Genomic DNA, 54,742 nt, shown 5'->3' with positions numbered 1-54,742 from the left:
TGCGGATCGGGATGTTCTGAAGATTGGGGTCGCTGGACGCCAGACGGCCGGTGGTGGCGGCGGCCAGTTGATAGCTGGTGTGGACGCGGTCGGTCGCGGGGTCGGCGGCGGCGGTCAGGGCGTCGGTATAGGTGCCCTTCAACTTGGACAGTTGGCGCCAGTCCAGCAGGACGCGCGGCAGATCGTGGCCCACGCCGGGGTTTTGGGCCAGCTCCTCCAGTACGCTGGCGTCAGTGCCCCATTGGCCCGAGGCGGTCTTCTTGCCGCCCGGCAGGTTCAGCTCGCCGAACAGAATCTCGCCGATCTGGCGCGGCGAGCCGATGTTGAAGGGCCGGCCCGCGATCTCGTGGGCCTGGGCTTCCAACTCGGCCATGCGCAGGCCGAACTCGCTGGACAACCGCTTCAGCCGGTCGGGATCGATACGGACGCCGTTCAGCTCCATGTCCGCCAGCACAGTGGGCATGCCACGCTCCAGCGTCTCATAGACGGTGGACAGCCCCTCACGCGCCAGACGGGGTTTCAGAATACGCCACAGCCGCAGGGTCACGTCCGCATCCTCGGCGGCATATTCCGAGGCTGGTTTCAGCGCGACGTGCTTGAAGGATTTCTGGCTCTTGCCGGTCCCCGCCACCCGCTTGAACGGGATCGGTTCGTGGCCCAGGTGCAGGCGCGACAGCTCGTCCATGCCATGCCCGTGCAGTCCGCCCTCCAGCACGTAGGAGATCAGCATGGTGTCGTCATAGGGCGCGACGCGAATGCCGCGGCGCGCCATGACGGCGATGTCGTATTTGGCGTTCTGCAACACCTTCAGAACCGACGGATCTTCCAGCAGCGTCTTCAGCTTCGCCAGGGTCGTGGGCTTGTCCAGCTGATGGATCGGCTCGCGCGCCTCTTCCGGTTCACCGAACAGGCCGCCGTCGTTCGCCTGCGGCTCGTGCTCGTGCGTCAGGGGGATGTAGCAGGCCTCGTTCGGCCCCACGGCCAACGACACGCCGCACAGGCCCGCATGGGTCGCCGACAGGGCGTCGGTCTCGGTGTCGAAACCGACGACGCCGACCTCGGTCGCGCGCGCGATCCACCGATCCAGCGCCTCTTCGGTCTGGACGCATTCATAGACGGCGTGGTCGAAGGTCTGGACCTCCGCCGGGCCTTCCACGACCTGCCCATAACGCGGCGTGGCGACGGGGGCATTCAGGTTCGGCGCACGCTTGGGCGCAAAGGCCGAGACGTCACTGGGGCCGGCCTTGCCGTCGCCGACGCGGCGTTGAAGCGAGCGGAACTCCATCGTCTCCAAAAAGGCCGACAGGATCTCGGGATCGGGATCGCGCACGGCGAAGTCGTCGATCAGCTCGGGCGCCGGCGCATCGCAGGTCAAGCGCACCAGTTCGCGCGACAGACGGATCTGGTCGGCGAAGGCGATCAGGGTCTCTCGGCGTTTCGGCTGTTTGATCTCGCCGGCGCGCGCCAGCAAGGTGTCCAGATCGCCGTATTCGTCCAGCAACTGGGCAGCCGTCTTCGGTCCGATGCCGGGAGCGCCGGGCACGTTGTCGACGCTGTCGCCGATCAGGGCCTGCAGATCGACCATCTTCTCGGGGCCGACGCCGAACTTCTCGAACACCTCGGCCTCGGCCAGACGCCGGTCCTTCATCGGATCCCACATCACGACGCCGCCGCCGATCAGCTGCATCAGGTCCTTGTCGGACGAGACGATCACCGCCTCTCCGCCCGCATCGCGCGCCTTGCAGGCGTAGGTGGCGATCAGGTCGTCGGCCTCGTAGCCGGGCAGTTCGACGCAATGCACCCCGAACGCCGCCGTCGCCTCGCGCACCAACGGAAACTGCGGGATCAGGTCCTCGGGCGGCGGCGGGCGGTGGGCCTTGTACTGGTCGTACAGCGTGTTGCGGAACGTCTTCTCAGAATGGTCGAAGATGGCCACCAGATGGGTAGGACCGTCGGCGCCCTTCATGTCCTTCAGCAGCTTCCACAACATGTTGCAGTAGCCCTGGACCGCACCCACCGGCAGTCCGTCCGACTTGCGCGTCAGCGGCGGAAGGGCGTGATAGGCGCGGAAAATATAGGCCGAGGCGTCGATCATCCACAGCCGCAACGCGGGGCCGTCCTGCGTCGGGCTGCGTTCGGTCTCGTTCGTTTCGGGCGCGGCGGTCTCGGTCATGTCCGGAACATAGGCGGACGGGGCCGCCGCGTCAGCGTCAGAATTCGGTCCAGCTCGATCCGGGATCGCGTTGACCCGGCTGAGCCTGTTGCTGACCCCAGGCCACGACCATGAAGGCCTTGTGACTGCGGATGCGATAGGTGCCGATCATCGGCATGACGGCGCCCAGAGGCGCGCCGGTCTTGGCCTCATAGAGGAAGCCGGAAAACTCGGCGACGCCGACCCGGTCGCGGTGGCTATAGACCGACAGCTCCGGCAGCGAGACGACGTTGAGGGTCTCGTTGATCGGGATCCGCATCTCTGGAATGCCGAACACGCGCCGCATCTGCTCCAGCGACAGGGCGCCCGCGCGGATTTCGAACACCGCGTTCGCCTCGTCCTTGTTGCGCGCCAGACTGAAACCGGCGTCGGAGATGCCGCTGCGAATGGCGCTGACGGCGTAACGCGTGCCCTCGCCCTGGAAATAGGCGTCATCGACGAAGACCGAGGCCCCGAGAGGCAGCGGTAAGACCAGGCCTTCGACCGCCTTGTCCGACGCCCGCGCCAGAAGAAGCTGCTCCGTCGCCGTGCGGCCGGTGTTGCTCTCGGTGGTCGAGGCGCAGGCCGACAGGGTCAGGGCCAGCGCCGCCAAGGCCAGCGATAGCCCCTGCCCCGCACGCATCACCATGCTCCGGTATTGGGCATCGAGGCCCAGGGCTCGGCCGGCGCCAGCGGCGCGCCTTCCTGAAGCAGTTCGATGGAAATGCCGTCGGGCGAGCGCACGAAGGCCATGTTGCCGTCGCGCGGCGGGCGGTTGATCGTCACCCCGCCGTCCATCAGCGTCTGGCAGGCGGCGTAGATGTCGTCGACCTTGTAGGCCAGATGGCCGAAGTTGCGGCCGCCCTGATACTCTTCCGGGTCCCAGTTGAAGGTCAGCTCGACTTCAGGACAGCGTTCCGCCGCCGATTGCGCCAGGTTCTTGGGCGCAGCGAGGAAGACCAGGGTGAACCGCCCTGCCTCGTTCTCGGTGCGCCGCACCTCCTGCAGACCCAATAGGTCGCAGTAGAAATGCAGCGAGGCGTCGATGTCCTTTACCCGGACCATGGTGTGCAGATAGCGCAAGGCTCGTCTCCGTCCGAACGGGGTGTCAGCGCTCTATAGACCCAGACGCCGTCACACCGCGACTGAACTGAGGTTACGAACGGCTCAGTGGGCCTCGGGCGCGCGGGCCGCCGGGCTCAGATATTCGTTCTCGTCGTGCGGATGGGCCGACAGGACGAAACGCCGGTCGCAATAGCCGCATTCGATGAAGTCGTCCTCGCCCATGTCCATATAGACCAGCGGGTGACCCAGCGCCCCGCCGCCGCCGTCGCAGGCCACGCGCTTGGTGGAGACCACGATCTCTTCGGGCGGCGGGATGATGGCGTCGGAATGGCGGGGGGGCATGATGCGGTCCGGTGTGGAAGGCTTGCGGGCTTCCTAGGCGGACCGGCCCCGAAGGTCAAACCTCGGTGGGCGCCGCCGGGCGACGGCCCAGAAGACGGTTCAGCATCGCCTTGCGCTTCTTGAACAGGGTCAGACCCAGGCAGCCGGCGCCGACCCACAGACCGATTTCGCCGATGACCAACAAGGCGGCGCCGGCGATGGCGGCATGCGTCATCTCGATCTGATCGGTCTTGCCCGCCAGCAGCGCCAGCCCCCCGCCGATATAGCCGATGGCGCAGACGCCCATGGCGATGAAGCCGATCAGGCGGGTGCGGGTCAGGGGCGTCTTGGCTTTTTGAACGGTGGTCATTTGCTGTCTCCATCAAGCTAGGTTGTCTTTATGACAAGCAACCTAGACATCAATTTGCACTCAGTCAAGCATCATTGACACAAAGATAGGCACGCTTGTCGCATCATCGCCGTGGGACAGGTTGGCGAATGCAGCCGCGCGCCCTACCTATGCCGCTCGCCGTCCCGCCCGAGTGAATAGCCGATCATGTCAGAGACCCCCGCCCTGCCCGACAACGCCATCGAGGTGCACGGGCTGAAGAAGACCTATGCCGGCTCCAAGAAGGCCGCGCCCAAGACCGCCCTGCGCGGGGTCGATCTGGTCATTCCCCGCGGTTCGGTGTTCGGACTTCTGGGGCCGAACGGCGCCGGCAAATCGACCCTGATCAACATCCTGGCCGGGGTGGTGAAGAAGTCCGAAGGCTCGGTGAAAATCTGGGGCCGCGACATCGACAAGGAGCCGCGCGACGCCGCCGCCGCCCTGGGCGTCGTGCCGCAGGAGATCGTCGCCGACGTCTTCTTCACCCCGCGCGAATCGCTGGAGGTCCAGGCCGGTTTCTATGGCGTGCCGAAGAACGAGCGCCGGTCGGACGAACTGCTGGCCGCGCTGGGCCTGTCGGACAAGGCCAACGCCTATGTCCGCGCCCTGTCCGGCGGCATGAAACGGCGCCTGATGGTGGCCAAGGCCCTGGTCCACAATCCGCCGATCCTGATCCTGGACGAACCGACGGCCGGCGTGGACGTCGAACTGCGCCGCCAGCTGTGGGCCTATGTCCGCCAGATCAACGCAGAGGGCGTGACCATCGTCCTGACCACCCACTACCTCGAAGAGGCGCAGGAGCTCTGCGACACCATCGCCATCGTCAATCGGGGCGAGGTCGTGGCCTGCGAACCCACGCCGCAGCTTCTGCGTCGTCTGGACAGCCGCAATGTGGTCGTGACCCCAGAGACGCCGCAGATGACTCCGCCGATCCTTGACGGCTTCCAGGTGACGCCCCGTCCGGGCGGCGCCTTCGCCGTGACCTACAAAAAGGGGCAGTCATCGGTGGAACAGGTCATCAACGCCGTCCGCGCCGCCGGCGTCACCATCGCCGACATCACCACCGAGGATCCGGACCTGGAAGACGTCTTCTTGGCCCTGACCTATGGGGATGCGTCGCAGGTCGATCCCACCAAGGACTAATCGACCTCGGACAGGAACTCGAAGATCGCCGCCCTGGCCTCCGGCTCGTCCAGCATGGGGGCGTGGCCGATACCGGGAACCTCGACATAGGCCATGGCCGGCGCGGCCGTCTTCATCCGCCCGGCGATGTCGGCGCTCAGCAGATCCGAGTTCGCGCCGCGCACCAGCAGGGTCGGCTTCTTGCGCGCCAAGCGTCTGAAGAACAGCCACAGGTTAGGAACCAGCGCCTGGGCCCCCGCCGCCCTTATCGGCACGGCGATGTCGGGATCGTAGTCCAGACCGATCTCTCCGTCCGGCTGCTGACGGAAGATGCGCCGCGCGAAGGCGTCCCAATCGGCATCCGAATAATTGGGAAAGGCGACGGCGTTGATCCGCCGGGCATAGGCCGCCGCATCGGCCCAGGAGCCGATTTCGACCGGCTGGCCGCTATAGGCCGCAATGCGCGCCAACCCCTCGGGCGCCACCTCCGGACCGATGTCGTTCAGAATCGCCGCTACGACCGCCTTGGGCCGGATCGCCGTCAGCGCCATAGTGATCAGCCCACCCATGGAGGTGCCGAGGAAGACGGCACGGTCGATCCCCGACTGCTCCATCAGGGCCAGCACATCCTTCGCATAGACGTCGGGCATGTAGGTCATGGGGTCGGACGCACGATCCGACCGGCCGCGCCCGCGGACATCCACCGCCAGCACCCGCCGCCCACTCTGAGCCAGCAGGGGGGCGATGGCTTCGAAATCGGCGCTGTTGCGGGTCAGGCCATGGATGGCGATGACCGGCGGACGCGCGGCGCCGGGACCGGGCGCATAGTCGCGCGCGAACAGGCTGAGACCATCCGGCGAGGTCCAGCGCCGTTCGACAAAGGGATAGGGCGCGTTCATTGGCGATCTCCTCCGATTTTCGACCAGAGTAATTCACCAGGCGAGGAAATGCGACGCCCGGTCTTTAGAGACCCACCACATCGCGCACGAAGGCGTCCAGATCGCCGCCCTCGAACAGGAACCCCGCCACGCCTGCCCGTTCGCCCGCCTGCAGATCGCGCTTCTGATCGCCGATGATGAAGGAGCGCGCCGGATCCAGATCGTGCTCGGCGATCGCCCGCAACAACATGCCGGGATTGGGCTTGCGATCGGGATGATCGGGATGGCGATAGCGCGCCTCGATCGCCTCGGGGTGAAAGGGGGCGGCATAGACCGCGTCGATGATCGCACCCTCCTTCGCCAGCCTCTCGACCAGCAGGGCGTTGAAGGCCTCCATCTGCGCTTCGCTGAACAGCCCCCGCGCCACGCCCGACTGGTTGGTGACGATGACGGTACGATAGCCGCCCTGGTTCATCCGCCTCACGGCTGCGGCCGCACCGGGGATCAGCTTCAAATCCTCAATCAGATGCGGATAGCCGCCGTCCTCGATCAGCACTCCGTCCCGGTCCAGAAAGGCTGCAGGAACGCCCGTCATGCCTTGCGCGCCAACAGTTCGATGAAGGCCGTCATGAGGTGGTAAAGGCTGGAGGCGGGCACAGACTTGTCATGCGAAAGCCCGTCCGCATCGTAGCTGTCCACCCACAGACCAGGAACGGCAGTCGCCAGATGGGTGTCGAACGTCGCGTCGATAAGATCGACGGCGCCCGCATCGCCGAACAACAGGGCCGAACGGATCGCCTCGGTCTGGCACCACAGGCGACGCCCCGCATCGATCGGCGCGCCTGCGGCGTCCATCTCGCGGATCATGAAACCGCCCTTCAAACCTTGCGCCACCGCGCGGCGGTGAAGCCCCTCGGCCGCCTCCGCCGTATCCGGTCCAGCGACCTTGGCCTGGCTCAGCAGCCAGGCCCATTCCTCGAAATGACCCGGTTCGAGGATGTGTCCCGTGGCGCGGTCCAGCGCCCAGTCCTGCGTGAAATACTCATGGACGGCGCCGTCGATCAGGAAACGGGTCCGGCACAGATCCAGCGACACGCGGGCGGCGGCTTCGAACGCCCGATCGGGCGCGGTCGCCTGCCAGGCCAGCATGGCTTCCAGCAGGTGCATATGCGGGTTCTGTCGGCGCGGCAGGCGCGGCGGCAAGGCCTCCTGCCAACCGCCGTGCGGGGCGGCCATCATCTCCTCGATCTTCGCCAACGTCTCCAGCGCCAGCGGTCGCGCACGCGGATCGCCCAGCACCCGGTGCGCCGCCGCCAGCGAAAAGAGGACGAAGGCCATGTCATAGAGGTCTGGCGTTTCATCCAGCACCGCGCCCGCATCATCGGTAGCGGCGACCCAAAGGCCGTCCTCGCGCCGGCAAGTTGCGATCATCCCATCCAGCCCGGCCTGGGCCACCGCGCGACCCCGCTCCCAACCCAGAGCGGCGGCTTCGCAAAAGACATAGATCTGGCGCGCCTGCACCCGCGTGCGACGGCGCGCCCCGGTCACGGGCCTGCCCTCGAAATCGAGCAGTTCGAAAAAGCGGCCGTCCTCATCCACGCCGCGATCCGCCCACAGCGGAAAGGCGTGATCGAACAGCCAGCTTGAAACCTTGGTCTGGGCGGCGGCGAGCGTGGTCATGGCGTCGGCTTAAGGCGCAACCCAGCGGGCGCCAAGGGGCGGATGCGGTAGCAAAGGGCAACGCGATGTGACGCCGCGCGATTTGGCCCCTGCGCGCGATCTTGCTAGGACGGCCCGACATTCGCGGCCCGTCCCTGTCGGGCCGCCGCCCGATCCCCCGTGGAGAGCGTCCCTCATGATCCCCTTCATCGACCTTCAGGCCCAGCGCCTGCGTCTCGCCGGCAAGATCGAGGCCGCCGTCCAGGAAGCCGTCGTCGGCGGCGCCTGGGTCATGGGACCACAGGTCCGACAGTTCGAATCCGACCTCGCCGTCTTCGGTCAGGCCAAACACGCCCTGGGCTGCGGCAACGGCACCGATGCCCTGATCCTGCCTCTGATCGCGTGGGGTATAAGAACGAACGACGCGGTCTTCTGCCCCAGCTTCACCTTCACCGCGACGGCCGAGGTCGTGCCTTGGCTGGGCGCCTCGCCGGTGTTCGTGGATGTCGATCCGCGCACCTACAATATGGACCCGGCACACCTGGAAGCCGCCATCGAGGCGGTCAAGGCCGAGGGTCGCCTGACGCCCAAGGTGGTCATCGCCGTCGATCTGTTCGGCCAACCGGCGGACTATCCCGCCATCCGCGCCATCTGCGACCGCCACGGATTGAAGCTGATCTCGGATTCGGCCCAGGGCTTCGGCTGCACCCTAAACGGCGACCACCCGCTGAAATGGGCCGACGTGACCACGACCAGCTTCTTTCCGGCCAAGCCGCTGGGTTGCTACGGCGACGGCGGGGCGGTGCTGACCGACGACGCTGACCTGGCGCAGGAGATGGATTCGCTGCGCGTCCACGGAAAGGTCGTCGCCAAGGACCTTCAGGCGGGCGCCGCCGCGTTCGCCCACGATCCCAAATACCTGGCCATGCGCATCGGCATGAACAGCCGCCTGGACACCATCCAGGCCGCCATCCTGATCGAGAAGCTGAACGTCTTCGGACAGGAGATCGAATGGCGCAACCGGATCGCCGCGCGCTACAACGAGAAGCTGGATCCCCACGTCGCGGCCGTGCCCCATGTGATCGACGGCGGCGTTTCGATCTGGGCCCAATATACGGTCGAGCATGAGGATCGGGACGGTCTGGCGGCCCACCTCAAGGACCAAGGTGTGCCCACCGCCGTCTATTATCCGGTGCCCATGCACCTGCAGCCGGCCTATCAGCGTTTCCCGCGCGGCGAGGGCGGGCTTCCCGTAACCGAACGGCTTAAGGACCGGGTCATCAGCCTGCCGATGCACGCCGATCTGGACGAGGCGACCCAGGACAAGGTCATCGCCGCCGTCGCCAGCTACAAGGGTTGAATCTGATGCCGAACACTCCCGCCCTCAAGATCGGCGTCGCCGGCGTCGGCGTCATGGGCCGCAACCATGCGCGCGTCGCCTCCGAGATGCGCGAGTTCGACCTGACCACCGTCTTCGATCCCGACGCGGTGACGGCCGAGGGCGTCGCCGCCGCCTATGAGGCGAACGCGGTCACCACGGCCCAGGCCTTTGTCGACTCCGGTCTGGACGCCGCCATTGTGGCCACGCCCAACCGCTTCCATGCCGAGATCGGCGTGGCCCTGCTGGAAAAGGGCGTCCACGTCCTGGTCGAAAAGCCGATCGCCGCCAGCGTCGCCGACGCCCAGCGCATGATCGACGCCGCCAAGGCCAACGACCGCGTCCTGATGGTCGGTCAGGTCGAACGGTTCAATCCGGCGGTCGAGACGGTCAAGCGCGCCGTCGCCGACGACGAGATCATCTCGATCCAGATCACCCGCGTCGGCCCCTTCCCGCCGCGCATGGGCGAGGTCGGCGTCGTCATCGACCTGGCCGTCCATGACATCGACATCATCCGCCACCTGACGGGTTCGGAAATCGTCGAGGTCCAGCCGCAACTGGCCCGCACCCGGGCCGACCGCGAGGACACGGCCCTGCTCCAGTTCCGCCTGGACAATGGTGTGATCGCCCACATCACCACCAACTGGGTCACCCCCTACAAGACCCGCACGCTTCAGGTCGCCACCAAGACTAAATTCATCGTCGCCGACCTGATCACCCGCCAGGTCACCGAATATTTTGGCCAGCAGCCCGACGGCTCCTATTCCACCCGGATGCTGAACAGCTGGCCGGCCGAGCCTCTTCGCAAGGAGCTGGAAGCCTTCGCCCGCGCCATCACAACCGGCGAGACGCCGGCGGTCACGGGCGAAGACGGCCTGCGCAATCTTGAAGTCGCCCTGCGCTGTCTTGGCGAGCACTGATCGGGGCGAAGCCTAGTTCTCGCCGCAAAGCCTGACGAAGAGGGACGCATGCGCCGTTTCATCGCCTCCGCCCTCGCTCTCGCCGCCGTGGCTTCAGCCGCTGCGCCGGCTCAGGCCGACACCCGGTTCCTGTCCTACAATGCGTCGGACCGCATCACCCAGGCCCTGACCAAGGGCGTGACGCTGGAGGTCCGGCGCGGCCTGTTCGGCGCGGTCCAGGTCGAAAGGCTTTATTCCACCTCGGCGCGCGGCACGGCCGGATTCACGCGCGGGGGGCCCGATGCTGCGAGACGCGCCCTGCCGCCGGGGGCCAAGGAAAACGACATCTATGGCGTGGATCAGGACGGCGACGGCCGTGGGCTGGCTCGCGCCCTGTGCCTCGGCTCCGACGAAGTCTGGCTGATCATGAGCCGGGTGCGGGCGCCGCGTCCGCTGACCATGCAGGCGGTCGGACGGTGGTCGGACGGCGCCTATCGCCATTGCGTCACCCTGACATACGAATGGCGTGGAGAATGGGCGACGGCCCCTCTGTCACGCAACACGCCGGACTGATCCGACCCCTGACTGTTTCATAATGAGCACGTGCAAGCGTCGATTGTGACGGTTTGACTTTTATGTTCGCGAGTGACACTTTGAGCACATGAACGGCGGCGGCCGTTCTACCGCCACGGACAATATCCCCTCCCCGGCGGCGAGAGAGACGAACCTCCCATAGCCCGGCCCGTCGTGGCCGGGCTTTTTTTACGCTGCGCTCCTGCTAGACGAAAGGCATGACCCTTCGCCTCGCTACCTGGAACATCAACTCCGTCCGCCTGCGCATCGACCAGGTCGCGCGCTTCGTCGCCGAGCGCGCGCCCGATGTCCTGATGCTGCAGGAGATCAAATGCACCACGGACCAGTTTCCGCGCGGCGCCTTCGAGGAGATGGGCATGCCCCATATGCGCGTGGCGGGCCAGAAGGGCTGGCACGGCGTGGCCATCGCCAGCCGCCTGCCGCTTGAGGACAGCGACACCTTCCAGGTCTGCAAGCTGGGCCACGCCCGCTGCGTGTCCGCCCGCGTGTCTGGGATCGATGTCCAGAACTTCTACATCCCGGCCGGCGGTGACGTGCCCGATCGCGCGCTGAACCCCAAGTTCGATCACAAGATGGACTTCTACGAACAGCTGACCGCCATCGTGGCCAAGCAGGACAAGTCACGGCCCCTGGTCATGGCCGGCGATTTCAACATCGCGCCGGGCGAGGGCGACGTGTGGAACCACCGCTACATGTCCAAGATCGTCAGCCACACGCCGCTGGAGGTCGAAACGCTGAACCGGCTTCAGGAGACAGGCGGTTTCGCCGACGTGCTGCGCGACCGTTTCCCCGAGCCGCAGAAGCTGGCCAGCTGGTGGAGCTATCGCGCCGCCGACTTCCGCAAGTCCAATCGTGGCCTTCGACTGGACCACATCTGGACCTCGCCCGGCCTGACGCCCGCCGTGGTGAAGGATACGGCCCGCATTCACGACGACGTCCGCGAATGGGAACGTCCGAGCGACCACGCGCCCGTGACGGTCGATCTGGACGTCTGATCTTCAATAAACGGCGACCGGCTTGGTCGCCGTTACGGGCTTGCTCCCCCGGCCGACCTTCTTCGCCGCGCGGGCCAGGCGGGTCACCGCCTCGTCCAGCTGATCTTCCGGCAGGGTGTAGGGTAGGCGCAGGCGGCGTTCGAAGGCCCCCTCGACGCCGAATCGCGGACCGGCGGCGAGACGCAGGCCTTCGGCCTCGGCCCGGATCGTCAGGGCGGAACTGATCGGCCCCGGCAACCGCGCCCATAGCGACAGGCCGCCGGCCGGTCGCGGGCAGGCCCACTCGGGCAACCGTTCGGCCAACCGCGCCCGCAGATGATCCCGTCGCGCCCGCAGCAGCGGCCGTCGCACGGCCAGCGCCGTTCCGCCGTCGCTCAACAGCTCGACCGCCGCCAACTGTTCAAGGATCGGCACGCCCAGATCGAAACTGGCGCGGCTCTGGGCCAGGCGCTGGATCACCGCCCGGTCGGCGCGGATCCAGCCGATTCGCAGGCCGCCCCAGACGCTTTTGGACATGGAGCCCAGCCGAACCACGCGCGGCGCGTCGACGGCGGAGGCGCTAAGCGCCGGTGGTCCGCTCAAGGTCAGCTCGACAAGGGTTTCATCCAGCACCAGCAGGGTTTCGGACCCCTTCAATCCCGCCAGCAAACGCGTCCGATCCGCCGCCCGCATCATCCGTCCCGTCGGATTGTTGTGGTCCAGCACCAGATAGGCCATCGCCGCATTGCTGCTGCGACAGGCCGCAACCAGCCCCTCGACATCCCAGCCCTCCTCGCCCTCGCCGTCGGGCAAGGCCACCGGCACAGCGCGACCGCCCGCCGCCAGAATGGCGTCGATGGCCTGCGGATAGGTGGGATGATCGAACACCACCGGGGCGCCGGGCCGCGTCGTCAGCCGCAGCAGATGGACCAGGCCGTTGTGGGCGCCGTGGGTGATCAGGATCTGGCCCGGCGAGGTCGCCAGGCCGCGCCGCCGGTATCCCGCCGCCACCGCTTCGCGTAGCTCCTCCAGTCCCGCCGTCTCATAACCGTGTCCGGGCAGGTTCGCCGGCAATCGCTCCAGAGCACGCACATAGGCGGCATGGACATTGGGATCGGCCGGCAGGACGGCGGCGGTCAGGTCGATCAGGCCCGACTTTGCGGACACCTCTGCGGCGGCCTCGCGGCCTGGTCCCGGCCCGGCCGGCAGGCTGGTACGCGCCGCCGCCCCCTGCCCGCCCGTCAGAAAGCCGTCATCCCGCAGTCGGCCATAGGCGGCCGACACGGTCGTGCGGCTCAAACCCAGCGCCTGCGCCAGTTCGCGCTCGCCAGGCAATCGCGCCGCCAACGGCAATCGACCATCAAGAATCAGAAGCCTTACCGCCCCCGCCAGCTGGCGATAGGCCGCCCCGCCTCCCTGCGCGCGCCAGGCGCCGAGATGGCGGATCAGGGAGACAAGGCCTATGGAACGGAGCGACATGGGGCCAGAATGCCATAACTGGCTCTGTTTTTCATAGCCAGATTGGCTCATTTAGTCTGTTTATGACCCGTCGCCTGATCCAGCTCTTCGCCGGCCTCGTCCTCTATGGCCTGTCCATCGCCCTGATCGTGCGCGCCGATCTGGGGCTGGATCCTTGGGACGTGCTGAACCAGGGCGTGTTCGAACGGTTCGCCGGGCCGGCGGGTATCAGCTTCGGCCTCGTCGTTAATCTGATCGGTATGGCCGTGCTGCTGCTGTGGATTCCCCTGCGCCAGAAGCCGGGAATAGGCACGGTCGCGAATGTTCTGGTGATCGGCACGGTCGCCAACTTCGGCCTGGACTGGATCCCGTCCGACCTGGGCCTACCGCTGCGAGCAAGCCTGCTGATCGGCGGCATCGTCCTGAACGGCGTCGCCAGCGGGGCCTATATCGGCGCCGGCCTCGGCCCCGGCCCGCGCGACGGCCTGATGACCGGCATCGTCGCTCGCACCGGCTGGCCGGTCAAATGGGTGCGGACCAGTATCGAGCTGGCCGTCATCGCCGTCGGCTGGCTGCTGGGCGGCTCGGTCGGGCTGGGCACGGTGCTTTACGCCCTGACCATCGGCCCCCTGGTGCACGTCTTCCTGCCAATGTTCACGATCCGCCCGAAGACGACCGACTGAGCCTTACGGCTGCAGCCGGTATCCGCCCGCGTCGGTCAGCAGCAGGCGGGCGTGGCCGGGCTCCGGCTCGATCTTCTGGCGCAGGCGATAGATGTGGGTTTCGAGCGTGTGGGTCGTGACCCCGGCGTTATAGCCCCAGACCTCGGTCAGCAGCTCCTCTCGCGACACCGGCTTGGCCCCGGCGCGATAGAGGTATTTCAGGATGTTGGTTTCCTTCTCGGTCAACCGCACCTTCTTGCCCTTGGCGTCCATCAGAACCTTGGCCGCAGGACGGAACTCGTAAGGCCCGATCGAGAAGACCGCGTCCTCGGACTGTTCGTGGCTTCGCAGATGGGCGCGGATGCGGGCCAGAAGCACCGCGAACCGGAAGGGTTTGGTGACATAGTCGTTGGCTCCGGCGTCCAGACCCAGGATGGCGTCGGCGTCCGCCGACTGGGCCGTCAGCATGATGACCGGGGTCGAAACCCCGTCCTTGCGCAGCAGGCGACAGGCCTCGCGACCGTCCATGTCCGGCAGATCGACGTCCAGCAGGATCAGGTCGGCGCGGATCTCGCGGCCCATCCGCACCCCATCGGTCGCAGTCGCGGCCTGCTGGGTCTTGAACTCCTCGTGCAGGTTCAACTGCTCGGCCAACGCTTCGCGCAGGTCGTCGTCGTCGTCGATGATCAGAATGGTCTTGGGCGTGGGCATATGCAGACAATGGCGAGGCTTGGCCCCCGCGCCAAGGCTTGGGGGTGCGAATTCACATCGGGTTACGGCCTAGAGGGGCTTTAAGGTCGATTTCGTTCCCCGAACAACGCGGTTCCGACCCGTACATGGGTCGCGCCGCACCGGATCGCGGTCTCATAGTCGCCGCTCATACCCATCGACAGGACCGACAGACCGTTCCGTTCGGCCAGAGCGCGCAACATCGCGAAATGCGGCTCTGCGTCCTGATCCGCCGGGGGAATGCACATCAAACCGTCGACCGTCAGCCCATAGGTCCCGCGCGCCGCCGCGATCAGGGCGTCTGCCGCATCGGGCAAGACGCCGGCCTTCTGAGGCTCCATGCCGGTATTGACCTGAACCAGCACGCGCGGCGATCGGCCGCCTTTATTGGCCGCCTGGGCCAGGGCGCGGGCCAGCTTCTCGCGATCCAGCGTCTCGATCACATCGAACAGCTCGACGGCGTCCTCGGCCTTGTTCGTCTGCAAGGGTCCGATCAGCCGAAGTTCCAGGTCCGGCAACGTTGCGCGGCGTTCCGTCCATCGGCCCTGCGCCTCCTGCACCCTGTTCTCGCCGAAGATCCACTGGCCTGTCCCCAGGATCGCGTCGATGGCCTCCGGTGGCTGGGTCTTTGATACGGCGGTCAGGGTCACGTCGCCCGGATCGCGACCGGCCGCGTGGCAGGCGGCGGCGATGCGCACGCGGACGGCGGCGACCCTTTCGGCGATGGACGACGGAGCTAAAGCGGAGGAAGAAGAGGTCATGACCCTGCCGGCCGGTTACAGCGACGATGCGCGCGCGCTCTGGGATGCGGCCACCGCTTTAAACCGCGCCGCCGCCGCTGTCAGCCCGCAGGTCGCGGGTCTGCCCCCTTTGCTGTTCTTCACCGACCCCGAACGCACGCCTCGCCCGTGGGAGACGGCTGCTCGCCTGCCGCCCGGATCGGCGGTGATCTATCGGGCGTTCGGCGCGGCCGACGCCGTCGAAGCCGGCCGTCGTCTGCGTGAGGCGACGACGGATCGCGGCGTGAAGCTGCTGGTCGGGCTAGACGCGGATCTGGCTCAGACCCTGGCCGCCGACGGCGTCCACTTGCCTGAGCGCGAGGCCCATAGCGCGCCCGCGATCCGGGCGGCGCACCCTCACTGGCTGATTACCGCAGCCTGGCATGGCGGGCCCACATCGATCAAAGCGCTCGACGCGCTGGTTCTTTCGCCGATCTTCCCCGCCGGCGGCGCCTCGGCCGACAAGCCGCCGTTGGGTATCGCGGCGTTTGAGGAAAAGTCGCAGAGCGTTCCCCTGCCCGTCTATGCCTTGGGCGGGATCAAGGCCGCCAACGCAGCAAGCCTTACAGGCACAGGGGCCTGCGGTCTGGCGGCGATCGACGCGATCCAGTCGGCGTTCCGCTGACGGATCAGGTCGAAATCAGAACTTGAAGATCGTTTCCAGACGCACGCGCGGCTGGGCGCGGCCATTGGTTTCGGGCGCACGGGCCGGATCGGCCTCGGGTGCGCCCACGGCGGCGGCGGCGGCGACGCGCAGGCGGTCGTTCAGACGGTAATAGGCGCCGGCTTCGACATCGCCCCAGTCGGTCTCGCGACCGACGGGCTGGTTCAGGTTGAAGTCCAGACCCCAGCGGCCGTTGTCGTTCAGACGCAGACCACGACGTTGGGGAGCGGGGGCGTTGCGCTGGGCGGCCTGAGCGTCCGACAGCGAAACTGTGGACGTGCTCTGGGCAAGCGCCGACGTCGACGCGGCCATCGCCGTCGTCGCCATCATCACAGCCAGGAAACCACCGAACCGCATACCAAATCCTTCGAACCCCGCCATGACGCGGCGTTTCAACCCTGAACCGACCTTATATGGTCGTGAGCGAGGCGATTAGACACCGGGTGTCCTTGCGGTCAACGGAATGACCGCTCGATAACAAGGTTCCCGCGCATTGTTGTCCGCGCATGTGTCTCAAGCGTCACGGGATTCGGCCGGAATCCCACCGGCTGGCGCCCACGGTTCGCAAACCACCGCGACGCTCGATGCCGCCGAAGCCGACTTCGCCTTGTCATCGCCCCTTTTCGCCGTGTTATAGAGCCCTGCAGTCGGCATCATCCATGTCGTGCGCGCGTGCGGGCGAGGGCTCTCACGTCCCTGAGTTTACGGAGACTTCTCTTGATGAGCCTCAACAAGGCCCTGGTTCGGAACGTCGCGGTCGTCCTGGTCTCGGGCGTGGCCCTTGGCGCGTCGCTGTCGGCCTGCTCAAGCATTCCCTTCGTCGGCGGCAAGAAGTCTGCGCCCAAGACGAACGTGCAACAGGGCATCGGCGTCAACGCCTTCCTGTGGCGCGCCTCGCTCGACACCCTCAGCTTCATGCCGCTGCTGACCGCCGATCCGTGGGGCGGCGTCATCAACTACGACTGGTACATCAATCCCCAGACGCCGAACGAGCGCTTCAAGGCGACCGTCTTCATCCTGGACACCCGTCTGCGCGCCGACGCGCTGAACGTCACGGTGACCAAGGAAGTGAAGGGCGCCGATGGGCAATGGACCGCCGCCCCGGTCGCCGCCCAGACCGAGGCCGATCTGGAAAACGCCATCCTGACCAAGGCGCGCCAGTTGAACCTGTCTAATGCTGGCTGATCGCCAGCATTACCTTCTTTGTAGGCGCTGCTATCGCCCTTCGGGCTACTTGAGCGCCGACTGATCTCGTTTCGTCGAACCTTCTGGGAACGCCGAAACGCATTACTTCTTGGGCGCTGTCGTCCTTCGGGCTAGTTGAGCCGGGAGGGCGTCAGCGCCCTTCTGACTTTCAGGACGACCGTGGCCCGTTACGAACCCAAGACCGCCGAACCTCGCCAACAGGCCCGCTGGGCCGAGGCCTCCGCCTTCGTGACGAAGGATACCGGCCGTCCGAAATACTATGTGCTGGAGATGTTCCCCTATCCGTCGGGCAACATCCACATGGGCCACGCCCGCAACTATGTGATGGGCGACGTCGTGGCGCGGTCCAAGCGCGCGCAAGGCTTCGACGTTCTGCACCCCATGGGCTGGGACGCCTTCGGCATGCCGGCCGAGAACGCGGCCATGGAGCGCGGCATCCACCCGAAGGGCTGGACCTACGACAACATCGCCCAGATGCGCGAGCAGCTCAAGCTGCTGGGCCTGTCGCTGGACTGGTCGCGCGAGTTCGCCACCTGTGATCCCGAATACTACGGCAAGCAGCAGGCCTGGTTTCTGGAGCTGTATCGGCGCGGTCTGGTCTATCGCAAGGACGGGGTCGTCAACTGGGACCCAGTCGACAACACCGTCCTGGCCAACGAACAGGTCATCGACGGGCGCGGCTGGCGTTCGGGCGCGGTGGTCGAGAAGCGCAAGCTGAACCAGTGGTTCCTGCGCATCACCGATTATGCCGACGACCTCATCGACGGTCTGAAGACCCTGGACCGTTGGCCAGAGAAGGTCCGGCTGATGCAGGAGAACTGGATTGGCAAGTCCAAGGGCGCGACCCTGTGGTGGCCCATCGCCGAGGCTCCCGATTTCCTGCCGGCCTCGCCAGAGGGCGAGCCGAACCACGCCCGCGACCCCATCGAGGTCTATACCACCCGCCCCGACACCCTTTTCGGCGCCAGCTTCCTGGCCTTGGCGCCCGACCACCCCCTGACCAAGGCCATCGCCGAACACCGGCCGGACGTAGCGGACTTCATCAAGGCCTGCGCCCAGACCGGCACCAGCGAAGCCGACATCGAAAAGGCCGAGAAGCTCGGCGTCGATCTGGGCGTCCGCGTCCGTCACCCCTTCGATCCGGACAAGACCCTGCCCGTCTGGGCCGCCAACTTCGTACTGTCCACCTATGGCTCAGGCGCCATTTTCGGCTGCCCCGCCCACGACCAGCGCGACCTCGACTTCGCCCGCAAATACGACCTGCCGGTTACGCCGGTGGTCAAGCCGGACGACGTCGAGACCATCGAGATTGGGACAGAAGCCTACGTCGGCCCCGGCCGGATTTTCAACTCCGACTTCCTGGACGGGCTGGACGTCGAGGCCGCCAAGGCCGCCGCCATCGCCAAGGTCGAGGCCGCCGGCCAGGGCCGGGCTGAGACCATCTATCGGCTGCGCGACTGGGGCGTTTCGCGTCAGCGCTACTGGGGATGCCCCATCCCGATCATCCACTGCCCGTCCTGCGGGCCGGTTGAGGTTCCCGCCGACCAGCTGCCGGTGGTCCTGCCCGACGACGTGACCTTCGACGTGCCCGGCAACCCGCTGGATCGCCACGCGACCTGGAAGCACGTCAAATGCCCGTCGTGCGGCGCGGACGCCACGCGCGAGACCGACACGCTCGACACCTTCGTCGACTCCAGCTGGTATTTCGCCCGCTTCACCGACCCGACGGCCGAGGCGCCGATCGACAAGGCCGCCGCCGACCGCTGGCTGGCGGTGGATCAGTATATCGGCGGCGTCGAACACGCAGTCCTGCACCTGCTCTACGCCCGCTTCATCACCCGGGCCCTGTCCGACGCCGGCATGCTGTCGGTGAAGGAGCCGTTCGCCGGCCTGTTCACCCAGGGCATGGTGGTCCACGAGACCTATCGTCGTGAGAACGGCCAGTGGGTCGAGCCGACCGACGTGGATCTGAGCAATGACAATGGCGTCCGTTCCGCCCGCCAGCTGTCGACCGGTGAAACCCTGATCATCGGCGACATCGAGAAGATGTCCAAGTCCAAGAAGAACGTCGTCGCCCCGGCCGAAATCCTGGAATCGCATGGCGTGGACGCCGGCCGTCTGTTCGTCCTGTCCGACAGCCCGCCCGAACGCGACGTGCAATGGACCCCCGGCGGCGTCGAGGGCGCCAGCCGCTTCGTCCAGCGCGCCTGGACCCTGTTTGATGCGTACGATCCCACCTTCGCCGGCGAGGACAAGGCCAACGCCGACCTACTGCGTGAGACGCACAAGGCCATCAAGGCCGTGTCCGAGGGCGTCGAGGGCTTCCGCTTCAACTCGGCCATCGCCAAGCTCTACGCCTTCGTCGCCACCATCCGCGACAACGCCCAGGCCGGCGGCGACGCCAAGCGGCAGGCCCTGTCCGCTCTGGCCCGCCTGATCGCCCCCTTCACCCCGCACCTGGCCGAAGAATCCTGGACCCGGCTGGGCGAAGAAGGGATGGTTCTGGACGCGCCGTGGCCCGTGTGGGACGCTGCGCTCGCGGCCGACGACGAGGTGGTCCTGCCCATCCAGATCAACGGCAAGCGTCGCGCGGAAATCCGCGTGCCGCGCGGCATGGAGCCCGCCGAGGTCGAGGCCATCGTCCTGGCCGACGAGACAGTGCAGGCGCGGTTGGAGGGTCTGAGTGTGAAGAAGATCGTCGTGGTCAAGGACCGCATCGTCAATCTGGTGGCCGGCTGATGCGTATCGCGGCGACCTTTGCGGTCCTGTCCGCCCTGGCGGTGTCCGCCTGCGGCTTCACCCCCATGTACGCCGAACCGGCCGTGGGATCATCCCTGCGCCGCATCGCCGTCACGACCCAGGACGATCGGCTGGGCTATCGCCTGCGCGAACAGCTGGAGGACGCCTTGGCCTGGGATCGGTCCGCCACGCCGCTTTATCGCCTGACAACCCAGGTCGAGCAGAACCGCCGCTCGCTGGGTCGCCGGATCGACGACACCGCGACCCGCTATGAACTGACGGTCAAGGCGACCTGGACCCTGACCCCCGCCGCCGGCGGAACGCCCGTCAGTGGGACCGAGACGGTCACCACCACCTACGCCGCCGCCGACCAGCCCTATGCCGCCATCGCCGCGCAGCAGGACGGCGAGGAGCGCGCCGCCTCCGAACTGGCCCGGCTGATCCGTCTCGACCTCATGCAGGCGTTGTCGAACCCGTGATCTTGGCCAAACGCCCCGAGATCGATCGCTTTCTGAAGGCGCCCGATCCGGCGATCCGGGCGGCGGTGATCCACGGCAAGGACCGGTCCGGCGTCGCCGAACGGGCCGAGGTGTTGTGCCGGACCGTCACCCCCGACCTGAACGACCCCTTCAACGTCACCGTCCTGACCGACAGCGACATCGACGGTGATGAGACGAAGCTGGAAGAGGCCCTGACGGCCATGTCCCTGATGGGCGGCCGTCGTCTGGTGCGGATCCGTCTATCCATGCTGAAGCCGGGCGTCGACAAGGCCGTCGCCGCCGCGCTCAAGATTCACGCCGAGGGCGGATACAATCCTGACGCCATGATGGTGGTCGAGGCCGATCAGCTGGGTCGCGAGTCCGCCCTGCGAAAGACCGCCGAAAAGGAAAACGGCGCGGTCGGCATCGTCTGTTACGAGGACGAGACCGGCGATGTCGCCCGCATGGTCCGCGAGGCCCTGGCCGCCGACAAGGTCGGCCTGACGTCCGACGCCCTGGACCGTTTCGTCGCCCGACTGCCGCGCGAGCGGGGTTTGATGCGCCAAGAGATCGAGCGCCTGGCCCTGTTCATCGGTCCCGGCTCGGGCAAGACGCTGGATATGGACGCGCTGGAGCATCATCTGGGCGTCGAGCCCGACGCCTCCCTGTCCGACGCCGCGCTTCAAGCCTTCGGCGCCCGACCCGGCCCGGCGCAAGCGGGTCTGAGGCGCGCCTTCGCCGAGGGGGAGTCCTCGGTTCTGGCTGTACGTTCGGCCGCCATGCATCTGGGAAAACTACGCCGGATCAATATCCTGCAGGCTAACGGTGCAAACGCCAAGGAGGCCGCAAAGGCCGCCGGCGTCTTCTGGAAACAGGAGGCTGAAATGCTGCGTCAGGCGCGATCCTGGCGGCTCGAAGCGCTAGACGAGGTGCTGGACAGCATCAACACGGCCGACGTGGCCACCAAGACGACCGGAATGCCAGATCAACTGATCGCCGAACGCCTGCTTCTGGAAATCGCCGGGCGGGCACGCCGGCTGGGGCTCTGAACCCGTTGTCTCCTCCCCATTTCATGGGGAGGTGGCGCGGCGCTTCTTTAGCGCCGTGACGGAGGGGCTAGCACCGCATCACTGTCGCCTGTGGGGCTTCAAGAGCCCCTCCACCACGCTACGCGCGGTCGCCCTCCCCACGAGTGGGGAGGAGAAGTCATCACCCCCGCTTCGAAGCCTTGCGGAACGCGGGCTGCGCCATGGCGACGTTGCGCGCGGAAACGCTCTTCTCTTCGGCCTTGGCGCCGGCTTGGGCGTTGAAGCCGTGGCCCGCCTTGGCCTTCTTGGCGGCGAGCGCCTGTTTCAGCTTTTCGGCGGCGGTAGGTGTGTTGTCTTCGGTCATGCGTCCATCCTAGCACATCCGGCCGGTCAACCTCGCATCAAACGGCGGCACAGATCGTCCAGCTGCTCCAGCGAGCCATAACGGATGGTCAGATCACCCTTGCCGCCCTTGTCCGCCAGTTGAACCTTCAGGCCCAAGGCGTCGGCCAGATCCTGTTGAAGCGCAACGACATCGGCCGCCCCCTCTCCGCCCGAGGACGCGGATGCGGACCTGACTTTGACCGGCTTTGGGCCCTCGACCGCACGGCGGGCCAAGGCCTCGGTCTCGCGCACGCTCAGGCCGTCGACGAAGGCGATGTCCGCCAGTTGGCCCGGATCCGGCGTGTTGATCAGAGCCCGCGCATGGCCGGCCGACAGCTTGCCTTCACGCACATAGAACAGCACCCGCTCGGGCAGTTGCAGCAGGCGCATGGTGTTGGCCACGTGACTGCGGCTCTTGCCGACGACGCCCGCCACCGCATCCTGGGTCCGGCCGAACCGCTCCATCAGGACGCGGTAAGCCTCCGCCTCCTCCAGCGGGTTCAGGTCGGCGCGCTGCACGTTCTCGACGATGGCGACCTCGAACACCTCTACGTCGTCCATCTCGTGGATGACGATCGGCACCTCGGTCAGGCGCGCCGCCTGAGACGCGCGCCAGCGGCGTTCGCCGGCGATGATCTGCCAGACGCCGTCTTCCCCCGGATGGGTCCGCACCAGGATCGGCTGCAACACGCCCTTGTCTCGGATCGAGGCGGTCAGTTCCTCCAGATCCTCCTGGCGGAAGGTCTTGCGCGGCTGATCGGGGTTGGGCTTCAGGCTCTCGATCGGCACGCGTTGCACGCCGGCCGGCACGGGCGCGTCAGATGCCACGGGCGCCTCGGCGTCCTGCCCCATCAATGCCGACAGGCCGCGGCCCAGACCTCTTTGTCGTTCAGCCAAGATACTGTTCCGTTTCCAATAAAACTCAGGCGGCCAGCTTCAGGCGCTGACGTTCGCGCTTCACCACTTCCTTGGCCAGACGCAGATAGGCCTGGCTGCCGGCGCATTTCAGATCATAGATCAGGGCCGGCTTGCCGAACGACGGCGCCTCTGCGACGCGGACGTTACGCGGAATTACGCTCTCATAGACCTTGTCGCCGAAGTGGGCGCGAACGTCATTGGCCACCTGCCCCGACAGGGCGCTGCGACGATCATACATCGTCAGGACCAGGCCCTGGATTTCCAGCGACGGATTGAGGCTGTGCTTGACCATGTCGATGGTCCGCATCAACTGGCTCAGCCCCTCCAGGGCGAAGAACTCGCACTGAAGCGGCACTAGCACCGCATCCGCCGCCGCCATCGCGTTCAGCGTCAGCAGGTTCAGAGACGGCGGGCAGTCGATCAGTACATAGTCATACGCGGTAGGGCCGTCGTCATGCGCCCGCAGCGCGTCGCGCAGTCGATAGGATCGACGATCGGCCTGGCTCAGTTCGATTTCCACCCCCGACATGTCGGCGTCGGCTGGCACGATCCAAAGACCGGGGACCGTCGTCTGGACCGCCGCATCGTCGACCGACCGTTGATCCACGACTACGTCGTATATGGTGACCCGGCGTGTTTCACGTGGAACACCCAGGCCGGTGGAGGCATTGCCCTGCGGATCCATGTCCACGATCAGCACGCGCTCGCCAATGGCGGCCAGGGCGGTTCCCAGGTTGATGGCCGTCGTGGTCTTGCCCACCCCACCCTTCTGGTTCGACACCGCCAGGACGCGGGCAGGTCTCTTTCTAGCGCTTTGTGCTGGCACGTCGGAGACTCCGGATTGTCACGATACGGCCGCGAGCGTCGCTTTGCGACGGGGCCAGTTCAGCTTCGAAATGCCAGGATTTCCGCGCCTCGATCAACTCGGATTCGGCCCTCTCCCCCTTGAGGAACAGGCCTTGTGCACCCCTTTGGAAGTAGGGCTGTGCATAACCCAGCAGTTTCTCCATCGGCGCGACTGCACGCGCGGTGACGACGTCGCATGTCACCTGCTGTTCCTCAGCCCGGCCGATAATGACGGTCGCCGGCAGATCCAGCGCATCCGCGACCTCCTGCAGGAACCGGCATCGCTTGCCCAGACTGTCGATCAGCCAGACATGCGCCCCTTCTCGTCCCTTCATCAGGATCGCCAGCACCACGCCCGGAAACCCGGCCCCTGCCCCTAGGTCGGCCCAGGTCCGCGCCTCGGGCGCATGCGTCAACAGCTGCGCACTGTCCCAGACGTGTCGGTTCCAGAAGTCTGGCAGGCTGTCGGGACCGACCAGGTTCATCACCGAGTTGGCGTCGCCGAGACGAACACGAAAAGCCTCAAGGTCCGCCATCTGCTGGGGCGTCGCCCCGGCCTTGGCCTGAAAGGCGGCCTTCTCCGTTTCGAGCATCAGGCGGCGACCGAGGCTTTGGGCGACTTCTTCGCGTGGGCCAGCAGGGCCGTCAGGGCGCCGGGCGTCATACCCTCGATCCGCCCGGCCTGACCCAGGGTGCGAGGCTGGACCCGCGCCAGCTTCTCCTTCACCTCGTTGGACAGACCACCGATGGCGGCATAGTCGAGATCGGCGGGCAGGATCATCCCCTCCTCCGTCCGCAAGGCCTCGGCGTCGAGCGCCTGTCGGTCGAGGTAGTTGGCATATCCTGCGTCAATCTCGACCTGTTCGCGAACTTCGGTGCTCCATTCCGCTATGACCGGATAGGCAGCAACGAAATGATCCAGCGTCACATCAGGGAAGGCAAGCAGTTCCCGCATTGACCGACGACGTCCGTCCGCATTAACGGCGATCTGCAGCACGGCCGCTTCATTGGGCGTAAACAGCGTTTCACGTGAAACGGCGCTCGCCTTGGCCAGCTCCGCCGCCTTGGCTTCGAACCGCGTCCGACGCCTGTCGCCCACGATCCCCAGTTCAATCGCCAGCGGGGTCAGGCGCTGATCGGCATTATCGGAACGCAGGGTCAGACGATACTCCGCCCGACTGGTGAACATGCGATAGGGCTCGGTCACCCCTCGCGTCACCAGATCGTCGATCATCACGCCGATATAGGCCTGGTCGCGTCCAAGCACGACCGCCTCCTGTCCCGCCGCAGCACGGGCCGCGTTCAGCCCCGCCATCAGCCCTTGGGCCGCCGCCTCCTCATATCCAGTCGTGCCGTTGATCTGGCCGGCCAGATAGAGACCTGGCCGCTTCTTGACCTCCAGAGCGGGGCTCAGCTCGCGCGGATCGACATAGTCGTATTCGATGGCATAGCCGTAGCGGAACACCTCCACGGCTTCGAGACCAGGGATGGTGCGCAGGAAGGCCAGCTGGGTCGGTTCGGAGACCGATGTCGAGATCCCGTTCGGATAGACGGTCGGATCGTCCAGGCCCTCGGGTTCGAGGAAGATCTGGTGGCTGGTCTTGTCGGCGAACCGCACCACCTTGTCCTCGATCGACGGGCAATAGCGCGGCCCCCTGCCCGACAGCTTGCCGCCATAGACGGCGCTCTCGCCGAGGTTTTCGGCGATGATCCTGTGGGTCTCTTGCGTCGTGTGGGTCACCCCGCAAGCGATCTGGGGCACCGTGATCGTGTCGGTCAGGAAGGAAAACGCCGACGGGGTCTCGTCCGCCTGCTGCATCTCCAACCGATCCCAGGCGATGGTGCGCCCATCCAGCCGCGCGGGCGTGCCGGTCTTCAGCCGTCCCATCATCAGATCGGCGGCATGCAGGTCGGCAGCCAGGCCGGTGGACGGGTCCTCGCCGTGGCGACCGGCAGGAATGCGCTCGTCCCCACGATGGATGACGCCGTTCAGGAAGGTGCCCGTCGTCAGGACAACCGCCCCGGCCCGCACCGTCTCGCCGGCCCCCGTCATCACCCCGACCACACGGTCCCGGTCCAGGATCAGGCTCTCGGCCGTGCCCGCCATCAGGGTCAGGTTTGGCGTCGCCTTCAGTTCGGCCTGCATGGCTTCACGATACAGACGCCGGTCGATCTGGCTGCGAGGACCGCGCACAGCGGCGCCCTTGGACCTGTTCAATAGACGGAACTGAATGCCCGACACGTCCGCCAGCCGCCCCATGATCCCGTCCATGGCGTCGATCTCGCGCACCAGGTGCCCCTTGCCCAGACCGCCGATGGCCGGGTTGCACGACATCTCGCCGATGGTTTCCAGCTTCTGGGTCAGAAGAACCGTGCGCGCGCCCGCACGCGCAGAGGCCGCAGCGGCCTCACAGCCGGCGTGGCCGCCGCCGATGATGACGACGTCGAAAAGAAGACCGGTGGGAGAACTCATGCGGGGCACATAGTCCAATTAGTTCGACTTCGCCACCTTCAGCCCTGGACAGACCGCCGATGTTTCACGTGGAACACCGGTATTACTTTCCGATGCAAAATGTCGAGAAAACCTGACCGAGTATGTCCTCGACTCCAATAGCGCCGGTGACACGCGACAAAGCATCGGCCGCCCGGCGCAGATCGTCACCCGCCATTTCTGGTGCAATATCCAAAGCGCCTCGCGCAGCCGTCACCGCCGACAGCGACTCGGTCAGTCTCAGCCGGTGACGCTCACGCGTTATTGCGGGAAAATCTGCACCTGCCAGATCGGTGGACAGTCGGGCGGCGATCCAGTCATGAAGCGCTGGCAAACCCTGCCCGTTTTTAGTGCTGACCGACAAAACTTCCAAACCGCTTGTCGCATTCACGTCGCCAAGATCAGACTTGTTGGCGACCACCAGGTCGCCCGGTCGAGCATAGTCGGCCGCCACCCCATCGGGATCACCGGGCGCGCGAACCCACAGACGCAAATCCGCCTGTTCTGCCCGAAGGCGAGCGCGACGAACGCCCTCGGCCTCGACAGGATCGTCGCTTTCTCTCAATCCCGCCGTGTCCGACAGGGTCACGGCATAACCGCCGATCACCAGGTCGGCGTCCAGCACGTCGCGGGTGGTGCCGGCGATCGGCGTCACGATGGCCGCCTCTCGTGCGACCAAGGCGTTGAACAGCGACGACTTGCCGGCGTTCGTCTCACCGATCAGGACGATGCGATAGCCGTCCCGCACCCGCTCGCCCCGTCGCCCGGTATCGACGGCACGGCGCAGATCGTCGGCGAGACCATCCAGCACCGGCCCTGCGGTGCGCGCCAGATTGTCCGGCACCTCTTCGTCGGGGAAGTCGATCTCCGCCTCGACCAGAGCGAGGGCGTGAAGAAGGTCGCGGCGGAAACCGGCGTAGGTATCGCTGAGCTTTCCATCCAGCTGCCCCAGGGCCTGCCTGGCCTGGGCGCTGGTCTCGGCGTCGATCAGGTCGGCGACCGCCTCAGCCTGGGCCAGGTCCATGCGGCCGTTCTGGAAGGCGCGGCGGGTGAACTCGCCGGGTTCGGCCGGACGAACGCCGAGCGCGATCAAGGCGCGGCTGGCGGCCTCGACCACGGCGCGACCGCCGTGCAGATGCAGTTCGGCGGCGTCCTCGCCGGTGTAGGAGTTCGGAGCCACAAAGCGCAGGACCAGGGCCTGGTCGATGTGTTGTCCGGCATGGGTCAGGTTTCGGACCGACGCCAGGCGCGGCTTGAGGCGGCCGGTGCCGAGGGCGGTCAGGGTCGGTTCGACGGCCGGCCCCGACAAACGGATGACGGCGATGGCCCCGCGGCCGGGCGGCGTGGCCAGGGCGAAAATGGTGTCGGTCATTGTCTCCTCCCTGGCGCGAAGCGATGGGGAGGTGGCGCGCCGCGTCAGCGGCGTGACGGAGGGGCCACCAGCGGTGGATGCGGACACAGCCCCTCCACCCCTTCGGGGTCCCCCTCCCCATTCCATGGGGAGGAGAGGCGTGGTCATGGTTTGACGGCCGCTTCCATAAGACGGCGGAACTGGTCCTGAGCCTGAAGGCCGAAACTGGTCCAGGTCTTCATCAGCTCTTCGGGCTGCATGGCGGCGACATTGGTCTCCATCCGCTTCTGCATCTCGGCGACCATCGCGTCGTTGAGCGGCGTGACATCGGGCAGCCCCAGGAAGGCCCGCGCCTCCGCCGGGGTGCACTCCACTTCGACATTGACCTTCATCGCACCGTCTCCTGTTTCACGTGAAACGTCCGAAGACGGATCAGGTGTTCATCGACTGGAAGAAGTCCGAGTTGTTCTTCGACTGACGCAGTTTGTCGAGCAGGAATTCGATCGCGTCCTGCGGACCCATAGGGTTCAGGATGCGGCGCAGGACATAGGTCTTGGCCAGTTGATCCTTCGGCGTGATCAGGTCTTCCTTGCGGGTGCCGGACTTGAGCACATCGATGGCGGGGAAGATGCGCTTGTCGGCGACCTTGCGGTCCAGCACGATTTCCGAGTTGCCGGTGCCCTTGAACTCTTCGAAGATCACCTCGTCCATGCGGCTGCCAGTGTCGATCAGGGCCGTGGCGATGATGGTCAGCGACCCGCCCTGCTCCACATTCCGCGCGGCGCCGAAGAAGCGTTTGGGCCGTTGCAAGGCGTTGGCGTCGACGCCCCCGGTCAGCACCTTGCCCGACGACGGGACGGTAGCGTTGTAGGCGCGACCCAGGCGGGTGATGGAGTCCAGCAGGATCACCACGTCCTTCTTGTGCTCGACCAGGCGCTTGGCCTTTTCGATCACCATTTCGGCGACGGCGACGTGGCGCGTTGCCGGTTCGTCGAAGGTCGAGGCCACGACCTCGCCCTTCACGGTTCGCTGCATGTCGGTCACTTCTTCCGGCCGTTCGTCGATCAGCAGGACGATCAGGATGACTTCCGGGTGGTTCTTCTCGATCGACTTGGCGATGTTCTGCAGCATCACCGTCTTGCCGACGCGCGGCGGCGCCACGATCAGGCAGCGCTGGCCCTTGCCGAGGGGAGCGACGATGTCGATGACCCGGCCCGAACGATCCTTCAGCGTCGGATCCTGGATTTCCATGTTCAGCCGCTCCTCGGGATAGAGGGGCGTCAGGTTGTCGAACAGGACCTTGGTCTTGACCATCTCGGGGTCTTCGAGATTGATCGTGTCGACCTTGAGAAGGGCGAAATAGCGCTCGCCTTCGCGCGGCGCCCGCACGGCGCCGTGGACGGTGTCGCCCGAGCGCAGGCCAAAGCGACGGATCTGCGACGGCGACACATAGACATCGTCCGGACCAGGCAGATAGTTGGCGTCCGAACTGCGCAGGAAGCCGAACCCGTCGGGCAGGATTTCCAGCACGCCGTCGGCGATGATCTCGACTTCCTCGTCGGCCAAGGCCTTGAGGATGGCGAACAGCAGGTCCTGTTTGCGCAGGTTCGAGGCGTTCTCGACCTCCAGCTGTTCGGCGAAGGCTACCAGGTCGGCCGGCGTCTTCTCGTTCAGTTCGGCCAGGGTGATCCGGCCGTTGGCGACGACGGGTTCGCCGTCGTCATCGTCATCGGCCGTGGTGTCCACGCCGGAATCGGCGCCTGCGACTTCACCGGCTTCATGCTCGGCGCCGTGATGGGTCGGGGCTTGCGCCTCCACCGCTTCGTTTTCAGGCGTGTCGGGATTGGTGTCGCGGACGTCGGTCATGATGCAGGCTCGCGAGCGCACACGGCCAAGCGGCTGCGGCGCGGGTCTCTGAAAATGTCTGGCCGTAAGGCCGAAGGGAGGCGCGACGGGCTCCCGCTGGCTCAAGGCCTGCAGGCGTCACGAAAAGAGAGGGACCGCCGACGCAGACGCCGAACGGTTCGCCGCCAGCGGAACCACAGGCGGCGGGTCAGGTCAAGCGGAGCCGCTTAACCGAACGTCCACTCCGTCGTCACCGACAGCACCATGACGATGGCCAGGACGAAGGGAACCTCATTGGTCATGCGCCAGAACTTGCCGGAGTATTTCGACGTCCCTGCCGCGATCTTCTTCCTCTGCGCCGAAAGGAAACCATGCCAGCCGCTGAGCAGGAAGACGCCGGACAGTTTGGCGATCATCCACGGCTCGGCCAGAAAGCCCGCGCCGCGCGCGGAGACATCGATGTGGATCAGCCACAGCCCGAACGCCCAGGACAGGATCATAGCCGGGTTCAGGATGATGCGCAGCAGCCGCGTCTGCCACAGGCGCAGCAGGCCCTGCATCTCGCCTTTCAACGGCTCGGGCTTGGACTGCTGTTCGGCGTCATAGGCATAGAGGCGCGGCAGGAACAACAGCCCCGCCATCCAGGCGATGACGGCAAGGATGTGCAGGCCACGCGCCAGGTCGTAGGTATTCATGCCGCCTGTCTCCCGTTGCGATACGGACAGGCCTTCCAGTCCGCCTTGCAGCCTTGACCGAACGGCGCGACGCCCGTGCGGGACAGGGCGCTGACCGCCGCATCGGCCAAGGCGTCGATGAACAGGGGTTCGATCCCGACCGCCGGCGCCCGCAGATAGGGACTGGCCCCTTTTTCATGGGCCAGTTCGCCGTATTCGATATCCAGCTCTACCAGGGTCTCGATATGTTCGGACACGAAGGCGATGGGGGTTATGACCACGCCAACGCCGTCCCTGGCCGCCTGTTCGATGGCCTCGGGCGTCGAGGGGCCCAACCATTTCATCGGCCCCACGCGGCTCTGGTAGCAGATGGCGTGGTCGATCGGTCCGCGCCGCGCCTCGATGGCGGCGACCACGGCGGCGACCGTCGTCTCGATCTGCTCCTGATAGGGATCGCCCTTGCCGGTCACGAGCTTCTCGGGGATGCCGTGGGCGGAGAACAGCACGCGCACCGACTGGCCCACCGCCTCGTCCAGCTTCTCGCCGATGGCCTGGGCCTGGGCCTCGACCCAACCCGCCGCGGCCGGATAGCAGCAGACGGCGCGGCTGACGCCCGAGCCGCTGTAGGTCGCGTTCCAGGCCTTGAGCGAAGACTGCGTCGTCGTGGTCGAGAACTGCGGATACAGCGGCAGCAGCACTACTTCGTCCGGCCCGAAGGCGGCGACCTCGGCCGCCGTCTCCTCGGTCAGCGGGTTCCAGTAACGCATGGCGATGAAGACCCGCACCGTGTCGCCCGACAACCGGGCGTTCAGCACCGTCTCCAGCGCCCCGGCCTGGCGACGGGTTTCCGGCAGCAGGGGCGATCCCCCGCCCATCAGGGCGTAATTGGCCTGGGCGCTGGTCTCGCGTCGGCTGGAAATCAGCTTGGCCAGCGGCGTACGCACGATCCCCGGCAGGCCGATGATGGCCGGGTCGCTGAACAGGTTGAACAGAAACGGCTTGACCGAAGCCTGGTCGTCAGGCCCGCCCAGATTGAACAGCACCACCGCGATACGGCGGCCTTGGGTCGCTTGCGTCATTGGGCGCCGATCCGTTTCAGAACCTGTTCGACGTGATCGATCGGCACGTCTGGCAGGATGCCGTGTCCCAGGTTGAAGATCCACGGCCCCTGCCCCCAGGCCTCCATCAGCTGATCCACGCGGCGATCCAGCAGGTCGCCGCCGGCGCGCAGCAGCAGGGGGTCCAGCGCGCCCTGGATCGGCTTGATCTCCTGCACCCGTTTGCCGACTTCCAGCGGGCAGGCGGTGTCCAGGGCGACGGCGTCGACCTCGACCTCCTGCGCATACCGCTCTGCAAGCGCCGCAGAGCCCCGTGGGAAGCCGATCAGGGGCACGGTGACACCCAGCTCCCGCGTGCGCTTCACAAGCGCCTGGTGGGGCTTCAGGACAAGTCTTTCGAACAGATCGTCCGGCAGTCCCTCGGCCCAGCTCTCGAAGATCTTCAGAACCTGGGCGCCGGCGTCGGCCTGCATCTTCAGATACCGCGCCGTGGCCTCGACCAGAACCTCCAGCGTCTCGTCCACCCGCCTGGGGTCGGCATAGGCGTAGGTCCGGGCCTGGGCGCGTTCGCCCTTGCCGATGGTGCGGTGCTCGCCGTCCAGCATATAGGTCGCGACCGTCCAGGGCGCCCCGGCGAACCCGATCAGGGCGCGCTCGGGCTCCAGCGCCGCGCGCACGATCGACAAGGTCTCGCCCACGGCCGACAGATGCTCGCCCGCCGCCGGCGCCAGTTCCGCCATCCGGCCGGGAATGGGCATTTCGCCGAGCCTTGGCCCCTCGCCCGTCTCGAACCAGACATCCTGGCCCAGTGCGCGGGGGATCAACAGGATGTCGGCGAACACGATGGCCGCATCAAAGCCGAACCGTCGCATCGGCTGCAGCGTCGCCTCGGCCGCCATTTCGGGATTCAGGCAGAAGGCGATGAAGTCCGGCGCCTCGGACCTCAGCTTGCGATACTCGGGCAGGTACCGTCCCGCCTGACGCATGAACCAGACCGGCGGACGATCCAGCGTCTCCCCTCGGAGAGCCCGGATCATTAGGGGCGTCTGATCAGCGTTCTGGGTCGGATCGGTCATGCCGGACGATTAAGGTCACAGCCCCCCGCTCTCAATCCCTAATCAGATTAAGAATTAAAAGATTCGAAGTGGCAGGTAGGGCGGTGGAATGGCGGGGATGACTTCAGGACAGCCGGCGGAACAAAAGCGGATATCCACGTCCGGCGTATCCTTAACGGGGACGCCATGGGCGACAATCCCGGCGGTGGACAATCCCTAACGAAACCTTAACAGGTAAGGGTTTGCGGGGACTTGCGCCTGTGAGCACGGTTAAGCGGCGTTAACCCTTCGTTAGGATTTTCCACAGCGATGGAGAAACCGGTTTTCCGCCTTGGGATGATCCGCCCTCGGATGGGGACCGCCATCCACCTTCATCCCCGCTCGCGGGCCGAGCGAGGAGGGGCTAAGGAAAACGGCGCCCCGACGGTCCAACGCCGTCCCCTTACTTTCAACAGGGAGACAGACAGTCTCATGAGCCCAGCGAGACCTTCGGGACCGGCCCGTCTGGCCACCTATTTCCATGTGCATCTGGTGTCGGATTCCACCGGCGAGACGCTGAACGCCATGGCCAAGGCGGTAACGGCGCGCTTCGACGGCGTCATCCCCATCGAGCACATCTACGCCCTGGTCCGATCGGACAAGCAGATGGACCGGGTGCTTCAGGAGGTGGAGGCTGCGCCGGGCGTCGTGCTGCACACCTTGGTGGACCGGGACCTGCGCGAACAACTGGAGGAAGGCTGCCGCCGTCTGGACATGCCCCAGATCGGGGCGCTGGATCCCTTGGTCGGCGCCATGTCGCGCTATCTGGGCGCCGCCCTGTCCACGCGCGTCGGCGCCCAACACGCTCTGGACCACGACTATTTCAACCGGATCGCGGCGCTGGATTTCGCCATGGCCTATGATGATGGTCAGGGGTCGCTGGACCAGCTGGAGGGCGCGGATGTCGTGCTGTGCGGGGTCAGCCGAACGTCCAAGACCCCGACCTGCATCTATCTGGCTCATCGGGGCATCCGGGCGGCGAATGTGCCGCTGGTGCCGGGCCAAGAGGACGGCGAGCGGCTGACGAAGCTGAAGAAGCCGTTGGTGATCGGCCTGACGGTCTCTCCCGACCGGCTGGTGCAGATCCGCCGCAACCGGATCGACAATCTGAACGCCAACCAGTCGTCCAACTACACCGACCAGGACGCCGTTCGCGACGAGACGATCAAGGCGCGACGGGCCTTCGAACGCCGCGGCTGGCCGACCATCGACGTGACCCGCCGTTCGGTCGAGGAAACGGCAGCCGCGATCACCAACCTGCTCAGCGAGCATCGCAACCACAAGATCGGGACGACCTGGTAATGGGTGAGCTCTCTGATGCGCTACCGCCCTACGGGCTGCTTGAGCGCGAAAGTCTGATCCTGGTGTCCAAGAGCGCCGCCCGTCGCGCCATGCTGGAAAACGCCGGCGTCGCCTTTGAGGTGCGCGTCGCCAACGTGGACGAAGACGCGATCAAGGCCGTGTCCGGCGATCTGGACGCGGCGGCCCTGGCGGTGCGTCTGGCCGAGGCCAAGGCTCTGGCTGTCTCGCGCGACGACGAAACCGTCTGGGTGCTGGGCTCGGACCAGACCCTCGCCTTCGACGACGGACTGGTTTCCAAGGCCAAGTCTCTGGACGCCGCGCGTTCGCGGCTGAAGTCCATGCGCGGCAAGTCGCACCAGCTTCATTCCGGCGCCGCCCTGGCGACCAAGGGGCAGATCGTCTGGTCCGGCGTCGATACGGTCGAGATGCGGATGCGGGATTTCTCCGACGCCTTCCTCGACGCCTATCTGGCGGCGGAGGGCGAGGCCCTGCTGTCCTGCGTCGGCTCCTATCGGCTGGAGGGTGTGGGGTCGCAGCTGTTCGAGGCGGTGGACGGCGACTATTTCACCGTCCTGGGCCTGCCCCTGTGGCCTGTTCTGGCCGAACTGCGGCGGGCGGGAGTGATCGCGGCATGAGCACGCACCGCATAACGGGCGCCGCCATGGTCGCCGGGATCGCTGGCAATCCGGTGGCCCATTCGCTCAGCCCGGTAATCCACAACGCCTGGCTGGCGGCGGGCGACATCGACGGGGCCTATGTCCCCTTCGCCCCCACCGATGCAGCCGGGTTCGAGGCTTTGGTCGCTGCCGGACGTGCGGGCCTGATCATGGGCCTGAACGTCACCGCGCCCTTCAAGGAACAGGCCTTCGCCCTGGCCGATACGGCGACGCCGGCGGCGCGGCTGACATCCTCGGCCAATATCCTGACGTTCGACGACGGCCGGGTATCGGCCGACAGCTCCGACGGGATCGGCCTGATGCGGGGCTTGAGGGAACAGGCGCCGGATCTGGACGTCGCCGGCCGGCCGGTGGTCATGCTGGGCGCCGGCGGTGCAGCGCGCGCGGGGTCGGGGGCGCTGGTCGAGGCCGGAGCAGAGGTTCGCATCGTCAACCGCTCGCCGGAACGGGCTCAGGCTCTGGCGGCCGATCTTGGTCCGTCCGTACGGGTCATGGCGGCGTCGGACGCCTTCGATGGCGCGGCCCTGATCATCAATGCGCTCAGTGTGTCGCCACAGATCGATTTCGACTGGATCGCACCGGGCACGGTGGTGATGGACATGACCTACAAGCCGCTGGCAACCCCCTTCCTGACGGCGGCGCGGGCGCGCGGATTGCCGACAGTGGATGGTCTGGCCATGCTGATCGGCCAGGCGACGCCGTCGTTCGAGGCCCTGTTTCGTCGCCCTCCTCCGCCGCTGGACCTGCGCGCCCTGTTGATGCGCCATTTGGGCGAGACGGCATGATCCTGCTCGGTCTCACCGGCTCCATCGGCATGGGCAAGTCGACGACGACGGCCATGTTCGCCGATCTGGGCGCGGTCGTCTGGAGCGCCGACGACGCGGTGCATCGCCTCTATGCCCGTGGCGGCGCGGCGGTTGAGCCCGTGGGAGAGGCCTTCCCCGGCGTGGTCGTCAACGGCGCCGTGGACCGAACCCGCCTGGCCGAGGTGCTGGGCCGCGACGAGACCGCCTTTCGTCGGCTGGAAACCATCGTCCATCCGCTGGTCGCCCTGGGCCGGGCGGAGGATCTTGAGGCGGCGCGTGCTGTGGGTACCCGGCTGGCGGTCCTCGACATCCCTCTGCTGTTCGAGACCGGGGGCGACAAGGCCGTCGACGCCGTGGTGGTCGTCACCGCCGATCCCGCGATCCAGGCCGAGCGTGTCCTGGCCCGTCCCGGCATGACGCGCGAACGGTTCGACGCCATCCTCGCCCGCCAGATGCCGGACGCCGAAAAGCGCGCCCGCGCGGATTTCGTGATCGACACCGGCCGGGGCCTCGACGCGGCGCGAGCGCACGTGGAGGTGATCGTCGCCACCGTCCTGCAGCCGTCGTGGATATCTCCCCGGCGAGGGCCCGCCGCTCTTTCGCGCTGAGGCGAATGTCTCCATTAAGGGGACATGGCGCGCGAAATCGTTCTGGATACCGAGACCACCGGCTTCGACCCCAAAACGGGCGATCGACTGATCGAGGTCGGCTGTATCGAGATCCAGGATCTGCTGCCGACCGGCCGCACCTTCCACCGCTTCGTCAATCCCGAGCGGTTGATCCCGCCCGATGCGATCCGGGTCCACGGCATCACCGACGACAAGGTCAAGGATGCGCCCAAGTTCGCCGAGATCGCGGACGACCTGATCGAATTCATCGGCGACGCGCAGATGATCGCGCACAACGCGGCCTTCGACCGCAACTTCATCGACCATGAGTACAAGCTGTGCGGCCGGCCGATCACGGGCGAGGCGCGCTGGATCGACACGCTGAAATTGGCCCAGACCCGGTTTCCGGGCATGCCCAACTCGCTGGACGCCCTGTGCAAACGCTACAAGGTGTCGCTGGTCGAACGGACACTGCACGGCGCCCTGATCGACGCCCGCCTGCTGGCCGAGGTCTATCTGGAGCTGCGCGGCGGCAAGGAGCGGGTGCTGGACCTGTCGTCCGGCCCGGTCGGCCGCGGTCCCGGCGGCGCGCTGGAAATCGCCGCCTATGGCCAGCGCCCCCGTCCGCTCCCGCTGCGCTCCACGCCCGAGGAACAGGCGGCCCACGTCGCCTTCCTGGCCAAGGCGCTGAAGGATCGCTCGCTGTGGGAGGCCTATGGCCTGCCGGCGCAGGAAGACGCGGCCTGATTTCTACGAGGCTAAACCCCTCGCGCTCAAGTCGTGAGCGACCGCGTCGCGAACATAGCGCGGCGCGAAGCGCCTCAGGCGTCAGCCATCAAGCTTGGCGAAAGCCAAGCACGTCCTGCATGTCGTAGAGGCCGGTCTTGCGGGTTCGCACCCAGGCTGCGGCGGCGACGGCGCCCTTGGCGAACAGGCTGCGATCAATGGCCGAGTGGCTGAGGGTCAGGACCTCGTCCTCGGAGGCGAACAGGACCGTATGTTCGCCGATGATGCCTCCGGCGCGGATGGAGGAGAAACCGATCTTGCCGCTTTCGCGCTCGCCCTGCACCCCGTCGTAAGGCTTGGACTGAAGGTCCGCCAAGTCCGCGAACCGGCCCTCGGCGGCGGCTTCGCCCAGCATCAGGGCGGTCCCCGACGGCGAATCCAACTTCCTGCGGTGGTGGGCCTCGGTGATCTCGATATCCCAGTCCTGGGCGTCCAGACGCTGGGCGGCGTGCTGGACCAAGCCGATCAGGATGTTCACGCCCAGAGAGAAGTTGCCGCTCTTGACGATGGCGATCTTCTCGGCGGCCTTCATCAGCTCGGCCTCCTGCTCGGCCGTGAAGCCGGTCGAGCCGATGACCAGGGCCGGACCGCCGCGTTCCGCCGCCGCCTGCGCCAGGGCGACCGAGGCGTCGGGGGTCGAGAAGTCGATGATCACGTCGCACAGAGAGATGTCGGCCGTCTCGCCCCAGTCGAAGCGGGCGGCGACGACAACGTCCTCACGCGCATCCAGCACCTGGGAAACCGCGCGACCCATCCGGCCGCGATAGCCGGAAATGCCGGCGTGGAAGATTGCGCTCAAGCCGCCGTCTCTTTCGATCCGTCCGCGTCCTGATTGCCCAGGATGTCGGCCCAGAAGCGCTTCGCCTTTCCGGCGAAGCTGGAGTTGCGAGGGTTCTGCCCCTCGCCGAACGACAGGGCAAGCTCTTCCAGTAACTCACGCTGGCGCGCGGTCAGATCGGTGGGCGTCTCGACGAACAGTTCGACCACCAGATCGCCGCGGTTGCGGCCGTTCAGATGGGGCATGCCCTTGCCCTTGATGCGCACGGTCTTGCCGGTCTGGGCGCCGGCCGGCACGGTGACGGCGGCCCTGCACTTGCCGTCGCAGGCGGCCGATACCAGGCAGGGCGCATCGATCTCGCCGCCCAAGGCCGCCACAGTCATCGGCACGGGCACGGTGACCAGCAGGTCCAGGTTGTCGCGCTCGAACAGATCGTGCGGCGTCACCGAGAGGAAGACATACAGATCGCCGCGTGGCCCGCCGCGCTGGCCCGCATCGCCCTCGCCCGACAGGCGGATGCGTGAGCCGTCATCGACGCCGGCGGGAATCTTGAGGTTCAGGGTCCGGTTTTTGCGGACCTGGCCGTGCCCATGGCAGGTCGTGCAGGGATCGGCGATCATCTGGCCGGCGCCGTGGCAGCGGGGGCAGGTGCGCTCGACCTGGAAGAAGCCGTTGGCCTGGCGCACGCGACCCGCGCCCTGGCAGGTGGTGCAGGTGACCGGCTTGGTGCCCGGCTTGGCGCCGGACCCCTCGCAGGTGTCGCAGGTCATGGTCGAGGGGATGTCGATCTCGACATCCTCGCCCTTGTAGGCCTGCTCCAGGGTGATCTCCAGATCGTAGCGCAGGTCCGAGCCGCGACGCGGTCCGCCCTGTTGGCCTCGACCCTGCTGGCGACCGCCAAAGGCGTCTCCGAACGCATCGCCGAACACCTGGGAGAAGATGTCGTTGATGTCCGAGAAGCCCTGCTGGCCCTGGCCGAAGCCTCCGCCACCGCCGCCGTTCACCCCCGCATGACCGAACCGGTCATAGGCCGCACGCTTGTTCTCGTCCGACAGGACCGTATAGGCCTCGGACACTTCCTTGAACTGCGCCATCGACTCTTCCGAGCCGCCGTTGCGGTCCGGGTGATGGATCATGGCCAGTTTGCGGTAGGCGGCCTTCAGACCGGGAGCGTCGATCGTGCGTTCGACGCCAAGAACCTCGTAATAATCACGCGCCATCGGGCGTCCGTCCTCATACTTCCCCGTTCGATCTCGCCTCGCCTCTATCGCGCACTGGTCGAAATCGATGTCCCGGCTGACATGGGGGCCGGGATGAATGATGCAAGTTTCATGAAAAGACCCCGCCTATCGCAAGACAAGCGGGGCCGTATCATTTCAGCGACCTGTTGCGGATCAGGCGCTCTTCTTGTCGTCGCCGTCGGTGTCCGAAACTTCCTCGAACTCGGCGTCGACCACGCCGTCGTCGGCCGGGGCGGCGTCACCTTCGCCCGCGCCCTGCTGCTGGGCGTACATCGCCTCGCCCAGCTTCATCGAGGCCTGGACCAGGGTGTTGGTCTTGGCGCGGATGTCTTCGGCGTCCGTGCCTTCGCGCGCGGTCTTCAGCTCGGCCAGGCCGGTCTCGATGGCCGTCTTCTCTTCCGCGCCGACCTTGTCGCCGTGTTCGGCCAAGGCCTTCTCGGTCGAGTTGATCAGGCTGTCGGCGGCGTTCTGGGCCTCGACCAGGTCCTTGCGGATCTTGTCGGAGGCGGCGTTGGCCTCGGCTTCCTTGACCATCTTGTCGATGTCGGCGTCCGACAGGCCGCCGTTCGCCTGGATGCGGATCGACTGTTCCTTGTTGGTCGCCTTGTCCTTGGCCGAGACGTTGACGATGCCGTTGGCGTCGATGTCGAAGGCGACCTCGATCTGCGGCATGCCGCGCGGCGACGGCGGAATGCCCATCAGGTCGAACTGACCCAGCATCTTGTTGTCCGACGCCATCGGACGCTCGCCCTGGAAGACGCGGATCGTCACGGCCGACTGGTTGTCGTCGGCGGTCGAGAAGGTCTGGCTCTTCTTGGTCGGGATCGTCGTGTTGCGCTCGATCAGCGGGGTGAAGACGCCGCCCAGGGTCTCGATGCCCAGGGTCAGAGGGGTCACGTCCAGCAGCAGCACGTCCTTGACGTCGCCTTGCAGAACGCCGGCCTGAACGGCGGCGCCCAGGGCCACAACTTCGTCAGGGTTCACGCCCTTGTGCGGCTCCTTGCCGAAGAAGGCCTTCACGGCTTCCACGACCTTGGGCATGCGGGTCATGCCGCCGACCAGGACGACTTCATCGATGTCCGACGCCTTCAGGCCAGCGTCGGCCAACGCCTTGCGGCACGGCTCGATGGTGCGCTGGACCAGGTCGTCGACCAGGGATTCCAGCTTGGCGCGCGTCAGCTTGATGTTCAGGTGCAGCGGACCCGACGCATTCATGGTGATGAACGGCAGGTTGACCTCGTATTGGGTCGTGGTCGACAGCTCCTTCTTGGCCTTTTCGGCCTCTTCCTTCAGGCGCTGAAGGGCCAGCTTGTCCTGGCGCAGATCGACGCTCTGTTCCTTCTTGAACTCGTCGGCCAGGTAATCGACCAGGCGCAGGTCGAAGTCCTCGCCGCCCAGGAAGGTGTCGCCGTTGGTCGACTTCACTTCGAAGACGCCGTCGCCGATTTCCAGGACCGAGACGTCGAAGGTGCCGCCGCCCAGGTCATAGACGGCGATCTTCTGGCCTTCGTTCTTTTCCAGGCCATAGGCGAGCGCAGCCGCAGTCGGCTCGTTGATGATGCGCAGCACTTCCAGGCCGGCGATCTTGCCCGCGTCCTTGGTGGCCTGGCGCTGGCTGTCGTTGAAGTAGGCGGGAACGGTGATGACGGCTTGGGTCACCTTGTCGCCCAGGAAGGCCTCGGCCGATTCCTTCATCTTCTGCAGGATGAAGGCCGAGATCTGCTGGGGGGAATAGTCCTTGCCGAAGGCGCGCACCCAGGCGTCGCCGTTCGGACCCTTGACGATCTCGTAGGGCACCATGCCCTTGTCCTTGGCGACCACGGGATCATCGAAGCTGCGGCCGATCAGGCGCTTGATCGCGAAGAAGGTGTTGGACGGGTTGGTGACGGCCTGGCGTTTGGCGGGCTGGCCCACCAGCACTTCTGCGCCGTCCTGAATCGCCACGACCGACGGGGTCGTGCGGTTGCCCTCGGCGTTCTCGATGACCTTGGGGGTCTTGCCGTCCATGGCGGCCACGCAGGAGTTGGTGGTGCCGAGGTCGATGCCGATAATCTTGGCCATGTGTTCTTCAGTCTCTCTCGTTCGGCGGGCGATGCGGCGGCCTTCGACGAAGCGCCGCGCGTGACCGCCCCCGGTTGGGTTGGCGTGGATCGGTTTGGATAGCCCCAGTTTTCGCGGGGTTTCTCCGAAGCTGGCCCCGATATGGGAAAATCCCCCCGGCCTGCAAGGGCGATTTGCGATTCAACCCATCTCACAGAACGACGAAATTCGAAGATGCGGGGTTCGCGATTGTGAGGCATAAGAATTTTCGCCGCGTTCAGGGAGCGCGATCAAGGAAGGGAGAGGAAACAATGATCAAGACCATGCTCAAGGCTGCGGTCGCCGCCGTCGTTCTGGTCGGGGCCGCCGCGGCTGCACCGGCGCCCGCAACGGCGCCGACGGTTCAGTCGCGCGACGGTTACGACCGTCACGTCACCATCAAGAACCGCACCGGCTGGACCATGTTGCGCTTCTATGCGTCGGACTCGCGCAGCGACGACTGGGAAGAGGACATCCTGGGCGACGACGTGCTGGAGAACGGTCAGAATGTGCGCATCAATATCGATGACGGCTCGGGCGCCTGCATCTATGACTTCAAGGCCGAGTTCACCAACGGCGAGGAGCTGACGCGTTCACGCATCAATGTCTGCGAAATCGGCGAATACAGCTACACCCGTTGAGGTAAAGACCGCCGTCGAGGGCTTTCGGCTATGGCCGGGGGCGCTCGATGCGGCGGCGCAGGCCGATCTGGTCGCCGAGGTGTTCGAGCGGCTGGATCAGGCCCCGCTCTATCGACCCACCACGCCGGGCGGCCGGCCCTTCTCGGTGCGGATGAGCAATTTCGGGCCGCTGGGCTGGGTCTCGGACCGGAGCGGTTATCGCTATCAGGCGACCCATCCCGAAACAGGGAGGCCCTGGCCCCCAATGCCGCAGGTTCTGCTGGACCTGTGGGACGCCACGGTCGGCTGGCCCGCGCCGCCGGACGCCTGTCTGGTCAATCTGTATCGCGAGGGAGCGAAGATGGGCCTGCATCAGGATCGCGACGAGGCCGATCTCGGCGCGCCGGTGCTTTCAGTGTCGCTTGGCGACGCGGCCATGTTCCGCATCGGCGCGGCCGAGGGCGGGCGCACCACGACCTTAAAGCTGGAAAGCGGCGACGTCTGCGCCCTGACGGGCCCGGCGCGACTGGCACGGCACGGGATCGACCGCGTGCTGGAGGGATCGTCGCGCCTGATCCCCGGCGGAGGTCGGCTGAACCTGACACTGCGTTGCGCGGGTCAGAGTCAGTTCTCAATGACGTCGTGGGCGCCGACGCCGCCCAGGCGCCAGTAGCCGGCGGCCTTCATGGACTTGGGCGAGAACCCCAGGTCGAGCACCCGCGCACGTAACGCCTTGGCAACGGCGGATTCAGCGGCGATCCAGACATAGGCATCTGACCGCTCGACTCCGGCCAAAGCCGCGTCGAGAGCGCCCAGCAGGGTCTCGGTTCGACCGCGAGGCGCGCCGTTGCGGACGGCCCAAGTCACAGTGACCTCGGCGGCGCTGTCGAAGCTCAGGGTCTGGCCTGCGTCCTCGACCTCGACCATCACATGGACGCGGACGTCGCCGGGCAGTTCCTCCAGCCGTCTGGCGATGGCCGGCAGGGCTGTCTCGTCGCCGATCAGCACATGGTCGGAGAAGGCGGTCGGCACGATGAAGGAGCCGCGCGGACCGCCGACGCCTAGGATCGAGCCGACCTTCGCCGCCATGGCCCATTCGGTCGCCGGGCCGCCGTGGCCGACGACGAAGTCCAGCGTCAATGTCCGGCCCGCTGGGTCATGGGCGCGAGGGGTATAGTCGCGGGCGACGGGGCGCGGCTCTGGAAAGACCGGACCGTCCGGCCCGATGGTGGGCAGGACGGGCGCCCGGCCCTCGGCGACCGGGAAGATCTTCACGTGATCGTCGAAGCCCAGGGAGACGAAGCCTTCCAGGTCGTCCCCGATCAGGACCACGCGGCGATAGGCCGGGGTCAGGTCCTGGATCGAGGCGACGGTCAGGGTGCGGAACTTCAATTCGTGCCGCACGCGGCGGGTTTCGCGGGCGCTCATGCCTGTTCCACCTTGTCGGCGGTCTCGGCCAGGATGGCGGCGATGGCCTGGACCTGAGCCTCGGTCAGGGCCGTCTCGCTCGTCAGACGGCCGTGGATCGTGTGGCGCAGGCGACCGATGGCGTCCTGGATGGCGGTCGGACGCAAGGCGCGTGCGGCGAACTTGTCCATGGTCGCCTCGGCGGCGCGCAGGATGTCCTGGTTCTCGGCCAGCAGGGCGCGGCCGGGGCCGGTGATGGAATACAGTTTCTTGCCGCCCTGCGCCTCGGATTCCAGCGCGCCCATTTCCTCAAGCAGGGTCAGGCTGGGGTAGATGACGCCGGGACTGGGCGAATAGGCGCCACCCAGTTTCGTCTCGACCGCCTTGATCAGTTCGTAGCCGTGGCTGGGCTTCTCAGCGATCAGCGACAGCAGCACCCAGCGAAGCGTGCCGTGGTCGAACAGGCGACCACCGCCGCGCCGGCCATGGCCGTGACCGCGTCCCCGCGCCTCGCCTCCTTCCCAGCCGGGACCGAAGTCCGCGCCGCGTCCGCCGCGCATGTCTCTGCCGAAAGCATGGCCGAACCCGCCATGACGACCGTGTTTTTCGCCGCATTCGTCGCGGCGTCCTTGAAAGATCCCCTTGGACCTCATGATCGATTCCTTTTCGATATATCTATTCACGAGAAGTTAGATATATCTGAATGACGAAATCCGCAAGAGGGGCTGGTGTTCGGGCGCAAGCTGCGGCGTAAATCGGGAATGGACGACCTCAAGAGCCGCTGGGCCCGCCTCGAACCCCACATGACCGTTGTGGGCCCTGACGACGACCGGCCCCGGCCGGCGGTGCTGCTGTTCCACGGCTGCGGCGGACTGCGCGACCACCTGCCCCGCTACGCTGCGGCAGCCAAGGCGGCGGGCTGGCGGGCCTTCATCATCGATTCCTACGGCCCGCGCGGGTGGGGCCGCGCCTTCACCCTGACGGCGGTCTGCACCGGCCTGTCCTTCCGGGGCTATGAGCGGGTGGGCGACCTTCTGGCGGCGATCCAGGGCGTTTCGGCGCGACCGGATGTGGACCCGACCCAACTGGCGCTGGCGGGCTGGAGCCATGGCGGCTGGTCGATCATGGAGATGATGAGCGGCGCACCGACGCCAAATACGTTCGGCGTGACCAACCCCGGCGACGCCGACCTGTCCGGGATCAAGGCCGTCTGGCTGGCCTATCCCTATATCGGCCCGTTCGCCTTCAACCGGATGAAGCCCTGGCGGCACTGTCCCAAGGTGCTGGCCGTCACCTGCAAACGCGACCACCTGACGACGCAGCGCAACGCCGAACAGGTCAACGCCATGATCCGCAACTGCGGCGCCGAGGTCGAGAGCTGGATCGCCGTCGGCACCCACGCCTTCGACGAGCCGACCAACAACGGCCCGATGCGCCACGACCCGGACCTGACCAAAGAGGCCCTGCGCCGCTTCCGCGCCTTCCTGACCGACGTCGCCCCTCACGTCTGAAAAGAATCTGGATGGCCCGTCTTGACGTGCGGCCTATCACGTAACAATTGAAGTTACATGAAAAGAGATTCCCGCCTCTCCAACATTCTTCATGCCTTGCTGCACATGGCCGAGCACGAGACGCGGACCGGGGCGCCCATGACCTCGGACCAACTGGCCGTCTGCCTGTCGACCAATCCGGTCGTCGTGCGCCGGACCATGGCGGGCCTGCGTGAACAGGGGCTGGTGGCCTCGGAAAAGGGGCATGGCGGCGGATGGCGGCTGGCCCGGCCGCTGGATCAGGTGACCCTGGGCCAGGTCAACACGGCCTTGGGCGAGCCCGGCCTGTTTCCAGAAACCCCGCCGGTCGAGGCTGACGGCTGCCTGGTCGAGGCGGCGGTCAACGACGCCCTGGCCGAAACCTACGCCGCCGCCCGCGCCCTGCTGGTCGCGCGGTTGAACCAGATCACCCTGGCCGATCTGGCGGCGGACTTCTCGCGCCGGATGGCCGAACACCCAAAGAGAGATCTGTTCCGTGCCGACCGCCACGAAGGCTGAACCCATGCCGCACGACGCCCTGATCATCGGCGGGTCCTACGCCGGCCTGTCCGCCGCCCAGCAGCTGGTCCGCGCCAGACGCCGTGTGCTGGTCATCGACGACGGAAGGCCGCGCAACCGCTTCGCCGCCCGCGCCCATGGCGTCCTGGCCAACGACGGCCGACCGGGTGCAGAGATCACGGCGACGGCGCGGTCCCAGGTCGCGGCCTATCCCACCGCCGCCTTCCGCATGGCCGAGGCGGTCGCGGTCGAGCGGATCGACGGCGGATTCTCGGTCTCTTTCGCCGACGGCACGCGGACCCGTGGCCGCCGGCTTCTGCTGTCGCATGGGGTCGAGGACGTGCTGCCCGATATTCCTGGCGTGAAGGAACGCTGGGGCCGCACCGCCCTGCACTGCCCCTGGTGCCACGGCTACGAGATCGGCGGCGGCCCCATCGGGGTGCTGGGGCGCGGCGACCATGCGGTCCAATACGCCGCCATCGTCGCGGAATGGGGCCAGGTCACCCTGTTCATGGATCTGGACGTCGGCCTGTCGCCCGAGGACGCCCATCTGCTGTATCGGCGTGGCGTGACTATCGAGACCACCCCCATCGCCCGGCTGGAGGGCGAAGCCCCGACCCTGACCGGCGCGCGGCTGACCGACGGGCGGTTCGTGGAGCTGAAGGCCATCTTCGTCGGGGCCAGCATCCGCGTGGCCAGCCCGTTCGCCGAACGGCTGGGCTGCGAGATGACCGACACGCCGATGGGCCGTGTGATCAAGGTGGACGCCATGCAGGCGACGACCCAGCCGGGCGTCTTCGCCGCCGGTGATCTGGCGCGGGCCGCGTCCAACATCACCCTGGCGACCTCCGACGGCATGATCGCCGCCCACGGCCTGTTCAGATCCCTGGTCGAAGAGGAGACGGCGGTCGCCGCCTAGCCGATGGTCGCCTCGACCGTGATGGTCGCGCGGACCGAATGGGCCATTTCGCAATGCTCATGGGCCTGGTGGTGCAGGGCGTCGATCTCGGCCTGGTCCGGTTCGCGACCGGAGAAGCTGGTGAAGGGGCGTAGCGTCACCTCGGCGAGGTAGCGCTTGCCGTTCTCGTCCTTGCCCATCTTGCCCGAGGCCTCGTCGACATAGGTGTCGACCACCAGGCCGGCGTTGGCGGCGAAGGCCAGGAACCACAGCATGTGGCAGCTGGACAGGGAGGCGATCATCGCTTCCTCCGGATCGACCGCTGCGGCGTCGGACATCGGCACCGGCACGCTGGACGGCGCCGACGAACCGGGCACCACCGCGCCGCCGTCGAAGGTCCAGGAATGGGCGCGGCTGTAGCGCTTGTCGAGGAAGGGCTGATCGCCTCGGCTCCAGGCGATCTTGGCCTCGTAAATGCCCATCACGCCCTCCAGAAGCCGACGATCTTCTTGACCTCGTCCACCACCGGGTCGGCCACAGCGGCGGCGCGTTCGGCGCCGTCCTTCAGCACGCGGTCGATCTCGGCCGGGTCGTCCATCAGGCGGCGCATCTCGGCCGTGACCGGGGCCAGGGAAGAGACCGCCAGGTCCGCCAGAGCGGGCTTGAAGGCGCCGAAGCCTTGGCCGCCGAACTGTTCGATCACCTGTTCGCGGGTCAGCCCGGCCAGGGCGGCGTAAATGGCGACCAGATTCTTGGCCTCGGGCCGGTCGTTCAGACCGTCCAAGGTTTCCGGCAGAGGCTCCGGGTCGGTCTTGGCGCGCTTGATCTTGGAGGCGATGGCGTCCGCGTCGTCGGTCAGGTTGATGCGGCTGTTGTCGGACGGGTCCGACTTGGACATCTTGGCCGCCCCGTCGCGCAGGGACATGACGCGCGTCGCTGGCCCCTGGATGATGGGCTCAGGCACCGGGAAATAGCCGGGCGCGCCGAAGTCGTTGTTGAACTTGGCGGCGATGTCGCGGGTCAGTTCCAGATGCTGTTTCTGGTCCTCGCCGACCGGCACTTCCGTGGCCTTGTACAGCAGGATGTCGGCGGCCTGGAGCACGGGATAGGTGTAGAGGCCAACCGACGCCCGTTCCTTGTGCTTGCCCGACTTCTCCTTGAACTGGGTCATCCGGTCCAGCCAGCCGAGGCGGGCGACGCAGTTGAAGATCCAGGCCAGTTCGGCATGGGCGCGCACGGCCGACTGCGGGAAGATGATCGACTTGGCGGGATCCAGGCCCGAGGCCAGATAGGCGGCGGCGATCTCGCGCGTCTGGGCGGCCAGCTTGGCCGGGTCCTGCCACACGGTGATGGCGTGCATGTCGGCGACGAAGACGAAGACGGGCGCGCCCTGGTCCTGCAGCTCGACGAACCGCTTCAGCGCGCCGAGATAGTTGCCAAGGTGCAGGGCGCCGGAGGCCTGGATGCCGGACAGGATGCGGCGCGGGCCGTCGTATGTCGCAACGGCTGGGGTCTGGTCGGTCATGGAGTCGGGTCTCGGAAGGTCGAAAGGCAGGCGTGGTGAAGGCGGCGGCGGTTCAGCCGCGCCATCGCCGGTCGGAAATCAGGCCCGAGGTCGTCATGGCCTCGCGCTTATCGGTTCCCCGTCCGTCAGTCCAGACCGGAGACCGCGCCGCCGCCCGGCTCGCGCCGCAAGGTCGCCTTCAGCTCAGACAGGGTGACGGCGCGGAAGGCGAAGAGGCAGACGCCATAGGCCCCGGCGCCCAGGCCGCAGACGACGAGGACGGCGATCTCCTTGGCCAGCAAAATCCGGCTCAGAAGCCCATAGTTGAGGCTGGCCAGCAGCAGCAGGCCGGCCATGACCGCGCTGGCCGCCAGAACACGGACGATACGCGAGACGAAGGCGGGCGACGGTCGCCAGGCGTTCTCGTGGATCAGAACGCCGACCAACAGGCCGACGTTGACCCAGGCCGAGACGCTGGTGGCGATGGCCAGGCCCAGCACCCCGTCCCAGCCCTGGGTGCGGAACCAGAAGAACAGGCCCGACCCCAGGACCACGGTGATGACCACGGCGGTGACCGCGAAATACATGGGCCGACGCGTGTCTTCTCGGGCGAAGAAGGGCGGCGTCAGGACCTTGGCCAGGACGAAGGCGGGCACGCCCCAGGCGAACTGACGCAGCACGTCGGCGGTGCGGGCGGCGTCGGCGCTGGTGAAGGCGCCGCGCGTCACTGTCGCATCGATAATGAAGAAGGGGATGACGAACAGGGCCACGGCGGCCGGCAGGGTGAAGGCCATGGCCAGGTTGATCCCGTCGTCCAGCGTCTTCTGTCCGCCCTCGTGATCGCCGGAAACGAAGGCCCGGGTCAGGCGCGGCACCAGGGCCAGGCCGATGGCCACCCCGACCAGACCCAGCGGCAGTTGGTAGAGGCGGTCGGCGTTATAGAGCACCGAGCGGGCGCCGGCGTCCGATCCGGCCAGAACCTGGGACACGACCGAGTTGACCTGCATGGCCCCGCCGGCCATGGCGCCGGGCACGGCCAGGGCCAGGGCGCGCTTCACGTTCGGGGTCAGGCGCGGCAGGCCCAGCTTCAGCTTCACGCCCAGACGCCGCACGCCCCACCACAGGAGGCCGGCCTGGATCACGCCCGAGACGGTGACCGCCGCGCTGGTGGCCAGCAACACCATGGCGGGCGAGACCGGCAGGAAGAAGCCGCCCAACAGCGGCGCCAGGGTGCAAAGGTTCAGAAAGACAGGAACCGCCGCCGACAGGGCGAACCGACCGCCGGTGTTCAGCACCCCCGACAACAGGGAGGCGATGGTCATGCAGGCCAGATAGGGCATGGCCAATTGTGTGGCGATCACCCCGACGCGCATCACCTCGGCGTCGTCCTTCCAGGCCGACAGCAGCAGGGGCACGATCCACGGCATGGCGACCTGCAGCAGGATGCAGAAGGCCGCGACCACGGCGAACATGAAGGACATGGCCTCCGAGGCCGTGACGGCTGCGGCCTCGTCGCCCTCGCGCGTCTTGACCCCGCCGTAGACCGGCACGAAGGCCTGGGCGAAGGCGCCCTCGGCGAACAGGCGGCGGAACATGTTGGGCAGCATCAGGGCCGTGGACCAGACGTCCATCAGCGCCCCCTGGCCGAAGTTGGCCGACAGGGCCAGATCGCGGCCGAAGCCCAGCAGGCGGCTGCCCAGCGTCAGGGTCGACTGCACCAGGGTATTGCGGGCGAGGCTCATGCGGACATTCGACAGGGCGCGGAGGAAGGCTTTCGCTTAGCGCGCTTGCTCGCCGGGCGATACGGGCTTCGCGCGCGGGCTGCGGCGGCCCAGGTCCGAGACGTCGCGGGCGCTGGCGCGGGCCGAGGCGACCTTGCGGCCTGCGGGGGCCGGGGCGCGGCTGTCCAGCACGGCTTCCAGGGCCGTGCGCAGTTCGGCGATCCGCTGTTCGGACGTCACCTTGCGGCCTTTGCCATCGACCACATAGAAGCTGTCCACCGCCCGCTCGCCATAGCTGGCGACATGGGCGGAGCGGATGTTCAGGCCTTCGTCGTTGAACACGCGCGAGAGAGCCGCCAGCAGGCCGGGCCGGTCGGCGCAGGACACCTCGACCACGGTGGCGACCTCGCTGGCGTGGTGATCGACCATGACCACGGGCCGAACCTCGAAGGCCGCCTTGCGGGCATTTCCGGTGGGGTCTGGCGCCTGGCCGATACGACCGTCGCCCCGCGCGGCCTTCTCCAGGGCTTCGACCAGGGCCTTGAGCCGGCGGGGCTCGGCCTGGCCATAGGGCAGACCCGCCCCGTCCTGAACGCGGAACACGTCCAGCACCACGTCGTCCAGCGTCGCCACGCGGGCGTCGGTCACGTCGGCGCCCAGGGCGGCCATGGTCTGGGCCAGGTCCGCGAACAGGCCCGGCCGGTCGGCGGCGGCGATGGAGATCTCGGTGGTCTGGACCGCCAGCCCCGCGACGGGGGCGGTCGGCGCGGCCTCGGCGGCGGCGCCCGTCTGGCGCGCACGCTCGACCAGGGCCGGGTGCTCCGCCAGCGGATCCTCGCGCGCCACGTCCTCGCCCCGGAAAAGGCCGGCGACCTGATTGTAGAGGGTGCGCATCAACTGACCCTTCCAGCCGTTCCACACCCCCGGCCCCACCGCCCGGATGTCGGCGACGGTCAGCACCAGCAGCATTCGCAACCGTTCGGGGTCGCCCACCAGCTCGGCGAAGGCGCGGATGGTGGCGGGGTCCGACAGGTCGCGCTTTTGGGCATAATCGCTCAGCGCCAGATGGCTGCGCACCAGCCAGACGACCAGTTCGATACGGCGCGGATCGACGCCCAGCCGTTCGCAGGCCCGGCGCGCGGCGATGGCGCCGTCTTCCAGCTGCCCCCGCTCTCCGCCCTTGCCCACGTCGTGCAGCAACATGCCCAGCATCAGGGCTTCCATGTCCGAGATCAGCTGGACGATCTCGGTGGCCAGAGGGTGGTCGTCCTTCAGCTTGCCGCGCGCGATGTCGTTGATGATCCCAATGGCCTGCAGCGTGTGCTCGTCCACCGTATAGGCGTGGTACATGTTGAACTGGGTCTGGCCCACGATCCGCCCCCACTCGGGCAGGAACCGACCCAGCAGGCCCGTTTCGTTCATGATGGTCAGGACGCGATAGGGCCGCTGGCCATGCGCCAGAATGTCCAGAAAGGCCCGCGTCGCCGCCGGATCGCGCCGCAGCCGGGGCGTCACCAGAGACAGCGACCGGGTCACGGCCGAAAAGGCGTCGGGGTGCAGGTCCAGATCATGCTTGTCGGCGCAGACGAACAGGGTCAGCAGCTTGACCGGATCGGCGGCGAACACCTCCGGTCCTTCGACCGACAGCCGGCCCTGATCGACCCAGAACCCCTCGACCTCCATCTTGCGGCGGGCGGGTCGGAACGGGGTCATCAGCCGCGACAGGCCTTGCGCCGTCTTCTGGTGGCGGGCCTCCAGCTTGGCCGACATGGCGCGGGTCAGGGCGCCGACATCGCGCGCGACCAGGAAGTAGCGGCGCATGAACCGTTCCACCGCCGGTTCGTCGCCCCGCCCCTGCCAGCCCATGCGTCGGGCCACCTCGGGCTGCATGTCGAACGTCAGCTTCTCCTCGGCCCGTCCCGCGATCAGGTGCAGATGGATACGCACGCGCCACAGGAAGTCGAAGGCGTCGTCGGAGGCGCGACGCTCGCGCGAGGTGAACATCTCGTCCATCACCGTTGCGCCCAGCCGGCTGTCGGGCGCCAAGGAGCGCGCGATCCAGTACAGGGTGTTCAGGTCGCGAAGCCCGCCCTTGCCGTCCTTGACGTTGGGTTCGACCTTGTAGCGGGTCACGCCCGCCTTCTGATGCCGGACGGCCCGTTCTTCCAGCTTGGCGGCGATGAAGGGGCGCGGGTCGGACTTGGAGACCATGTCGCGGAACCGGCCGATCATCAGGTCCGACAGCCGCTCGTCGCCGACCAGATGCCGGGCCTCCAGCAGGGTGGTCCGCACCGTCATGTCGGTGCGCGACAGGGTCAGGCATTCCTCGACCGAGCGCACCGCCGGTCCGACCTTGATGCCCAGGTCCCACAGCACATAGAGGACGAACTGGATGACGCTCTCCCCGCGCGGCGTGGCCTTGGCCGGGCGCAGGAACAGCAGGTCCAGATCGGAAAAGGGCGCGAGCACGCCCCGGCCGTAACCCCCGACCGCCACCAGGGACAGCCGTTCGCTCTCGACGGCGGAGACGGGAAACAGGACCTGGGTGGCGACCCGCCACAGGCTCGCCAGCAGGTCGTCGGCGGCTGTGGCGTAGAGGCGGGCGACATCGCGCCCCTTCATGCCGCCGTCTAACTTGCGCTCGGCGCGGGCGCGGGCGGCGTCATAGGTCTCGCGCAAAACGACAGAGACCGCCGCGCGCGGATCTCCCGCGCGGGCGGCCTCGTCAAGGCGGTCATCCAGACTGGGCGAAACGGTCATGTCAGCCACCTATAGGCCGCATCCCCCTTCGCGTCAGTGGAGGATTACTCGGGGCGAACGCGCTTCTTGCGGAACGACGGGTTCAGCGTCTGCTTGCGCAGGCGGATGGACTTCGGCGTCACCTCGACCAGCTCGTCGTCGTCGATATAGGCGATGGCCTGTTCCAGCGACATCTGGCGCGGCGGGGTCAGGCGAACGGCCTCGTCCTTGCCGGAGGCGCGGACGTTGGTCAGTTGCTTGCCCTTGATCGGGTTGACGTCCAGGTCGTCCCAGCGCGCGTTCTCGCCGATGATCATGCCCTGGTAGGTCTTCTCGCCGGCGCCGACGAACATGACGCCGCGATCTTCCAGGTTCCACAGGGCGAAGGCCGCCGTGTCGCCGTCCGAGTTCGAGATCAGCACGCCCTTCAGACGGCCGGCGATGGCGCCCTTGTATTCTTCGTAGTGGCTGAAGACCCGGTTCAGCACGCCCGAACCGCGCGTGTCGGTCAGGAACTCGCCCTGATAGCCGATCAGCGAGCGCGACGGGCATTTCAGGCTGATGCGGGTCTTGCCGGCGCCCGACGGGCCCATGTCGGTCATTTCGGCCTTACGGGCCGACAGCTTCTCGATCACGATGCCCGAGAACTCGTCGTCCACGTCGATCATGACGTCTTCGATGGGCTCCATCTTCTCGCCGTTGGGGCCTTCCTGGAAGACCACGCGCGGACGCGAGATCGAGACCTCGAAGCCTTCGCGGCGCATGTTCTCGATCAGAACGCCCAGCTGCAGTTCGCCACGGCCGGCGACCTCATAGGCGTCGCCGCCTTCGGTCGTGGTGACGCGGATGGCGACGTTGGCTTCCGCTTCCTTCAGCAGACGGTCACGAATGACGCGCGACTGGACCTTGTCGCCTTCGCGACCGGCCAGCGGGCTGTCATTGACCGAGACGGTCATGGAGATGGTCGGCGGATCGATCGGCTGGGCCGGCAGGGCGTCGGTGACTTCCATGGCGCACAGGGTGTCGGCCACGGTCGCCTTGGACATGCCTGCGATGGCGACGATGTCGCCCGCTTCCGAACCTTCGTCCAGGGCCTGACGCTTCAGGCCGCGGAAGGCCAGAACCTTGGTAATGCGGCCGCGCTCGATTTCCTTGCCTTCACGGTCCAAGGCGTGGATCGCCATGCCGGGAACGGCCTTGCCGCTCTCGATCCGGCCGGTCAGGATCCGGCCCAGGAAGGGGTCGGACTCGATCAGCACGTTCAGCATCTGGAACGGCTTGTCGCGGTTGTCCTGCACCTTGGGCGCGGGGACGTGGTCGACGATCAGGTCGAACAGCGGGGCCAGGTTGTCGTTCGGGACATTCAGATCCATCGTCGCCCAGCCGTTGCGGCCCGAGGCGTAGATGTGGGGGAAGTCCAGCTGTTCGTCCGTCGCGCCGATGGCGGCGAAAAGGTCGAAGGCCTCGTTGTGGACCCGGTCGGGATCGGCGTGGGCGCGGTCGACCTTGTTGATGCAGAGGATTGGCTTCAGCCCCATCTTCAGCGCCTTGGTCAGCACGAACTTGGTCTGGGGCATGACGCCCTCTTCGGCGTCGACCAGGATGACGCAGCCGTCCACCATGCCCAGGATGCGTTCGACCTCGCCCCCGAAGTCGGCGTGGCCGGGGGTGTCGATGATGTTGATGCGGGTTTCACCGGCCTTGCCGTTCCAGAGCACCGAGGTGCACTTGGCCAGAATGGTGATGCCGCGCTCTTTTTCCTGGTCGTTGGAGTCCATCGCGCGCTCGGTCTGCGCCTCGTTGGCTCGGAAGACGCCGGACTGGGCGAGCAGTTGGTCCACCAGGGTCGTCTTACCGTGGTCGACGTGGGCGATGATGGCGACGTTGCGCAGGTTCATTTGATAATCGCGAAAAGGCGCGGCCGGCATACGGGCGGCCGCTGGTCATGAAAAGGCATGCGGGAGGCGCGCGCCTCTTACAGGCATGTGGACAGAAACACCAGAGTGGGCGTTCGCGGCGATTATTCCAAGCTTACCGATATTTCATCCGCAGGGCCGCATCCGATGATGTCGGACATCTCCTCTCTCCAGCGAGGACCTGAAGGCAGGCCCTTCTAACGCGGGAGATTGTGACGATGGGCCTGATGCTGGAATTGATGGTGGCTGGCGCTTTGGTCGCCGGCGCAGCGCCGGACATGCATATCGATGCCCAGGGCTTGCAGATGGCTCGACCGGGAGACGCGCTGATGCTGGCGGGACGAATTCGGGTCGCCAGTCGTGACTGGTGCGCCGCGCACCGCGCCTTTCTGACCCCGAATTCTGTAGGCGACCCATTGGTGTGCGAGCGGGAGATGAGGCGTCGGGCATACAACGCCCTGACCCGGTCCAATCGCCTGGAATTCGTGCGAGCGGGCGGTCGGACGGCGCTGAATCGTTCCTAGAGCGGCCTGAGCATATAGCGGGCGTCGGTGCCGTAGCTGGCCAGTTTCGCCGCCATGGCCTCGGCCGGCTGTTCGACGAAACCGTGCCGTGACCAGAATCCGACCGCATCGTTGACCGCGACCAGGGCGATGGCGGGCCAGTCGTCCTCGGCCGCCTGTTCGGCCAGCCGCTCGATGATCCGGCCCGTGACGCCCCCGCCCCGTGCTTCGGGATGCAGGGCCAGATCGTGCAGATAGATCAGGGCCGGTTCGGCCGGCAGGCCCTCGATCACCGTGTTCAGCGGCGGCGCGCTCTCGGCCTTCCACGGATAGGCGATCAGATAGCCTCGGGCCGGGCCATCCGTATCCGCCAGCACGAAACAGCCGCGCGGATAGAGCGCCAGTCGATTTTCAAAACAGGGCCGGTCCTCGAAATGGTCCGGGAAAGACAGGCGAGCCACCTCGACCACGGCGTCGATGTCGGTAGGCCGCATGGGCCGCCAATCCAGCCCCGTTACTGGGTCGGGCAGCGGGCGTTCAGTTCCGCCTTCTGGAAGCGCCATCGGATGATCCTTTCCTGACCGTCCATCACGCCTTCGATCCGGGCGTTCAGGACATCGCCCTCGCGTTCATAGACGACGCGTTTTGGAAAGTCGTCGTCCGCCGCCTGTTCGAACACCACGCGGGTCGGGCCGGATGCGATGACCGGAAACGTGGTCGCAGCCTGTCCCTCGGGATGCGCAAAATAGGCCAGAGGGGCCGCCGGGGTCGGATCGACCGGCGCGATGCGTGACAGCTCCCACCCCGCCCGGCCGCCGCGCACCGTCAGGGATGTTCCCAGCATCAGGTTCAGGCGCGGATCGGTCCAGGTCTCGGACACTTCACGGCCCGGTTCGCACGACAGCCAATAGCCGGACATCCAGCCCAGGTCGGGGCGCAGGTTCGTTGTGGGGTCCGCCTGCAGGGCGGCGGCGAGAAGCAGCGGGGTCAGCATGGTCGTCATCCCTCTCCAGTCGAGGCGCGTAAGCTAGACGGGATGCGGCGGTGGCGGCTTGTAGGTTTGCGACGCGATGGCGCGGGCCAGTTCATGCTGCTCGCGCGCCCATTCGGTGGCGGTGCAACCCAGGAAGCGGCGGAAGTCGCGCGCCATCTGCGGCTGATCGAAATAGCCGGCCTCCAGCCCGGCCGCGAGCCAGCTTTCGCCCCTGTCCGGCTGGGCCGCGTGATCGAACACG

General features: G+C 66.8%; 58 protein-coding genes (2 of these 58 cut by a window edge). 22 read left to right on the top strand and 36 right to left on the bottom strand.

Annotated elements, in window-relative coordinates; genetic code table 11:
• The 5 genes from polA to ACQY72_RS10275 all read right to left on the bottom strand — a co-directional run.
• On the bottom strand, positions 1 to 2,173 hold the 5' portion of the coding sequence (polA, locus tag ACQY72_RS10295) for a DNA polymerase I (protein WP_428153402.1). 752 nt of this gene lie to the left of the window's left edge; only the first 2,173 of its 2,925 coding nucleotides appear in the window; it begins with the start codon at positions 2,171 to 2,173; its stop codon lies off the left edge, out of view.
• A gap of 37 nt (positions 2,174 to 2,210) precedes the next feature.
• Entirely contained in the window at positions 2,211 to 2,834 is a 624-nt protein-coding gene (locus ACQY72_RS10290) for a DUF6655 family protein (protein ID WP_428153401.1), read from the bottom strand.
• Positions 2,834 to 3,274 (bottom strand): VOC family protein, encoded by a 441-nt coding sequence (locus ACQY72_RS10285; RefSeq protein WP_372691712.1) that lies wholly within the window; start codon positions 3,272 to 3,274, stop codon positions 2,834 to 2,836. The genes ACQY72_RS10290 and ACQY72_RS10285 overlap by 1 nt, the downstream gene beginning before the upstream one ends.
• Positions 3,275 to 3,358: 84 nt before the next feature.
• A complete protein-coding gene (locus ACQY72_RS10280; protein ID WP_159848963.1) occupies positions 3,359 to 3,598 on the bottom strand; it encodes a zinc-finger domain-containing protein in 240 nt (79 codons plus the stop codon).
• Between the two features lie 55 nt (positions 3,599 to 3,653).
• Positions 3,654 to 3,947: a hypothetical protein gene (locus ACQY72_RS10275; RefSeq protein ID WP_409717172.1), complete on the bottom strand. Its 294-nt coding sequence runs from the start codon at positions 3,945 to 3,947 to the stop codon at positions 3,654 to 3,656.
• Between the two features lie 186 nt (positions 3,948 to 4,133).
• Here ACQY72_RS10275 and ACQY72_RS10270 point away from each other — a divergent pair, with 186 nt between their 5' ends.
• The gene (locus tag ACQY72_RS10270) at positions 4,134 to 5,108 is read left to right on the top strand and encodes an ABC transporter ATP-binding protein (protein WP_135194344.1); all 975 of its coding nucleotides are present in this window, start codon (positions 4,134 to 4,136) and stop codon (positions 5,106 to 5,108) included.
• On the opposite strand, the gene ACQY72_RS10265 is transcribed toward ACQY72_RS10270, so the two are convergent.
• The 3 genes from ACQY72_RS10265 to ACQY72_RS10255 form a co-directional block, all read right to left on the bottom strand.
• Positions 5,105 to 5,986 (bottom strand): alpha/beta fold hydrolase, encoded by an 882-nt coding sequence (locus ACQY72_RS10265; protein WP_428153399.1) that lies wholly within the window; start codon positions 5,984 to 5,986, stop codon positions 5,105 to 5,107. The genes ACQY72_RS10270 and ACQY72_RS10265 overlap by 4 nt on opposite strands.
• 64 nt (positions 5,987 to 6,050) lie before the next feature.
• Positions 6,051 to 6,560, bottom strand: a complete 510-nt coding sequence (locus ACQY72_RS10260) for a D-glycero-alpha-D-manno-heptose-1,7-bisphosphate 7-phosphatase (RefSeq protein WP_428153398.1) — start codon at positions 6,558 to 6,560, stop codon at positions 6,051 to 6,053.
• The gene (locus ACQY72_RS10255; protein WP_428153397.1) at positions 6,557 to 7,645 is read right to left on the bottom strand and encodes an AGE family epimerase/isomerase; all 1,089 of its coding nucleotides are present in this window, start codon (positions 7,643 to 7,645) and stop codon (positions 6,557 to 6,559) included. The genes ACQY72_RS10260 and ACQY72_RS10255 overlap by 4 nt, the downstream gene beginning before the upstream one ends.
• A gap of 175 nt (positions 7,646 to 7,820) precedes the next feature.
• On the opposite strand from ACQY72_RS10255, the gene ACQY72_RS10250 reads away from it, so the two are divergent.
• From ACQY72_RS10250 to xth, 4 genes are all read left to right on the top strand, one after another.
• Positions 7,821 to 8,984, top strand: a complete 1,164-nt coding sequence (locus tag ACQY72_RS10250) for a DegT/DnrJ/EryC1/StrS family aminotransferase (RefSeq protein WP_428153395.1) — start codon at positions 7,821 to 7,823, stop codon at positions 8,982 to 8,984.
• A gap of 5 nt (positions 8,985 to 8,989) precedes the next feature.
• Entirely contained in the window at positions 8,990 to 9,922 is a 933-nt protein-coding gene (locus ACQY72_RS10245; RefSeq protein WP_428153394.1) for a Gfo/Idh/MocA family protein, read from the top strand.
• Between the two features lie 48 nt (positions 9,923 to 9,970).
• Complete coding sequence (locus ACQY72_RS10240) at positions 9,971 to 10,474, top strand: hypothetical protein (protein ID WP_428153393.1); 504 nt, start codon at positions 9,971 to 9,973, stop codon at positions 10,472 to 10,474.
• A gap of 218 nt (positions 10,475 to 10,692) precedes the next feature.
• On the top strand, positions 10,693 to 11,490 hold the full coding sequence (xth, locus tag ACQY72_RS10235; RefSeq protein ID WP_428153391.1) for an exodeoxyribonuclease III: 798 nt from the start codon (positions 10,693 to 10,695) through the stop codon (positions 11,488 to 11,490).
• Positions 11,491 to 11,493: 3 nt separating this feature from the next.
• On the opposite strand, the gene ACQY72_RS10230 is transcribed toward xth, so the two are convergent.
• On the bottom strand, positions 11,494 to 12,948 hold the full coding sequence (locus ACQY72_RS10230) for a PLP-dependent aminotransferase family protein (RefSeq protein WP_428153390.1): 1,455 nt from the start codon (positions 12,946 to 12,948) through the stop codon (positions 11,494 to 11,496).
• A 62-nt stretch (positions 12,949 to 13,010) separates the two neighbouring features.
• On the opposite strand from ACQY72_RS10230, the gene ACQY72_RS10225 reads away from it, so the two are divergent.
• Entirely contained in the window at positions 13,011 to 13,610 is a 600-nt protein-coding gene (locus tag ACQY72_RS10225) for a YczE/YyaS/YitT family protein (protein WP_428153389.1), read from the top strand.
• A gap of 3 nt (positions 13,611 to 13,613) precedes the next feature.
• Here the strand turns inward: ACQY72_RS10225 and ACQY72_RS10220 are convergent, their stop codons facing one another.
• Both ACQY72_RS10220 and ACQY72_RS10215 read right to left on the bottom strand, forming a co-directional pair.
• Positions 13,614 to 14,300, bottom strand: coding sequence for a response regulator transcription factor (locus ACQY72_RS10220; RefSeq protein WP_135194334.1), 687 nt, complete (start codon positions 14,298 to 14,300; stop codon positions 13,614 to 13,616).
• A gap of 80 nt (positions 14,301 to 14,380) precedes the next feature.
• Positions 14,381 to 15,079: a YggS family pyridoxal phosphate-dependent enzyme gene (locus tag ACQY72_RS10215; RefSeq protein ID WP_428153387.1), complete on the bottom strand. Its 699-nt coding sequence runs from the start codon at positions 15,077 to 15,079 to the stop codon at positions 14,381 to 14,383.
• On the opposite strand from ACQY72_RS10215, the gene ACQY72_RS10210 reads away from it, so the two are divergent.
• Complete coding sequence (locus ACQY72_RS10210) at positions 15,078 to 15,722, top strand: thiamine phosphate synthase (RefSeq protein WP_428153386.1); 645 nt, start codon at positions 15,078 to 15,080, stop codon at positions 15,720 to 15,722. The genes ACQY72_RS10215 and ACQY72_RS10210 overlap by 2 nt on opposite strands.
• Before the next feature lie 15 nt (positions 15,723 to 15,737).
• Here ACQY72_RS10210 and ACQY72_RS10205 read toward each other — a convergent pair whose 3' ends face one another.
• Entirely contained in the window at positions 15,738 to 16,142 is a 405-nt protein-coding gene (locus ACQY72_RS10205) for an NtrZ family periplasmic regulatory protein (protein ID WP_428153385.1), read from the bottom strand.
• 339 nt (positions 16,143 to 16,481) lie between these two features.
• Here ACQY72_RS10205 and ACQY72_RS10200 point away from each other — a divergent pair, with 339 nt between their 5' ends.
• From ACQY72_RS10200 to holA, 4 genes are all read left to right on the top strand, one after another.
• Positions 16,482 to 16,946, top strand: coding sequence for a DUF3576 domain-containing protein (locus tag ACQY72_RS10200; protein WP_017505409.1), 465 nt, complete (start codon positions 16,482 to 16,484; stop codon positions 16,944 to 16,946).
• Between the two features lie 180 nt (positions 16,947 to 17,126).
• Positions 17,127 to 19,706, top strand: coding sequence for a leucine--tRNA ligase (gene leuS / locus ACQY72_RS10195; RefSeq protein WP_428153384.1), 2,580 nt, complete (start codon positions 17,127 to 17,129; stop codon positions 19,704 to 19,706).
• Positions 19,706 to 20,185: an LPS assembly lipoprotein LptE gene (lptE, locus tag ACQY72_RS10190; protein ID WP_428153383.1), complete on the top strand. Its 480-nt coding sequence runs from the start codon at positions 19,706 to 19,708 to the stop codon at positions 20,183 to 20,185. Before leuS ends, lptE begins: the two co-directional genes overlap by 1 nt.
• Positions 20,182 to 21,234: a DNA polymerase III subunit delta gene (gene holA, locus ACQY72_RS10185; protein ID WP_428153382.1), complete on the top strand. Its 1,053-nt coding sequence runs from the start codon at positions 20,182 to 20,184 to the stop codon at positions 21,232 to 21,234. The genes lptE and holA overlap by 4 nt, the downstream gene beginning before the upstream one ends.
• A 160-nt stretch (positions 21,235 to 21,394) precedes the next feature.
• Here holA and ACQY72_RS10180 read toward each other — a convergent pair whose 3' ends face one another.
• From ACQY72_RS10180 to hemE, 11 genes are all read right to left on the bottom strand, one after another.
• Positions 21,395 to 21,577, bottom strand: a complete 183-nt coding sequence (locus tag ACQY72_RS10180) for a hypothetical protein (protein ID WP_135194327.1) — start codon at positions 21,575 to 21,577, stop codon at positions 21,395 to 21,397.
• A 26-nt stretch (positions 21,578 to 21,603) separates the two neighbouring features.
• Positions 21,604 to 22,494 (bottom strand): ParB/RepB/Spo0J family partition protein, encoded by an 891-nt coding sequence (locus ACQY72_RS10175; RefSeq protein WP_428153380.1) that lies wholly within the window; start codon positions 22,492 to 22,494, stop codon positions 21,604 to 21,606.
• Positions 22,495 to 22,519: 25 nt separating this feature from the next.
• Positions 22,520 to 23,341: a ParA family protein gene (locus tag ACQY72_RS10170; RefSeq protein ID WP_135194325.1), complete on the bottom strand. Its 822-nt coding sequence runs from the start codon at positions 23,339 to 23,341 to the stop codon at positions 22,520 to 22,522.
• The gene (rsmG, locus tag ACQY72_RS10165; RefSeq protein WP_428153379.1) at positions 23,322 to 23,954 is read right to left on the bottom strand and encodes a 16S rRNA (guanine(527)-N(7))-methyltransferase RsmG; all 633 of its coding nucleotides are present in this window, start codon (positions 23,952 to 23,954) and stop codon (positions 23,322 to 23,324) included. Before rsmG ends, ACQY72_RS10170 begins: the two co-directional genes overlap by 20 nt.
• Positions 23,954 to 25,834: a tRNA uridine-5-carboxymethylaminomethyl(34) synthesis enzyme MnmG gene (gene mnmG / locus ACQY72_RS10160; protein WP_428153378.1), complete on the bottom strand. Its 1,881-nt coding sequence runs from the start codon at positions 25,832 to 25,834 to the stop codon at positions 23,954 to 23,956. The genes rsmG and mnmG overlap by 1 nt, the downstream gene beginning before the upstream one ends.
• A gap of 82 nt (positions 25,835 to 25,916) precedes the next feature.
• Positions 25,917 to 27,224: a tRNA uridine-5-carboxymethylaminomethyl(34) synthesis GTPase MnmE gene (gene mnmE, locus ACQY72_RS10155; protein ID WP_428153377.1), complete on the bottom strand. Its 1,308-nt coding sequence runs from the start codon at positions 27,222 to 27,224 to the stop codon at positions 25,917 to 25,919.
• A 143-nt stretch (positions 27,225 to 27,367) separates the two neighbouring features.
• Positions 27,368 to 27,595 carry a DUF6489 family protein gene (locus tag ACQY72_RS10150; protein WP_428153376.1) on the bottom strand — a complete coding sequence of 76 codons (228 nt, stop codon included), beginning with the start codon at positions 27,593 to 27,595 and terminating at the stop codon, positions 27,368 to 27,370.
• Between the two features lie 40 nt (positions 27,596 to 27,635).
• The gene (rho, locus tag ACQY72_RS10145) at positions 27,636 to 29,069 is read right to left on the bottom strand and encodes a transcription termination factor Rho (protein ID WP_346497039.1); all 1,434 of its coding nucleotides are present in this window, start codon (positions 29,067 to 29,069) and stop codon (positions 27,636 to 27,638) included.
• Positions 29,070 to 29,275: 206 nt separating this feature from the next.
• The gene (locus tag ACQY72_RS10140) at positions 29,276 to 29,743 is read right to left on the bottom strand and encodes a CopD family protein (RefSeq protein WP_428153375.1); all 468 of its coding nucleotides are present in this window, start codon (positions 29,741 to 29,743) and stop codon (positions 29,276 to 29,278) included.
• Positions 29,740 to 30,801 carry a ferrochelatase gene (gene hemH, locus ACQY72_RS10135; RefSeq protein WP_428153374.1) on the bottom strand — a complete coding sequence of 354 codons (1,062 nt, stop codon included), beginning with the start codon at positions 30,799 to 30,801 and terminating at the stop codon, positions 29,740 to 29,742. Before hemH ends, ACQY72_RS10140 begins: the two co-directional genes overlap by 4 nt.
• A complete protein-coding gene (gene hemE, locus ACQY72_RS10130; protein ID WP_428153373.1) occupies positions 30,798 to 31,856 on the bottom strand; it encodes a uroporphyrinogen decarboxylase in 1,059 nt (352 codons plus the stop codon). The genes hemH and hemE overlap by 4 nt, the downstream gene beginning before the upstream one ends.
• A gap of 450 nt (positions 31,857 to 32,306) precedes the next feature.
• Here hemE and ACQY72_RS10125 point away from each other — a divergent pair, with 450 nt between their 5' ends.
• Genes ACQY72_RS10125 through dnaQ form a run of 5 tightly spaced genes read left to right on the top strand, consistent with a single transcriptional unit; the run spans position 32,307 to position 36,014 of the window.
• The gene (locus ACQY72_RS10125; protein WP_428153372.1) at positions 32,307 to 33,176 is read left to right on the top strand and encodes a pyruvate, water dikinase regulatory protein; all 870 of its coding nucleotides are present in this window, start codon (positions 32,307 to 32,309) and stop codon (positions 33,174 to 33,176) included.
• Positions 33,176 to 33,811, top strand: coding sequence for a Maf family protein (locus tag ACQY72_RS10120; protein ID WP_428153371.1), 636 nt, complete (start codon positions 33,176 to 33,178; stop codon positions 33,809 to 33,811). The genes ACQY72_RS10125 and ACQY72_RS10120 overlap by 1 nt, the downstream gene beginning before the upstream one ends.
• The gene (locus ACQY72_RS10115; protein ID WP_428153370.1) at positions 33,808 to 34,638 is read left to right on the top strand and encodes a shikimate dehydrogenase family protein; all 831 of its coding nucleotides are present in this window, start codon (positions 33,808 to 33,810) and stop codon (positions 34,636 to 34,638) included. Before ACQY72_RS10120 ends, ACQY72_RS10115 begins: the two co-directional genes overlap by 4 nt.
• Positions 34,635 to 35,267 carry a dephospho-CoA kinase gene (gene coaE / locus ACQY72_RS10110; protein WP_428153369.1) on the top strand — a complete coding sequence of 211 codons (633 nt, stop codon included), beginning with the start codon at positions 34,635 to 34,637 and terminating at the stop codon, positions 35,265 to 35,267. Before ACQY72_RS10115 ends, coaE begins: the two co-directional genes overlap by 4 nt.
• A 24-nt stretch (positions 35,268 to 35,291) precedes the next feature.
• Complete coding sequence (gene dnaQ, locus ACQY72_RS10105; RefSeq protein ID WP_428153367.1) at positions 35,292 to 36,014, top strand: DNA polymerase III subunit epsilon; 723 nt, start codon at positions 35,292 to 35,294, stop codon at positions 36,012 to 36,014.
• 88 nt (positions 36,015 to 36,102) lie between these two features.
• Here dnaQ and dapB read toward each other — a convergent pair whose 3' ends face one another.
• From dapB to dnaK, 3 genes are all read right to left on the bottom strand, one after another.
• Entirely contained in the window at positions 36,103 to 36,852 is a 750-nt protein-coding gene (gene dapB / locus ACQY72_RS10100; RefSeq protein ID WP_428153365.1) for a 4-hydroxy-tetrahydrodipicolinate reductase, read from the bottom strand.
• Entirely contained in the window at positions 36,849 to 38,051 is a 1,203-nt protein-coding gene (dnaJ, locus tag ACQY72_RS10095; RefSeq protein ID WP_428153364.1) for a molecular chaperone DnaJ, read from the bottom strand. Before dnaJ ends, dapB begins: the two co-directional genes overlap by 4 nt.
• A gap of 174 nt (positions 38,052 to 38,225) precedes the next feature.
• A complete protein-coding gene (dnaK, locus tag ACQY72_RS10090) occupies positions 38,226 to 40,166 on the bottom strand; it encodes a molecular chaperone DnaK (protein ID WP_428156697.1) in 1,941 nt (646 codons plus the stop codon).
• Positions 40,167 to 40,423: 257 nt separating this feature from the next.
• Here dnaK and ACQY72_RS10085 point away from each other — a divergent pair, with 257 nt between their 5' ends.
• Together ACQY72_RS10085 and ACQY72_RS10080 are read left to right on the top strand one after the other, a co-directional pair.
• Entirely contained in the window at positions 40,424 to 40,792 is a 369-nt protein-coding gene (locus ACQY72_RS10085; RefSeq protein ID WP_428153362.1) for a hypothetical protein, read from the top strand.
• Positions 40,755 to 41,444, top strand: a complete 690-nt coding sequence (locus tag ACQY72_RS10080; RefSeq protein WP_428153361.1) for an alpha-ketoglutarate-dependent dioxygenase AlkB — start codon at positions 40,755 to 40,757, stop codon at positions 41,442 to 41,444. Before ACQY72_RS10085 ends, ACQY72_RS10080 begins: the two co-directional genes overlap by 38 nt.
• Here ACQY72_RS10080 and ACQY72_RS10075 read toward each other — a convergent pair.
• Positions 41,396 to 42,199, bottom strand: a complete 804-nt coding sequence (locus ACQY72_RS10075; RefSeq protein ID WP_428153360.1) for a siderophore-interacting protein — start codon at positions 42,197 to 42,199, stop codon at positions 41,396 to 41,398. The genes ACQY72_RS10080 and ACQY72_RS10075 overlap by 49 nt on opposite strands.
• Positions 42,196 to 42,831 carry a PadR family transcriptional regulator gene (locus ACQY72_RS10070; protein WP_428153359.1) on the bottom strand — a complete coding sequence of 212 codons (636 nt, stop codon included), beginning with the start codon at positions 42,829 to 42,831 and terminating at the stop codon, positions 42,196 to 42,198. The genes ACQY72_RS10075 and ACQY72_RS10070 overlap by 4 nt, the downstream gene beginning before the upstream one ends.
• 150 nt (positions 42,832 to 42,981) lie before the next feature.
• Here ACQY72_RS10070 and ACQY72_RS10065 point away from each other — a divergent pair, with 150 nt between their 5' ends.
• The 3 genes from ACQY72_RS10065 to ACQY72_RS10055 are packed head-to-tail and all read left to right on the top strand — an operon-like array spanning position 42,982 to position 45,145.
• On the top strand, positions 42,982 to 43,689 hold the full coding sequence (locus ACQY72_RS10065) for a dienelactone hydrolase family protein (protein WP_428153357.1): 708 nt from the start codon (positions 42,982 to 42,984) through the stop codon (positions 43,687 to 43,689).
• Between the two features lie 57 nt (positions 43,690 to 43,746).
• Entirely contained in the window at positions 43,747 to 44,226 is a 480-nt protein-coding gene (locus ACQY72_RS10060) for an Rrf2 family transcriptional regulator (protein WP_428153356.1), read from the top strand.
• Positions 44,204 to 45,145 carry an NAD(P)/FAD-dependent oxidoreductase gene (locus ACQY72_RS10055; RefSeq protein WP_428153354.1) on the top strand — a complete coding sequence of 314 codons (942 nt, stop codon included), beginning with the start codon at positions 44,204 to 44,206 and terminating at the stop codon, positions 45,143 to 45,145. Before ACQY72_RS10060 ends, ACQY72_RS10055 begins: the two co-directional genes overlap by 23 nt.
• On the opposite strand, the gene ACQY72_RS10050 is transcribed toward ACQY72_RS10055, so the two are convergent.
• The 5 genes from ACQY72_RS10050 to typA all read right to left on the bottom strand — a co-directional run bounded on the left by ACQY72_RS10050 (position 45,142) and on the right by typA (position 52,986).
• Positions 45,142 to 45,606 carry an OsmC family protein gene (locus ACQY72_RS10050; protein WP_428153352.1) on the bottom strand — a complete coding sequence of 155 codons (465 nt, stop codon included), beginning with the start codon at positions 45,604 to 45,606 and terminating at the stop codon, positions 45,142 to 45,144. The two genes, ACQY72_RS10055 and ACQY72_RS10050, sit on opposite strands and share 4 nt — an antisense overlap.
• The gene (gene trpS / locus ACQY72_RS10045) at positions 45,606 to 46,649 is read right to left on the bottom strand and encodes a tryptophan--tRNA ligase (protein WP_426022569.1); all 1,044 of its coding nucleotides are present in this window, start codon (positions 46,647 to 46,649) and stop codon (positions 45,606 to 45,608) included. The genes ACQY72_RS10050 and trpS overlap by 1 nt, the downstream gene beginning before the upstream one ends.
• 125 nt (positions 46,650 to 46,774) lie before the next feature.
• On the bottom strand, positions 46,775 to 48,370 hold the full coding sequence (gene murJ, locus ACQY72_RS10040; protein ID WP_428153351.1) for a murein biosynthesis integral membrane protein MurJ: 1,596 nt from the start codon (positions 48,368 to 48,370) through the stop codon (positions 46,775 to 46,777).
• A gap of 36 nt (positions 48,371 to 48,406) precedes the next feature.
• On the bottom strand, positions 48,407 to 51,109 hold the full coding sequence (gene glnD, locus ACQY72_RS10035; protein ID WP_428153349.1) for a [protein-PII] uridylyltransferase: 2,703 nt from the start codon (positions 51,107 to 51,109) through the stop codon (positions 48,407 to 48,409).
• A 44-nt stretch (positions 51,110 to 51,153) separates the two neighbouring features.
• Complete coding sequence (gene typA, locus ACQY72_RS10030; RefSeq protein ID WP_135194301.1) at positions 51,154 to 52,986, bottom strand: translational GTPase TypA; 1,833 nt, start codon at positions 52,984 to 52,986, stop codon at positions 51,154 to 51,156.
• Positions 52,987 to 53,222: 236 nt separating this feature from the next.
• On the opposite strand from typA, the gene ACQY72_RS10025 reads away from it, so the two are divergent.
• A complete protein-coding gene (locus ACQY72_RS10025; protein ID WP_428153347.1) occupies positions 53,223 to 53,528 on the top strand; it encodes a hypothetical protein in 306 nt (101 codons plus the stop codon).
• Here ACQY72_RS10025 and ACQY72_RS10020 read toward each other — a convergent pair.
• The 3 genes in view from ACQY72_RS10020 to ACQY72_RS10010 are tightly spaced (at most 33 nt apart) and all read right to left on the bottom strand, a layout consistent with a single transcriptional unit that may run on beyond the window.
• Complete coding sequence (locus ACQY72_RS10020) at positions 53,525 to 54,001, bottom strand: GNAT family N-acetyltransferase (RefSeq protein ID WP_428153345.1); 477 nt, start codon at positions 53,999 to 54,001, stop codon at positions 53,525 to 53,527. The genes ACQY72_RS10025 and ACQY72_RS10020 overlap by 4 nt on opposite strands.
• A 20-nt stretch (positions 54,002 to 54,021) precedes the next feature.
• Positions 54,022 to 54,501: a DUF6265 family protein gene (locus ACQY72_RS10015; protein WP_428153343.1), complete on the bottom strand. Its 480-nt coding sequence runs from the start codon at positions 54,499 to 54,501 to the stop codon at positions 54,022 to 54,024.
• 33 nt (positions 54,502 to 54,534) lie between these two features.
• Positions 54,535 to 54,742, bottom strand: partial view of an AraC family transcriptional regulator gene (locus ACQY72_RS10010; RefSeq protein WP_428153342.1) — the 3' portion only. It continues 614 nt past the right edge of the window; only the last 208 of its 822 coding nucleotides appear in the window; its start codon lies off the right edge, out of view — the gene reads right to left on this strand; the stop codon is at positions 54,535 to 54,537.

Origin of the sequence: Brevundimonas sp. (assembly GCF_965279155.1) — a bacterium.
GTDB lineage: Bacteria > Pseudomonadota > Alphaproteobacteria > Caulobacterales > Caulobacteraceae > Brevundimonas.
The sequence above is the reverse complement of the archived record's forward strand: the minus strand, read 5'-3'. Positions and strand labels throughout refer to the sequence as shown.

Coding starts and splice junctions, on each gene's coding strand:
- ACQY72_RS10290 (WP_428153401.1), bottom strand. CDS start 2,834: ATGCGTGCGGGGCAGGGGCTATCGCTGGCCTTGGCGGCGCTGGCCCTG.
- ACQY72_RS10280 (WP_159848963.1), bottom strand. CDS start 3,598: ATGCCCCCCCGCCATTCCGACGCCATCATCCCGCCGCCCGAAGAGATC.
- ACQY72_RS10275 (WP_409717172.1), bottom strand. CDS start 3,947: ATGACCACCGTTCAAAAAGCCAAGACGCCCCTGACCCGCACCCGCCTG.
- ACQY72_RS10270 (WP_135194344.1), top strand. CDS start 4,134: ATGTCAGAGACCCCCGCCCTGCCCGACAACGCCATCGAGGTGCACGGG.
- ACQY72_RS10265 (WP_428153399.1), bottom strand. CDS start 5,986: ATGAACGCGCCCTATCCCTTTGTCGAACGGCGCTGGACCTCGCCGGAT.
- ACQY72_RS10260 (WP_428153398.1), bottom strand. CDS start 6,560: ATGACGGGCGTTCCTGCAGCCTTTCTGGACCGGGACGGAGTGCTGATC.
- ACQY72_RS10255 (WP_428153397.1), bottom strand. CDS start 7,645: ATGACCACGCTCGCCGCCGCCCAGACCAAGGTTTCAAGCTGGCTGTTC.
- ACQY72_RS10250 (WP_428153395.1), top strand. CDS start 7,821: ATGATCCCCTTCATCGACCTTCAGGCCCAGCGCCTGCGTCTCGCCGGC.
- ACQY72_RS10245 (WP_428153394.1), top strand. CDS start 8,990: ATGCCGAACACTCCCGCCCTCAAGATCGGCGTCGCCGGCGTCGGCGTC.
- ACQY72_RS10240 (WP_428153393.1), top strand. CDS start 9,971: ATGCGCCGTTTCATCGCCTCCGCCCTCGCTCTCGCCGCCGTGGCTTCA.
- xth (WP_428153391.1), top strand. CDS start 10,693: ATGACCCTTCGCCTCGCTACCTGGAACATCAACTCCGTCCGCCTGCGC.
- ACQY72_RS10230 (WP_428153390.1), bottom strand. CDS start 12,948: ATGTCGCTCCGTTCCATAGGCCTTGTCTCCCTGATCCGCCATCTCGGC.
- ACQY72_RS10225 (WP_428153389.1), top strand. CDS start 13,011: ATGACCCGTCGCCTGATCCAGCTCTTCGCCGGCCTCGTCCTCTATGGC.
- ACQY72_RS10220 (WP_135194334.1), bottom strand. CDS start 14,300: ATGCCCACGCCCAAGACCATTCTGATCATCGACGACGACGACGACCTG.
- ACQY72_RS10210 (WP_428153386.1), top strand. CDS start 15,078: ATGACCCTGCCGGCCGGTTACAGCGACGATGCGCGCGCGCTCTGGGAT.
- ACQY72_RS10215 (WP_428153387.1), bottom strand. CDS start 15,079: ATGACCTCTTCTTCCTCCGCTTTAGCTCCGTCGTCCATCGCCGAAAGG.
- ACQY72_RS10205 (WP_428153385.1), bottom strand. CDS start 16,142: ATGGCGGGGTTCGAAGGATTTGGTATGCGGTTCGGTGGTTTCCTGGCT.
- ACQY72_RS10200 (WP_017505409.1), top strand. CDS start 16,482: ATGAGCCTCAACAAGGCCCTGGTTCGGAACGTCGCGGTCGTCCTGGTC.
- lptE (WP_428153383.1), top strand. CDS start 19,706: ATGCGTATCGCGGCGACCTTTGCGGTCCTGTCCGCCCTGGCGGTGTCC.
- ACQY72_RS10180 (WP_135194327.1), bottom strand. CDS start 21,577: ATGACCGAAGACAACACACCTACCGCCGCCGAAAAGCTGAAACAGGCG.
- rsmG (WP_428153379.1), bottom strand. CDS start 23,954: ATGCTCGAAACGGAGAAGGCCGCCTTTCAGGCCAAGGCCGGGGCGACG.
- mnmG (WP_428153378.1), bottom strand. CDS start 25,834: ATGAGTTCTCCCACCGGTCTTCTTTTCGACGTCGTCATCATCGGCGGC.
- mnmE (WP_428153377.1), bottom strand. CDS start 27,224: ATGACCGACACCATTTTCGCCCTGGCCACGCCGCCCGGCCGCGGGGCC.
- ACQY72_RS10150 (WP_428153376.1), bottom strand. CDS start 27,595: ATGAAGGTCAATGTCGAAGTGGAGTGCACCCCGGCGGAGGCGCGGGCC.
- rho (WP_346497039.1), bottom strand. CDS start 29,069: ATGACCGACGTCCGCGACACCAATCCCGACACGCCTGAAAACGAAGCG.
- ACQY72_RS10140 (WP_428153375.1), bottom strand. CDS start 29,743: ATGAATACCTACGACCTGGCGCGTGGCCTGCACATCCTTGCCGTCATC.
- hemH (WP_428153374.1), bottom strand. CDS start 30,801: ATGACGCAAGCGACCCAAGGCCGCCGTATCGCGGTGGTGCTGTTCAAT.
- hemE (WP_428153373.1), bottom strand. CDS start 31,856: ATGACCGATCCGACCCAGAACGCTGATCAGACGCCCCTAATGATCCGG.
- ACQY72_RS10125 (WP_428153372.1), top strand. CDS start 32,307: ATGAGCCCAGCGAGACCTTCGGGACCGGCCCGTCTGGCCACCTATTTC.
- ACQY72_RS10120 (WP_428153371.1), top strand. CDS start 33,176: ATGGGTGAGCTCTCTGATGCGCTACCGCCCTACGGGCTGCTTGAGCGC.
- ACQY72_RS10115 (WP_428153370.1), top strand. CDS start 33,808: ATGAGCACGCACCGCATAACGGGCGCCGCCATGGTCGCCGGGATCGCT.
- coaE (WP_428153369.1), top strand. CDS start 34,635: ATGATCCTGCTCGGTCTCACCGGCTCCATCGGCATGGGCAAGTCGACG.
- dnaQ (WP_428153367.1), top strand. CDS start 35,292: ATGGCGCGCGAAATCGTTCTGGATACCGAGACCACCGGCTTCGACCCC.
- dnaJ (WP_428153364.1), bottom strand. CDS start 38,051: ATGGCGCGTGATTATTACGAGGTTCTTGGCGTCGAACGCACGATCGAC.
- ACQY72_RS10085 (WP_428153362.1), top strand. CDS start 40,424: ATGATCAAGACCATGCTCAAGGCTGCGGTCGCCGCCGTCGTTCTGGTC.
- ACQY72_RS10080 (WP_428153361.1), top strand. CDS start 40,755: ATGTCTGCGAAATCGGCGAATACAGCTACACCCGTTGAGGTAAAGACC.
- ACQY72_RS10075 (WP_428153360.1), bottom strand. CDS start 42,199: ATGAGCGCCCGCGAAACCCGCCGCGTGCGGCACGAATTGAAGTTCCGC.
- ACQY72_RS10070 (WP_428153359.1), bottom strand. CDS start 42,831: ATGAGGTCCAAGGGGATCTTTCAAGGACGCCGCGACGAATGCGGCGAA.
- ACQY72_RS10065 (WP_428153357.1), top strand. CDS start 42,982: ATGACCGTTGTGGGCCCTGACGACGACCGGCCCCGGCCGGCGGTGCTG.
- ACQY72_RS10060 (WP_428153356.1), top strand. CDS start 43,747: ATGAAAAGAGATTCCCGCCTCTCCAACATTCTTCATGCCTTGCTGCAC.
- ACQY72_RS10050 (WP_428153352.1), bottom strand. CDS start 45,606: ATGGGCATTTACGAGGCCAAGATCGCCTGGAGCCGAGGCGATCAGCCC.
- trpS (WP_426022569.1), bottom strand. CDS start 46,649: ATGACCGACCAGACCCCAGCCGTTGCGACATACGACGGCCCGCGCCGC.
- murJ (WP_428153351.1), bottom strand. CDS start 48,370: ATGAGCCTCGCCCGCAATACCCTGGTGCAGTCGACCCTGACGCTGGGC.
- glnD (WP_428153349.1), bottom strand. CDS start 51,109: ATGACCGTTTCGCCCAGTCTGGATGACCGCCTTGACGAGGCCGCCCGC.
- typA (WP_135194301.1), bottom strand. CDS start 52,986: ATGAACCTGCGCAACGTCGCCATCATCGCCCACGTCGACCACGGTAAG.
- ACQY72_RS10025 (WP_428153347.1), top strand. CDS start 53,223: ATGGGCCTGATGCTGGAATTGATGGTGGCTGGCGCTTTGGTCGCCGGC.
- ACQY72_RS10020 (WP_428153345.1), bottom strand. CDS start 54,001: ATGCGGCCTACCGACATCGACGCCGTGGTCGAGGTGGCTCGCCTGTCT.
- ACQY72_RS10015 (WP_428153343.1), bottom strand. CDS start 54,501: ATGCTGACCCCGCTGCTTCTCGCCGCCGCCCTGCAGGCGGACCCCACA.